At 69.2% G+C, this 56,884-nt stretch carries 52 protein-coding genes (2 of these 52 running past the window's edge); 32 read left to right on the top strand and 20 right to left on the bottom strand.

The window, feature by feature from the left end:
* A protein-coding gene (locus EV640_RS01505; protein ID WP_208292151.1) for a hypothetical protein crosses the window boundary here: on the top strand, nt 1–385 show its 3' portion. 1,115 nt of this gene lie to the left of the window's left edge; 385 of the gene's 1,500 nt are visible here — the last part of the coding sequence; its start codon lies off the left edge, out of view; the stop codon is at nt 383–385.
* Between the two features lie 19 nt (nt 386–404).
* On the opposite strand, the gene EV640_RS01500 is transcribed toward EV640_RS01505, so the two are convergent.
* Both EV640_RS01500 and EV640_RS01495 read right to left on the bottom strand, forming a co-directional pair.
* Complete coding sequence (locus tag EV640_RS01500; RefSeq protein WP_133725575.1) at nt 405–1,367, bottom strand: DMT family transporter; 963 nt, start codon at nt 1,365–1,367, stop codon at nt 405–407.
* Between the two features lie 8 nt (nt 1,368–1,375).
* A complete protein-coding gene (locus EV640_RS01495) occupies nt 1,376–1,645 on the bottom strand; it encodes a metal-sensitive transcriptional regulator (RefSeq protein WP_200869298.1) in 270 nt (89 codons plus the stop codon).
* 204 nt (nt 1,646–1,849) lie between these two features.
* Between EV640_RS01495 and EV640_RS01490 the strand changes: the two genes are divergently transcribed.
* From EV640_RS01490 to EV640_RS01460, 7 genes are all read left to right on the top strand, one after another.
* Nucleotides 1,850–2,071, top strand: a complete 222-nt coding sequence (locus tag EV640_RS01490; RefSeq protein ID WP_036474512.1) for a heavy-metal-associated domain-containing protein — start codon at nt 1,850–1,852, stop codon at nt 2,069–2,071.
* Entirely contained in the window at nt 2,068–4,461 is a 2,394-nt protein-coding gene (locus EV640_RS01485) for a heavy metal translocating P-type ATPase (protein ID WP_341802699.1), read from the top strand. Before EV640_RS01490 ends, EV640_RS01485 begins: the two co-directional genes overlap by 4 nt.
* A 79-nt stretch (nt 4,462–4,540) precedes the next feature.
* On the top strand, nt 4,541–5,410 hold the full coding sequence (locus EV640_RS01480; RefSeq protein WP_133725574.1) for a PhzF family phenazine biosynthesis protein: 870 nt from the start codon (nt 4,541–4,543) through the stop codon (nt 5,408–5,410).
* Entirely contained in the window at nt 5,407–5,994 is a 588-nt protein-coding gene (locus EV640_RS01475) for a GNAT family N-acetyltransferase (protein ID WP_243832184.1), read from the top strand. The genes EV640_RS01480 and EV640_RS01475 overlap by 4 nt, the downstream gene beginning before the upstream one ends.
* A gap of 98 nt (nt 5,995–6,092) precedes the next feature.
* Nucleotides 6,093–7,649 carry an HNH endonuclease signature motif containing protein gene (locus EV640_RS01470; protein WP_133725573.1) on the top strand — a complete coding sequence of 519 codons (1,557 nt, stop codon included), beginning with the start codon at nt 6,093–6,095 and terminating at the stop codon, nt 7,647–7,649.
* Nucleotides 7,650–7,755: 106 nt separating this feature from the next.
* Nucleotides 7,756–8,547 (top strand): ABC transporter ATP-binding protein, encoded by a 792-nt coding sequence (locus EV640_RS01465; RefSeq protein ID WP_133725572.1) that lies wholly within the window; start codon nt 7,756–7,758, stop codon nt 8,545–8,547.
* A 108-nt stretch (nt 8,548–8,655) separates the two neighbouring features.
* Entirely contained in the window at nt 8,656–9,213 is a 558-nt protein-coding gene (locus EV640_RS01460; RefSeq protein WP_036474507.1) for a dihydrofolate reductase family protein, read from the top strand.
* 13 nt (nt 9,214–9,226) lie between these two features.
* Here EV640_RS01460 and EV640_RS01455 read toward each other — a convergent pair whose 3' ends face one another.
* Entirely contained in the window at nt 9,227–10,699 is a 1,473-nt protein-coding gene (locus EV640_RS01455) for a GntR family transcriptional regulator (RefSeq protein ID WP_166645835.1), read from the bottom strand.
* Nucleotides 10,700–10,857: 158 nt separating this feature from the next.
* Between EV640_RS01455 and EV640_RS01450 the strand changes: the two genes are divergently transcribed.
* Complete coding sequence (locus tag EV640_RS01450; protein WP_133725570.1) at nt 10,858–14,505, top strand: bifunctional proline dehydrogenase/L-glutamate gamma-semialdehyde dehydrogenase; 3,648 nt, start codon at nt 10,858–10,860, stop codon at nt 14,503–14,505.
* On the opposite strand, the gene EV640_RS01445 is transcribed toward EV640_RS01450, so the two are convergent.
* Nucleotides 14,486–15,937, bottom strand: coding sequence for a M14 family zinc carboxypeptidase (locus EV640_RS01445; RefSeq protein WP_133725569.1), 1,452 nt, complete (start codon nt 15,935–15,937; stop codon nt 14,486–14,488). The two genes, EV640_RS01450 and EV640_RS01445, sit on opposite strands and share 20 nt — an antisense overlap.
* 49 nt (nt 15,938–15,986) lie before the next feature.
* Between EV640_RS01445 and EV640_RS01440 the strand changes: the two genes are divergently transcribed.
* Together EV640_RS01440 and EV640_RS01435 are read left to right on the top strand one after the other, a co-directional pair.
* Nucleotides 15,987–16,685, top strand: coding sequence for an FMN-binding negative transcriptional regulator (locus EV640_RS01440; RefSeq protein ID WP_133725568.1), 699 nt, complete (start codon nt 15,987–15,989; stop codon nt 16,683–16,685).
* A gap of 11 nt (nt 16,686–16,696) precedes the next feature.
* Nucleotides 16,697–18,370, top strand: a complete 1,674-nt coding sequence (locus EV640_RS01435) for an amidohydrolase (protein WP_133725567.1) — start codon at nt 16,697–16,699, stop codon at nt 18,368–18,370.
* Between the two features lie 8 nt (nt 18,371–18,378).
* Here EV640_RS01435 and EV640_RS01430 read toward each other — a convergent pair whose 3' ends face one another.
* On the bottom strand, nt 18,379–19,350 hold the full coding sequence (locus EV640_RS01430) for a FecCD family ABC transporter permease (RefSeq protein ID WP_243832182.1): 972 nt from the start codon (nt 19,348–19,350) through the stop codon (nt 18,379–18,381).
* A gap of 89 nt (nt 19,351–19,439) precedes the next feature.
* Nucleotides 19,440–20,465, bottom strand: coding sequence for a FecCD family ABC transporter permease (locus EV640_RS01425; protein WP_036474504.1), 1,026 nt, complete (start codon nt 20,463–20,465; stop codon nt 19,440–19,442).
* A 153-nt stretch (nt 20,466–20,618) separates the two neighbouring features.
* On the opposite strand from EV640_RS01425, the gene EV640_RS01420 reads away from it, so the two are divergent.
* From EV640_RS01420 to EV640_RS01405, 4 genes are all read left to right on the top strand, one after another.
* Nucleotides 20,619–21,677 (top strand): iron-siderophore ABC transporter substrate-binding protein, encoded by a 1,059-nt coding sequence (locus EV640_RS01420; RefSeq protein ID WP_243832181.1) that lies wholly within the window; start codon nt 20,619–20,621, stop codon nt 21,675–21,677.
* Nucleotides 21,674–22,675, top strand: a complete 1,002-nt coding sequence (locus tag EV640_RS01415) for a siderophore-interacting protein (protein ID WP_084479428.1) — start codon at nt 21,674–21,676, stop codon at nt 22,673–22,675. Before EV640_RS01420 ends, EV640_RS01415 begins: the two co-directional genes overlap by 4 nt.
* A gap of 71 nt (nt 22,676–22,746) precedes the next feature.
* A complete protein-coding gene (rlmN, locus tag EV640_RS01410) occupies nt 22,747–24,147 on the top strand; it encodes a 23S rRNA (adenine(2503)-C(2))-methyltransferase RlmN (protein ID WP_166645834.1) in 1,401 nt (466 codons plus the stop codon).
* Between the two features lie 71 nt (nt 24,148–24,218).
* Entirely contained in the window at nt 24,219–26,624 is a 2,406-nt protein-coding gene (locus EV640_RS01405; protein WP_133725565.1) for an ATP-binding cassette domain-containing protein, read from the top strand.
* Here the strand turns inward: EV640_RS01405 and EV640_RS01400 are convergent.
* Both EV640_RS01400 and modA read right to left on the bottom strand, forming a co-directional pair.
* Nucleotides 26,587–27,390 (bottom strand): ABC transporter permease, encoded by an 804-nt coding sequence (locus EV640_RS01400; protein WP_036474501.1) that lies wholly within the window; start codon nt 27,388–27,390, stop codon nt 26,587–26,589. The two genes, EV640_RS01405 and EV640_RS01400, sit on opposite strands and share 38 nt — an antisense overlap.
* Nucleotides 27,387–28,208 carry a molybdate ABC transporter substrate-binding protein gene (modA, locus tag EV640_RS01395; RefSeq protein WP_133725564.1) on the bottom strand — a complete coding sequence of 274 codons (822 nt, stop codon included), beginning with the start codon at nt 28,206–28,208 and terminating at the stop codon, nt 27,387–27,389. Before modA ends, EV640_RS01400 begins: the two co-directional genes overlap by 4 nt.
* A gap of 26 nt (nt 28,209–28,234) precedes the next feature.
* Between modA and EV640_RS01390 the strand changes: the two genes are divergently transcribed.
* Entirely contained in the window at nt 28,235–29,443 is a 1,209-nt protein-coding gene (locus EV640_RS01390; protein ID WP_036474499.1) for a pyridoxal phosphate-dependent aminotransferase, read from the top strand.
* On the opposite strand, the gene EV640_RS01385 is transcribed toward EV640_RS01390, so the two are convergent.
* From EV640_RS01385 to EV640_RS01365, 5 genes are all read right to left on the bottom strand, one after another.
* Nucleotides 29,430–31,115 carry a molybdopterin-dependent oxidoreductase gene (locus tag EV640_RS01385; RefSeq protein ID WP_133725563.1) on the bottom strand — a complete coding sequence of 562 codons (1,686 nt, stop codon included), beginning with the start codon at nt 31,113–31,115 and terminating at the stop codon, nt 29,430–29,432. The two genes, EV640_RS01390 and EV640_RS01385, sit on opposite strands and share 14 nt — an antisense overlap.
* A gap of 48 nt (nt 31,116–31,163) precedes the next feature.
* A complete protein-coding gene (locus tag EV640_RS01380; protein WP_133725562.1) occupies nt 31,164–32,015 on the bottom strand; it encodes an anti-sigma factor in 852 nt (283 codons plus the stop codon).
* Entirely contained in the window at nt 32,012–32,620 is a 609-nt protein-coding gene (locus EV640_RS01375) for a sigma-70 family RNA polymerase sigma factor (RefSeq protein ID WP_036474496.1), read from the bottom strand. The genes EV640_RS01380 and EV640_RS01375 overlap by 4 nt, the downstream gene beginning before the upstream one ends.
* A 177-nt stretch (nt 32,621–32,797) precedes the next feature.
* Nucleotides 32,798–33,517 carry a fasciclin domain-containing protein gene (locus EV640_RS01370; RefSeq protein WP_133725561.1) on the bottom strand — a complete coding sequence of 240 codons (720 nt, stop codon included), beginning with the start codon at nt 33,515–33,517 and terminating at the stop codon, nt 32,798–32,800.
* Nucleotides 33,518–33,667: 150 nt separating this feature from the next.
* A complete protein-coding gene (locus tag EV640_RS01365) occupies nt 33,668–35,137 on the bottom strand; it encodes an SDR family oxidoreductase (protein ID WP_133725560.1) in 1,470 nt (489 codons plus the stop codon).
* Between the two features lie 207 nt (nt 35,138–35,344).
* On the opposite strand from EV640_RS01365, the gene idi reads away from it, so the two are divergent.
* The 6 genes from idi to EV640_RS01335 are packed head-to-tail and all read left to right on the top strand — an operon-like array spanning nt 35,345 to nt 40,003.
* The gene (gene idi / locus EV640_RS01360) at nt 35,345–35,917 is read left to right on the top strand and encodes an isopentenyl-diphosphate Delta-isomerase (protein WP_133725559.1); all 573 of its coding nucleotides are present in this window, start codon (nt 35,345–35,347) and stop codon (nt 35,915–35,917) included.
* Entirely contained in the window at nt 35,914–36,789 is an 876-nt protein-coding gene (locus tag EV640_RS01355) for a phytoene/squalene synthase family protein (protein WP_133725558.1), read from the top strand. The genes idi and EV640_RS01355 overlap by 4 nt, the downstream gene beginning before the upstream one ends.
* A complete protein-coding gene (gene crtI, locus EV640_RS01350) occupies nt 36,789–38,438 on the top strand; it encodes a phytoene desaturase family protein (RefSeq protein ID WP_036474489.1) in 1,650 nt (549 codons plus the stop codon). The genes EV640_RS01355 and crtI overlap by 1 nt, the downstream gene beginning before the upstream one ends.
* A 6-nt stretch (nt 38,439–38,444) precedes the next feature.
* Nucleotides 38,445–38,801 (top strand): lycopene cyclase domain-containing protein, encoded by a 357-nt coding sequence (locus EV640_RS01345; protein WP_133725557.1) that lies wholly within the window; start codon nt 38,445–38,447, stop codon nt 38,799–38,801.
* A complete protein-coding gene (locus EV640_RS01340; RefSeq protein ID WP_133725556.1) occupies nt 38,802–39,140 on the top strand; it encodes a lycopene cyclase domain-containing protein in 339 nt (112 codons plus the stop codon).
* Complete coding sequence (locus EV640_RS01335; protein ID WP_133725555.1) at nt 39,137–40,003, top strand: prenyltransferase; 867 nt, start codon at nt 39,137–39,139, stop codon at nt 40,001–40,003. Before EV640_RS01340 ends, EV640_RS01335 begins: the two co-directional genes overlap by 4 nt.
* Before the next feature lie 65 nt (nt 40,004–40,068).
* On the opposite strand, the gene EV640_RS01330 is transcribed toward EV640_RS01335, so the two are convergent.
* The 3 genes from EV640_RS01330 to purB form a co-directional block, all read right to left on the bottom strand.
* Complete coding sequence (locus EV640_RS01330) at nt 40,069–40,479, bottom strand: VOC family protein (RefSeq protein WP_036474483.1); 411 nt, start codon at nt 40,477–40,479, stop codon at nt 40,069–40,071.
* 121 nt (nt 40,480–40,600) lie between these two features.
* Nucleotides 40,601–41,233: a sugar O-acetyltransferase gene (locus tag EV640_RS01325; protein WP_133725554.1), complete on the bottom strand. Its 633-nt coding sequence runs from the start codon at nt 41,231–41,233 to the stop codon at nt 40,601–40,603.
* Between the two features lie 7 nt (nt 41,234–41,240).
* Entirely contained in the window at nt 41,241–42,686 is a 1,446-nt protein-coding gene (gene purB, locus EV640_RS01320; RefSeq protein WP_133725553.1) for an adenylosuccinate lyase, read from the bottom strand.
* Nucleotides 42,687–42,880: 194 nt separating this feature from the next.
* On the opposite strand from purB, the gene EV640_RS01315 reads away from it, so the two are divergent.
* Together EV640_RS01315 and EV640_RS01310 are read left to right on the top strand one after the other, a co-directional pair.
* A complete protein-coding gene (locus EV640_RS01315) occupies nt 42,881–43,411 on the top strand; it encodes a hypothetical protein (RefSeq protein WP_036474482.1) in 531 nt (176 codons plus the stop codon).
* Between the two features lie 6 nt (nt 43,412–43,417).
* The gene (locus EV640_RS01310; RefSeq protein ID WP_133725552.1) at nt 43,418–44,923 is read left to right on the top strand and encodes an alpha/beta hydrolase family protein; all 1,506 of its coding nucleotides are present in this window, start codon (nt 43,418–43,420) and stop codon (nt 44,921–44,923) included.
* On the opposite strand, the gene EV640_RS01305 is transcribed toward EV640_RS01310, so the two are convergent.
* Nucleotides 44,879–45,268: a phage holin family protein gene (locus EV640_RS01305; protein WP_036474479.1), complete on the bottom strand. Its 390-nt coding sequence runs from the start codon at nt 45,266–45,268 to the stop codon at nt 44,879–44,881. The genes EV640_RS01310 and EV640_RS01305 overlap by 45 nt on opposite strands.
* 1 nt (nt 45,269) lies before the next feature.
* On the opposite strand from EV640_RS01305, the gene hisC reads away from it, so the two are divergent.
* From hisC to EV640_RS01285, 4 genes are all read left to right on the top strand, one after another.
* The gene (gene hisC, locus EV640_RS01300) at nt 45,270–46,376 is read left to right on the top strand and encodes a histidinol-phosphate transaminase (protein WP_133725551.1); all 1,107 of its coding nucleotides are present in this window, start codon (nt 45,270–45,272) and stop codon (nt 46,374–46,376) included.
* Nucleotides 46,377–46,453: 77 nt separating this feature from the next.
* Entirely contained in the window at nt 46,454–47,590 is a 1,137-nt protein-coding gene (locus EV640_RS01295; protein WP_243832180.1) for a thiamine pyrophosphate-dependent dehydrogenase E1 component subunit alpha, read from the top strand.
* Nucleotides 47,587–48,582, top strand: a complete 996-nt coding sequence (locus EV640_RS01290; RefSeq protein WP_133725550.1) for an alpha-ketoacid dehydrogenase subunit beta — start codon at nt 47,587–47,589, stop codon at nt 48,580–48,582. The genes EV640_RS01295 and EV640_RS01290 overlap by 4 nt, the downstream gene beginning before the upstream one ends.
* A gap of 2 nt (nt 48,583–48,584) precedes the next feature.
* Nucleotides 48,585–50,090, top strand: coding sequence for a dihydrolipoamide acetyltransferase family protein (locus EV640_RS01285; protein ID WP_133725549.1), 1,506 nt, complete (start codon nt 48,585–48,587; stop codon nt 50,088–50,090).
* Here the strand turns inward: EV640_RS01285 and EV640_RS01280 are convergent.
* Nucleotides 50,087–50,797 (bottom strand): GerMN domain-containing protein, encoded by a 711-nt coding sequence (locus EV640_RS01280; protein WP_051500967.1) that lies wholly within the window; start codon nt 50,795–50,797, stop codon nt 50,087–50,089. The genes EV640_RS01285 and EV640_RS01280 overlap by 4 nt on opposite strands.
* 487 nt (nt 50,798–51,284) lie before the next feature.
* On the opposite strand from EV640_RS01280, the gene EV640_RS01275 reads away from it, so the two are divergent.
* Nucleotides 51,285–52,130: an HpcH/HpaI aldolase/citrate lyase family protein gene (locus EV640_RS01275; protein WP_133725548.1), complete on the top strand. Its 846-nt coding sequence runs from the start codon at nt 51,285–51,287 to the stop codon at nt 52,128–52,130.
* A gap of 90 nt (nt 52,131–52,220) precedes the next feature.
* Nucleotides 52,221–53,336, top strand: coding sequence for an enoyl-CoA hydratase/isomerase family protein (locus tag EV640_RS01270; protein WP_133725547.1), 1,116 nt, complete (start codon nt 52,221–52,223; stop codon nt 53,334–53,336).
* Between the two features lie 31 nt (nt 53,337–53,367).
* Here the strand turns inward: EV640_RS01270 and ald are convergent, their stop codons facing one another.
* Entirely contained in the window at nt 53,368–54,480 is a 1,113-nt protein-coding gene (gene ald / locus EV640_RS01265) for an alanine dehydrogenase (RefSeq protein WP_133725546.1), read from the bottom strand.
* A 245-nt stretch (nt 54,481–54,725) separates the two neighbouring features.
* Here ald and EV640_RS01260 point away from each other — a divergent pair, with 245 nt between their 5' ends.
* Nucleotides 54,726–55,535, top strand: coding sequence for a winged helix-turn-helix transcriptional regulator (locus tag EV640_RS01260; RefSeq protein WP_051500966.1), 810 nt, complete (start codon nt 54,726–54,728; stop codon nt 55,533–55,535).
* A gap of 55 nt (nt 55,536–55,590) precedes the next feature.
* A complete protein-coding gene (locus EV640_RS01255; protein ID WP_036474470.1) occupies nt 55,591–56,175 on the top strand; it encodes an acyl-CoA thioesterase in 585 nt (194 codons plus the stop codon).
* Between the two features lie 9 nt (nt 56,176–56,184).
* Here EV640_RS01255 and EV640_RS13645 read toward each other — a convergent pair whose 3' ends face one another.
* Nucleotides 56,185–56,884 carry the 3' portion of a hypothetical protein gene (locus EV640_RS13645; protein ID WP_208292150.1) on the bottom strand. Its footprint extends 512 nt past the window's final position, so the window shows 700 of its 1,212 coding nt (coding positions 513–1,212); the start codon falls outside the window, past its right edge; the stop codon is at nt 56,185–56,187.

Below are 56,884 nucleotides of genomic sequence, written 5' to 3'. Positions count from 1 at the left end.
GACCGGCGAGCACACCGATCATCTGGAGATCATGGAGGAGTGGACCGAGCCCGAGGAGTGGCAGGAGCCGCGCCCGGCGATCCGCGTGGTGGACGACATCGCCTACATCACCGAGCCCGATGCGCAGACCCTGCACATGGTGGATCTCGGCTCGATGGAGATCATCAACTCAGCCGAGCTGGACTTCACTCCGAATGAGATCGCCGCTGTGGACGGCCGCACGGCCGAGGGCGCGGCGGAGCACGAGGGTGACCACGCCGAGGAGGGTCATGACGACGAGGATCACGACCGCGCTGAGGGCGACGAGGATCACGCCGCAGCCGACGATGATCACGACCGCGCCGAGGCCGACGATGATCACGACCATGAGGATCACGACCACTGATCCGATGAGGGTGGGTGGCTCAGCGCCGCGAACTCGTCCTGTTCCTCTCGGATGAGCCGGCTGGAAGGGTCGGAGGCACCGCGCCTCCGGCCCTTCTGCGTGCCGCCGCGGCGCTCCACCAGGCTCCGCCGATGATCATCGCGCAGCCCACCAGCTGCCAGGCGCTGGGGATGTCGGCGAAGAGCACCGCCGCCAGCGCCACCGCGAAGACTGCCGAGAGCAGCATCAGTGTGCTGGAGGCGGTCTCGGAGATCGCGGTCATGGCGACGTTGAAGCACAGGTAGGTGAGCACCTGCCCGACGAAGGCCAGCGCGAGCATCGGCCCCCAGCCTTCCAGGCCCTGGGGCACCTCGAGCCGGCCCAGTCCGGCGGCGGTCAGCGCGGTGGTGACTCCGGCCGAGAGGCAGACCAGGCTGAGGATCGTGAACGGCGCGGACCTGTGGCGCCGCGGCTCCTTCGGCGCGGTGCGTCGGATGATCGCCAGGTAGAGCGCATATCCGGTGCCCGCCGCGAGTCCTGCCAGCACCCCCGCGAGCTGGACGTTCCCCAGGTCCAGCGCCCCGGCGGTCAGCGCCACCCCGGCGAGCATCAGCGGGATGATCAGCGCCAACTGGCGCATCGGCCGCACGCCCTCCATTGCCCAGGCGATGAGCGGCAGGATCACGACCTGCACATTGATCAGCACGGTCGCGATGCCCGGCCCGATCATATTGATCGAGGTGTTGTAGAAGCTGTAGTCCACGCCCAGGGCCACACCGGCGATCAGCGCACCGATCATCGTGCCCCGTGAGAGGTTCGCCCTGCCCCTCCGACGCAGCAGCTCCCAGGCCGCCAGCGGCAGCAGCATGGGCACCGCGAGCAGGCAGCGCCAGGCCGCGACGCTGAGCGGTTCGCCGTCGATGGCTGAGATCATCGCCGCCGAGGCGGCCATGGCCAGGGTGCCGAGAACCATCAGGGCGACGCCGCGCGCGGGTGTCATCATAGGGCGGGTCAGGATTTCACGAGGCGACGGATGGCGGCGGTGGCCTCCTGCAGCTTCTCCTCGGCCTGATCCCCTCCTGCGGCGACGGCGTCAGCCACGCAGTGCCGCAGATGGTCCTCCAGCAGGGCCATCGCCACGTTCTCCAGCGCCGCCGTGGTGGCGCTGATCTGAGTCAGGATGTCGATGCAGTAGGCATCCTCCTCCACCATCCGGTGGATCCCGCGACTCTGCCCCTCGATCCGACGCAGCCGCCCGAGGTAGCGGTCCTTCTGCGTCATATACCCGTGATGGTGCTCCTGGGCGGGGGTCTCGGTCGAGGCGTCGCCTGAGGTGTCTGCAGGGTTCTCGAGCGCTGAGCTGTCCATGGATCCTCCTCCGGTGGCCAAGGTCACCACTATATGAGCTATGTTCCTCAAATATACCCTTAGGGGGTATATTTGAGAGTATTCCTGCACCGCCGATCAATCCCTCGAGGAGCCATCATGACCCAGACCCGCCGATACAGCGTGGAGGGAATGTCCTGCGGCCACTGTGAGAGCGCGGTGCGAGCCGAGGTCGAGCTGCTCCCCGGCGTCTCCGGGCTGGAGGTCAGCGCGGAGACCGGGTTGCTGGACCTCACCCTCGCCGAGGGGGCCGGGCTCACCGACGAGGCGGTGCTCGCCGCCGTGGACGAGGCCGGCTACGACGCCGCGCGCCAGTCGTGAGCTCAGCCGACACCGAGCGCATCGAGCTCGAGATCGGTGGAATGACCTGCGCGGCCTGCGCCCAGCGCGTGGAACGCAGGCTCAACAAGCTCGAGGGCGTCACGGCCACCGTCAACTACGCCACCGAGAAGGCGGCGGTCCAGGTCGGTGTCGCTTCCGAGCGCGGCGTCTCTGGTCGTGAGGCCGCCGTCGCGGAGCTGATCAGTACGGTGGAGAAGACCGGATACAGCGCCCAGGAGCCCGTGCCGCTCACCGAGGAGGGCTCCGCCGCGAGCCCTGCGGCGAGGGACCTGGTCGGGCTGCGCCGTCGTCTGCTGATCTCCAGCGGGCTCACCGTGCCCGTGGTGCTGCTGGCCATGGTCCCGGCGCTGCAGTTCCCCTGGTGGAACTGGGTCTCGCTCGCACTGACCCTGCCCGTGGTGCTCTGGGCCGGCTGGCCCTTCCACCGTGCCGCGGCGCTGAATGCCCGCGCCGGCACCGCCACCATGGACACGCTCATCTCACTCGGCACGCTCGCGGCGCTGCTCTGGTCGCTCTATGCCATGCTCTTCGGTGCCGCCGGAGACCCGCAGCTGCGCCACGAGTTCGTGTTCTTCGCCGAGCCCGTCTGGGCCTCCGACGCCGCCCACGCCATGGGTGCCGCCAGCATCTACTTCGAGGTGGCTGCTGCGGTGACGGTGTTCCTGCTGCTGGGCAGGTACTTCGAGAAGCGCTCCAAGTCCCAGGCCGGCCAGGCGCTGCGCTCGCTGCTGAACCTGGGTGCCAAGGAGGTCACGGTGCTGCGCGACGGCGACGAGGTGCTCGTACCGGTGCGCGAGCTCTCGGTGGGAGACGAGTTCATCGTGCGCCCAGGGGAGAAGATCGCCGCAGACGGCACCGTGCTCACCGGCGCATCCGCCGTGGACATGTCGATGCTCACCGGAGAATCGGTGCCGGTGGAGGTCGCCCAGGGCGACAGCGTCACCGGGGCCACGATGAACTCCTCCGGACGGCTGGTGGTCCGCGCCTCGCGGGTCGGATCCGACACCCAGCTGGCCCAGATGGCCCGCCTGGTGGAGGAGGCGCAGTCGGGCAAGGCCCAGGTCCAGCGGTTGGCCGATCGGATCTCCGGGATCTTCGTGCCCATCGTGCTGGGCATCGCGCTGCTCACGCTGCTGCTCTGGCTGGCCTTCGGGCCCTCGGCCGAGTCGGCCTTCACCGCCGCCGTGGCCGTGCTGATCATCGCCTGCCCCTGCGCGCTTGGACTGGCCACCCCCACGGCATTGCTGGTCGGCACCGGCCGCGGCGCGCAGCTGGGGATCCTGATCCGAGGCCCCGAGGTGCTCGAGGCCTCGCGCGGCATTGACACTGTGGTGTTGGACAAGACCGGCACGGTGACCACCGGGGCGATGAAGCTGGCGGCGATGCATTCCGCGCGAGCCTGGGCGGCGTCGGTCTCATCCGAGCGTGACCGCGCGGACGGCGGGCGCGACGGTGGCGGTCACGCCGGGCGCGACGGTGACGGTGACGCCGGGCGCGACGACGACGCCGAGCTGCTCCGCCTCGCCGGAGCGCTTGAATCAGCCTCTGAGCACCCGATCGCGCGCGCCGTGACCAACGCCGCGCGCGAGACGCTGGGGTCGACCTCTGGGAAGCTGCCCGCGGCGAGTGACTTCACGAACCATCAGGGCTACGGCGTCTCCGGGACGGTCTCGGAGCGCCTCGTGATGGTGGGCCGCCGTGAGCTGCTGCGCCAGCACGGAATCGAGCTCCCCGCCGAGGTGGCCGGTCTGCTGGCCCAGGCCGAGTCGCAGGGATCCACCCCGGTGCTGGTCGCGGTGGACGGCAGCTTCGCCGGGGTGCTGATCGTCTCGGATGCGGTCAAGGACACCTCCGCCGAGGCCGTGGCCCGCTTCACCGCCATGGGGCTCTCCGTCGTGCTGCTGACCGGGGACAACGCCGGGGCTGCGCATCGTGTGGCCGCCGAGGTGGGCATCGAAGAGGTTATCGCCGAGGCGCTCCCGCAGGACAAGGTAGAGGCGATCCTCCGGCTCCAGGAGCAGGGCCGAACCGTGGCCATGGTCGGAGACGGCGTCAACGACGCCGCCGCGCTGGCCCAGGCTGACCTGGGCATCGCCATGGGCACGGGCACCGATGTGGCGATCAACGCCGCAGGGATCACAGTCATGCGTGGAGACCTGCGCTCGGTCGCAGACGCCCTGGCGCTCTCGCGCCGGACGCTGCGCGTGATCCGGTCCAACCTGTTCTGGGCCTTCGGCTACAACGTCGCCGCCATTCCACTGGCCGCACTGGGCCTGCTTAACCCGATGCTCGCCGGCGCCGCGATGGTCTTCTCCTCGCTCTCGGTGGTGGGCAACAGCCTGCGGCTGCGCGGATTCAAGGGCGTATAGGCCGACGCTTGGCGGGGTGCATGCGAGGTGCGCGCGGGGTGCATGCGGGGCGCCGCCGAAGTCTGTCTAAGATGAGCCCATGTTGAAGCCATTTCGCCAGGTCGACGTCTTCGGTGACGGACCATTCATGGGCAACCCTGTCGCAGTGATCGCCGAGGCCGAGGGCCTCACCGACGAGCAGATGCGCACCATCTCACGCTGGACCAATCTCTCCGAGTGCACCTTCCTGCTGCCTGCGACCACCGCCGAGGCGGATTATCGGGTGCGGATCTTCGCGCTGGACAAGGAGCTGCCCTTCGCCGGGCACCCCACCCTCGGCTCCGCCCGCGCCTGGCTGGACCTCGGTCACGAGCCTCGATCCGCCGGCGTCGTCGTCCAGGAATGCGGTGTGGGGCTGGTCCCGGTGCAGATCGGAGACCAGACGCTGTCCTTCGGTGCCCCGGGTCTGGTCCGATCGGGGCCGGTCCCGAAGGCCGCCCGCCAGATGCTCACCGAGGCTCTAGGACTCACTGCGGATCAGGTGCTGGACGCGGCCTGGGTGGACAACGGCCCCGGGTGGGTCGCGCTGCTGCTCGAGAGCGCGGAGACCGTGCTGGGTGTCACCCCGGATCTGTCCATGATCACCGATCCGGAGTACCGACACTTCGGCGTGGTGGCGCTGCAGCCTCAGGGTGCGGACACCGCGCTCGAGCTGCGTGCCTTCTTCTCGGATGACACCGGGGCGCTGCGCGAGGATCCGGTCACCGGAAGCCTGAATGCCTCGGTGGCCCAGTGGCTGGAGTACTCGGGAAAGATGACCCCGCCCTACGTGGCTAGTCAGGGCACCGTGCTGCAGCGCCGCGGCCGGATCCACGTCGAGGGTGACGGTGAGTCGCTGTGGGTCGGCGGCCGGGCCGAGGTCACGGTGAGCGGAACCATCGAGGTGGGGGAGCCGACGGTGCAGCGGTGAGCGGACCGGAGGCACCGGGCAGTGCGGCGCCGGGGCCCTCGCACGTGGTGATCCGACGGGCGTGCCCCGAGGATGCGGATCGCATCGCAGCGGTCCACGTGGCCACCTGGAAGGAGACCTACCTCGACCTGCTCCCCGAGGGGTTCTTCACCGAGGGGCATTCTCGCCAGCGCCGCGAGATGTGGGCGCAGATCCTTGGTGAGTCGCGGAACGAGTGGAACATCCGGTTGGCAGAGTCCGACGGCGAGATCATCGGCTTCGCGATGGCGGGGCCGGCCCAGGAGCAGGCGCAGTCCGCTGCGTCTCCTGCTCGCTCCCTCTATATGGTCTACGTCCTCCGCAGGCACCACGGCACCGGGGCGGGTCAGACGCTGCTGGACGCGACGCTCGGGACGGGGTCTGGGTCGGATTCGGAACTGGGGCCCGGGTCGGATTCGGTGACCGAGCCCGTCGATCTTTGGGTGGCCAAGCAGAATCCGCGGGCCATCGCCTTCTATCTCCGCAATGGGTTCCGCTTCGACGGGGCCGAGAAGCGGGATCCTGGCGCTCCGGCCATCACAGATGCTCGGATGGTACGGCCTTGAAACTGGCCTCATACAGCCTCTGGACTCCGGTCAAATAGAACCAAATTGGCATGAACTGAACTATTGAGTCTCACCGCATTAGAAGATATATTCGAATCATGCAGGTCGCACTCACTGATCCGAATGCAGAGCCGCTCCGGGAATCCCAGCGGCTGCTGAATCGAGTTCAGGCCGAGCAGCTGCGGCTGCTCGTGGGCTACGTCGAGTCCTTCCTGCGTGACCTCGAGGTGACCGAGCCCGAGCTCATGCGCAGCGCTCGCGGTCGAGCTACCGCCGAATCGGCGGCCATCATGAACGCGGCCGAGGCCCTGGGGGTCAGCGAGGGGCAGGTGTACACCCAGCACCGGCAGGGGTGCTTCGCTCGGCAGCATCTGCCGCGAGTGTGGGGCGCGGTTCGCGCGGGTGATGTGCCCGTCCGTTCCCTGGTCCGGGTGATCTCGGCCGCTGAGCGTCTCGTCTCCCCGGTGCACCGCGAGCGGCTCGACGTCCAGGCCGCCGCCTATGCCGTCGCGCATCGCCCCGCACGGCTGACCGCCTGGTTGAACCGCTTCGTGGCCCGCACGGAGCCTGACCAGCACGTCCACCGCTGTCACCGCAGCCACGCCGAGCGCCGGGTCTGGCTGGAGCACCTGGAGGATGGAGTCAGCATCCTCCACGCGATGCTCCCCACACTCACCGCCGAGGCCATCAAGAACCGGTTGGTGGAGGTGGCCCGCAGCCCGACACGCGATGTCCCCTATGATCCGTGCGTCGAGAAGCCAGTTCCGGCTGAGCCTGCGGCACTCCGCGCAGAGGTCCACCCAGGCGGATTCGACTGGCTCGGGCTCCCGAGTGAGGGGCCCGATGATGGCTCTGATGCGGGGTGGGAGGCTCCTCAGCTGGTATCCGCCGATGGCCTCGAGAAGGTCGCCGCGGCAGCGACGGCCGAACCCGCTGCGCCGTTGAGCCGCGAGGCGGGGGATCCCCGAACCCAGGCCCAGCGAGAGGCCGATCTCCTCTCGAGCTGGCTGCTCAACGGAGGGACCGATTCCGGCACCGCGATCAACGCCCACGTCGGAATCCTGATCGAGCCCGAGACCCTTCTGATGGACTCGGCTCGCATCACCGACGCCACCGACGCCACCGAGGGTGCGGGTCGGCCCGCGTTGAGCCGCAATCGACGGCACGCCTATCCAGCGGCGATGATTCGGCGGATCATCCTCAGCCCGGAACACCAGATCACCTGGACCCCGGTGCCGCGATCGACCTCGCTACCAGCTTCACCTCCGACCTCGCTGCCAGCTTCACCTCCGGGCGCGATGCCAGCCACTCCGCCGGGAGTGCCGCGCACCCGAGTCAAGCCTTCCGGTCCACCGGACCCACCCGGCGTCGCGCCGGATCCGCTCCTCCGCGCACTCGAGCCCCTGGTGCGGGTCTACGAGAGCCGATTTGTACCCCAGCTGCTGCGTCGGGCCATTGAGTTCCGCGATGGCACCTGCCAGGCACCGGGGTGCATGGTCGCAGCGGAGCACTGCGACATCGATCATCAGATCCCCTGGCCGCAGGGGGAAACCACGGCGTCCAACCTGTGGGCGCTGTGTCGGAAGCATCATCGGCTCAAGACCGCTGGATTCCTCGACCTCCCCGCTGATCGGCCACCCTCGGCGAGCCCGTAGGCTGGCCCTGACACGAGCGCCTCGGGGCGCATCATCAGGTGATGGCTCCTGCTCCACGGCCCAGCCCGATGCCCCGGCGCGGGACCCCGCCGCCACGAAGGACCCGATGACCGACGAATACCGGCTTTCCGCCTCCAGCCTGACCTCCGGGTACGAGGAGCGTCATGTGCTCGAAGACCTGACCATCACGATCCCGGATGGATCGTTCACCGTCATCATGGGCCCCAATGCCTGCGGGAAGTCCACGCTGCTGCGAAGCCTCGCCCGGTTGATCAAGCCCACCGGGGGACAGGTGCTGCTCGACGGCGAATCCATCTTCAACATGCCCACCAAGGAGCTGGCGCGCACCGTGGGCCTGCTTCCGCAGTCCGCGATCGCGCCGGACGGCATCACGGTGTTCGACCTGGTCTCCCGTGGACGGCATCCGCATCAACACATGTTCAAGCGCTGGGGCCACGAGGATGAGACGGCCGTGCGCTCCGCGCTGGAGAACACTGGAATGACCCAGCTGGCCAGTCGCGAAGTAGACGCCCTGTCCGGAGGTCAGCGCCAGCGCGCCTGGATCGCGATGGCGCTCGCTCAGGAGACCCCGCTGCTGCTGCTCGACGAGCCGACCACCTATCTCGACATCGCTCACCAGATCGAGATCCTCGAGCTCTGCTCCAGGTTGCAGCGCGAGGGCCGCACCATGGTGGCGGTGCTCCACGACATCAACCAGGTGCTGCGCTACGCCTCGCACATCGTCGCCATGAAGGACGGTCGCATCGCCGCCGAAGGCACCGCGGAGCAGGTCGGCACCGAAGAGACGATCCGCGGCGTCTTCGGCGTGGAATCCCGCGTCATCGAAGACCCGGAGACAGGCAAGCCGCTGATGATCCCCAGGGCGCCGGTGCTCTGAGCCGGCGCCCGGCACTTGAGCCTCTCGATGAGGTCGTGGAGCATTCCGCGCTGCGCCGGGAGCGTGTGAAACTGTTGCGCAGCGGCAGCGGACACTGGGGAGGTCGCAGTGGGGAAACTCATCTACTTCATGCTCGTTTCAGCCGATGGCTACGTCGCCGATGAGGACGGCGACTTCCAGTGGGGTGAGCCCGACGAGGAAGTCATGCGGGCCATCAATGACCAGACCCGGGGGATCGGCACCTACCTCTACGGACGAAAGATCTATGAGCTGATGAGCGTCTGGGAGACGGATCCAGCGCTGGCCGAAGGTTCTCCGCAGGCGGCTGAGTTCGCCAAGATCTGGACCGCCGCCGAGAAGATCGTCTATTCAACGACGCTCACCGAGGTCACCACCAGGCGCACCAGGATCGAGCGCGACTTTGATCCAGCAGAGGTCCAGCGGATCAAGGAGGCCAGCGCCGAGGATCTCACGATCGAGGGTCCCACCCTCGCCGCCCACGCGCTGCGCCATGGTCTTGTCGACGAAGTCCACCTGCTGATCTGCCCCATGGTGCTCGGCGGGGGTCTTCGCATGCTGCCGAAGATGAGGATGGCGCTCACCCTGCGCGGTGAGCGCCGGTTCGGCAACGGTATGGTGCAGCTCAGCTATGCCGTGACGCGCTGAACGCCAGGCGCTCCTAGCGGCTCAGCCGCGCCCACAGCTCCGCGTCGAAGGACTCCGGAGCCAGCGCCGACATATGTCGAACAGCGTTGTCCAGCTTCGCCCGCCAGGCGCGCACCGCGGCCTCGGCGTCTCCGGCCAGCACTGCGCTCAGGATGCGCCGATCATCACTGACGATGCGCTCCACCGCAGGGCTGTAGTCCAGGCGCAGCACGGCGATGAACATCCGCACCCGCAGGGTCAGTGCGTGGAACCCGCGTGCCGACTGGCTCAGCCCGGAGGCCTCCGCCAGCTCCTGCTGGAACTGCAGATCTGTCAGGCCGACGTCGGATCGGGTGCCCTGGGTCGCCGCAGCCTCCACCGCCCCCAGCGCCAGTCTGACCGGCAGCATTCGATGCCGGGGCTGCATGGCGCAGGCCCTGAGCAGCACCATCCCGAGGTGCAGCCGCGCGGCGTAGAGGTCGACCACGTCTGCCCCCGTCACCGCGGGAACCCGGAAGCCACCCTGGTGGAAGTCCAGCAGCCCGTCATCGACCAGGCGGCTCATCGCCGAGCGCACGGCGCTGCGGCTGAGTCTGAGACGCTCTCCGAGCACGTCGGGGGAAAGTCTGTCGCCCGCGCGGAAGCCCGAATTCGTGATCTCGCGGCGCAGCGCGATGGCGATCTGTTCGGTCACCGAGAGCTCTACCTGGGAGAACCAGCGATTCCGCGGTGATCGCTCCAGCTCGGCGGACAGCGCGGTGTCATCTGGTCCCAAGCCCATATCTGAGTCAAAAGTGGATCTCTTTTTCGAAGCTTCGCGTCGCCAGTCCGTGCCGTGGAGTCCTCGTCCGGCACGTCGGGCCAGGAGGTCCAGCAGATCCCCGGGGACGGCGTCGGTGGTGGGGGCGCAGCGCGTGAGCAGAGAGGCCGTGCGGTCCATGAATCGCTCCCAGTCCGGGTCGTGGGCGTCCCAACAGGCGCTCAGTGGGTCTGAGCCCTGAAGCGGTGCCACCCCGGAGCTGACCGCGCCGGCCTCCCTGACCCGCCAGTGCGCCGCCTCAGAGGCATGCAGCGCCGCCATCAGGGCCGTGGCCCGACGTTCCGCAATGGTCCGCTGCGCGAGACCGGTGACCGGTCGAGCGGCGAAGCGCACCACGATCTGTGGAAATCTGACCTGCACCTCCGCCACGACCAGCTCGCGCGCCCTGATCCCTCGAGCCTCGAGACCCCCAGCCTGATCGACAGGATCGACAGGATCGACAGGATCGACCGGATCGACCGGATCGACCGGATGGCTCGAATCGGCGACCTCTGTGGCCGCTCTGCGGATCCTTCGGCAGCCGCGGCTGACCAGGGTCTGACTCAGCCCGGTGAGCTCAGCGATGCGCCGGGTCGAGAAGTCCGGCGTGCTGACCCTGGCCCCGGCGGTGGCGAGGACGCTGGCCACGATGTCATCAGCCGTGTCCTGGATCCGCGGACGGCCGCGACCGGTGGTCTGCATGATCATCAGTATGACCTATTTCTGACTCAAGCTGTAACGGATCGGTGCGCCATATCGTGGCTTCCGCGTGTGTGTCGGCACACACTGGAAGACAGCAGGCCGAGCACTCCAAGAGCTGAACCCGCATCCCTGCGTGAAATATCCCTGCGTGAAATGAGGCCCCGATGTCCCCTGTGAACACCGCCGAGCTCACCGATCTCTCCGAGGCTGCGGTCGCCAAGGTCACCCGCTGGCTGCAGCGCGGCCCCGCGGGAGCGGCAACGGGAACAGGGGGCGAGAAGCCGGGCAGGCGGAGCCGGCCCAGCAAGAATCATGCCGCCGCGGACAAGTCAGCGCAGCGCCTCTCCGCAGTGCTCTCGCACCCCAACGGGTTGGACTTCACCGTGGGATTCGTCGACCGGGTCATCCGCACCGAAGACACCAAGGCCGCCGCCTCGGCGCTCTCCGAGCTGGGCGGACTCGCCCCGGACACGCTCTCCGCCCTGGACCGGGCGCAGATCCTCGCCGGCAGCGCGCTGGCCAAGACGCTGCCCGACGTCGTCGTGCCTGCGGCACGGGCGCGGATGCGCGCCATGGTCGGACATATGGTCGTGGATGCCCGGGACAAGCCGTTCGGCAAGGCCGTGGCATCGATCAAGCAGGACGGGCACCGGCTGAACATCAACCTCCTCGGCGAGGCGGTGCTGGGCGAGGCCGAGGCTGACAAGCACCTGCAGGACACCGTGGATCTGCTGCGCCGCGATGACGTCGACTATGTCTCGATCAAGGTCTCCTCCATCGCCTCGCAGATCTCCATGTGGGGATTCGATGCGACCGTGGACTACGTGGTCGACCGGCTGATCCCGATGTACCAGGAGGCGGCGAAGGCGCCCGCCGGATCGAAGTTCATCAACCTGGACATGGAGGAGTACCGCGACCTCAACCTGACCATCGCGGTCTTCAAGAACCTGCTCTCCCGCCCCGAGCTGAAGCACTATGAGGGCGGCATCGTGCTGCAGGCCTACCTCCCGGACGCGCTCGGCGCGACCCAGGAGCTCGCTGAGTTCGCCAACGCCCGCGTCGCGGCCGGCGGAGCCGGGATCAAGATCCGGCTGGTCAAGGGTGCGAACCTGGCTGTGGAGAAGGTCCACGGCGAGATCGCCGGCTGGCCTCAGGTCACCTGTGAGTCCAAGGAGGCCACTGACGCGAACTACAAGCTGGTGCTGCACTGGCTGCTCACCGAAGAGAACATGGCCGGGGTGCGGATCGGCGTGGCCGGGCATAACCTGTTCGACATCGCCTTCGCCCACCTGCTCGGAGCCCAGCGCGGGGTCACCGGGCAGATGGAATTCGAGATGCTCCAGGGCATGGCCACGGAACAGGCGGAAGCGGTGAGCGCCGATGTCGGCCAGCTGCTGCTCTACGTGCCGGCCGTGCGCCCGGCCGAGTTCGATGTGGCCATCTCCTACCTGGTCCGGCGGCTCGAGGAGAACGCTGCCAGCGAGAACTTCATGTCCGGCATCTTCGATCTGTCCGTGGACGAATCCGGCCGCAGCAGCGAGGTCTTCGACCGCGAGGCCCAGCGCTTCCGCGGCTCGCTCGCGCTGCTGGAGGAGATCCTGACCAAGCACGGCCACACCGCGCCCAGCCCGCAGCACACCCAGGACCGGGGTGCCGAAGCGCAGCCGGGCGCCGAAGCGCAGCAGCGCGCCGAAGCGCTCAAGAACGACGACGCCGCCCTCCCGCCCTTCGCCAACGAGCCCGATACCGATCCCGCGCTGCCGGCGAACCAGCGGTGGGCCGCCGAAGCGATCGATCGCGCCTCCGAGCCGGGCTGGATCGAGGCCCAGTCGCTGCCGGAGAAGATCAGCGGGGACCGGATCGACGAGCTGGTCGTGCAGGCCCGCGCGGCCGCCGAGCCGTGGGCGGCCCGCCCCGCCGTCGAACGCGCTCGGATCCTCTACCGGGCGGCCGATATCCTCGCCGCGCGCCGCGGCCATCTGGTCTCCATCGCCGCCGCCGAGGTGGGCAAGTCCGTGGCGCAGACGGATCCGGAGATCTCCGAGGCGATCGACTTCGCCCGCTACTACGCGCACAGCGCGCTTGAGATCGAGCAGGTCGAACATGCCCGCTTCCTCCCGGACCGCCTGGTGCTGATCACCCCGCCGTGGAACTTCCCGCTCGCCATCCCGGCCGGCGGCACCTTTGCCGCGCTCGCCGCAGGTGCCGCGGTGATCCACAAGCCCTCGAACCACACCCCGCACTGTTCCATGGCGATCCTGGACGCACTCTGGGACGCCGGCGTGCCCCGGGAAGTGCTGCATGGGGTCTATCCCTTCGAAGGTGCGGACGGCAAGCGGCTGGTCTCCCACGACGGCATCGACCGGGTGATCCTCACCGGGGCCTCCGAGACGGCGGCGATGTTCCGCTCCTGGAAGCCGGCGCTGGCGATCAACGCGGAGACCTCCGGGAAGAACGCCCTGGTCATCACACCCTCGGCGGATCGCGACCTCGCGGTGGCGGACCTGGTCAACTCGGCCTTCGGCCATGCCGGGCAGAAATGTTCCGCCGCCTCGCTGGGGATCCTGGTGGGCAGCGTCTATGACTCCGAGCGGTTCCGTCGTCAGCTGGTCGATGCCGCCTCCTCGATGATCGTGGAATGGCCGAGCAGCCTCGCCGCCACGGTGGGCCCGCTGACCGAGGAGCCCAGCGAGAAGCTGCGCCGCGCACTCACCACCCTGGAGCCCGGTGAGTCCTGGCTGTTGGAGCCCAAGCAGCTCGACGACACCGGTCTGCTCTGGTCCCCGGGGATCAAAGACGGCGTGAAGCCGGGATCCTTCTTCCACCTCACCGAGGTCTTCGGCCCGGTGCTGGGTCTGATGAAGGCCTCGGATCTCGAGGAGGCGATCGGCCTGCAGAACCAGGTCGACTTCGGCCTCACCGGGGGCATCCATTCGCTGGAGCCTGGCGAGGTGGCCACCTGGCTCGACAGGGTTCAAGTCGGAAATGCCTATGTCAATCGAGGTATCACCGGAGCTATCGTCCAGCGTCAGTCCTTCGGTGGCTGGAAGCAGTCCTCGGTGGGCCTGGGCTCCAAGGCCGGTGGCCCCAACTACGTCATGCTCTTCGGTCGTTGGGAAGATGACACCGTGGGGGCCGAGCTGCCAGCGGCAGGTCCAGCCGGAGCGGCGCTGGAGCAGACTGTGGCCAAATTGATCGAGTCAGCGGTCAGCTCCGGGATCGTCTCCGGAGCGGATCGGGCCTGGCTCGCCGCGGCCGCCGCCGATGACCAGCGCTGGTGGGAGACCGAGTTCGGCAGGCCCACCGACCGCACCGGCCTGGGCGGCGAGGCCAACATCTTCCGCTACCTCGGCGAGGACGTGCTGCTGCGTGTGGGCGTCGACGCCACAGCGGTCCAGGTGCTGCGCGCGCTGATCGCCGCACGGCGTGCCGGGGCTCAGGTGCGCGTCTCCATCTGCCCCAAGCTGCCGAACGCGACCGCGAAGGCCGTGGAACTGGGGAGCAGGACGCTGCAGCTCACCCTCACCGAGGAGACCACGGGTCAGTTCGCCGAGGCCCTGGCCGCCGGGGACCATGATCGCGGAGTGGGAGTGCGGGTGCGCATGCTGGGTGCCGTGGACTCCGCGCTGCGCACGAAGCTGGCGGACCGTCCGGAGGTGGCGCTGCTCGCCGACGAGGTCACCGCTTCCGGCCGGGTGGAGCTGCGCTACTGGCTCAAGGAGCAGGCCGTCTCAATGACCCTGCACCGCTTCGGGAACCCGGCGCGGGACTTCCTCCGGCTGGCCGAAGAGCTCAAGCGAGCGGTGGACTGAGCCGGCTCCGCAGCGTGTGCGCCGCCAGGGCCAGGACGGCGCCGTACTGCAGCCCGGCGGCGTCCTTGATCGGGATGGGCTCGAGATCCTGCTCCTGCTCGGCAGCCTCGGAGGTCCAGTCCGCGTAGACCGGGGAGAGCTCCTCGGCCAGGCTGGCCGCCCCCGGCGATCCTGCAATGCCCAGTTCGCGCAGTGCGCGCAGGAACATGCCGCCGAAGCGCAGCCTCAGCATATGCAGGACGCCCTGCAGGCCGTGGAGCTCGGCCACCGTCGCCTCGCGCTGACAGGCCGGATCCTCGGCTCGGGCGCGCTGGGACTGCGCGGCCTGGCCCAGCAGTGGAAGGAAGGCTCGGCTGGCGCGCAGCAGCGGAGGCTCGGACTCCGCCGCGAGTCGGTCCAGGAGTTCCAGAAGCAGCTCACCCGAGGCGCTCAGCGCTGCGGCCTGATCCCGCAGGGCAGACGCGTAGGACGCTCCGCCGGGGCTGATGTCATCGGCGAGCAGATGCTTCCACTGCGGCATCTCGGCCACCATCGAGAGCGTGCCGTGGCGGCTCGCATAGCCGGTGGAGGACTCCCCGGTGGAGCCTTCCGGGAAGGGGTCCAGCCCCAGCGCCTCCACCCAGTCATAGGCCTCCTCGAGACTGCCCATGGCGAAGATCCCGGGGGAGAGGACCTCGAAGTGCGCTGCCTCCGGTTCGCCGCGGTGCAGCGGGACTCCCATGGCCGTGGGGAGCTCGCTGAGCAGCGCATGCAGCGGCTCGACATGGGCGCCTGGGGCGGCACAGAGGGTGTCGGAGAGGTAGTAGTAGGCCCCGCCGGACTCGGCGTTGTGCAGCGGCAGGTAGAAGTCGGGCCGGGTCAGATCGATGGCGCGCTGCAGCGCGTGGGTCTCGGGCAGCATCGCGTCGAAGTGCGCCGCCTTGTACCGGAACGGGAAGGTCCACTCCACCTGTTCCGGGCCCGCCGGGCGGTAGAAGTTCTGGAAATACAGCTCGCGGTCCTCAGGGGCGTGGAACCAGCCCTCGTTGAGGCGCATCGAATCCGGATCCGCGCAGGGCAGAAAGTGCCAGCGGCTGGCCAGGCGGCGCCGCAGCCGCACGTCGGTGAGCAGCTGCGTGGCCAGGTGCAGCATGGTCCAGGAGCCGATCGGCTCGTTCGGGTGCACGCCGCCGGCGAGCAGCCCGGAGAGGGCCTCCGCACCGTCACCACCCTCGTCGGCGATCGAGTAGAGCAGGATCGGCTCCCCGGCGCGGGAATGCCCCAGCCGCGTCACGCTCATCTGTTCGGGATGCTGCGCGGCCAGCGCGGCGAAGGCCTCATGCAGCTCATCCACGCTGGGGTAGTGCTGCACCGCGGGCAGGCCTGCCGCCCGTTCCAGGATCTCCGCGCCGGTCAGCGGCTCCAGCGCGGTGAGTCCGCTGGTGTGGCTCACGGCGGTCCTTCCACTTGGTGCGGCCAGGGCAGCTCCCTATCCTAGTGGGATGCGGCATAACCCGGACTACGCCCTCGAGGATCTCGAGGCCCTCAAGGACCTGATCAGGCAGCACCCCTGGTGCACCTTCGTGGCGCACACCCCGGCAGGGCTCGTCGCCTCGCACTATCCGGTGCTGCTGCAAGAGGAGGCTGAGGGTCAGGCCGAGGGCGACGGCGCGCTGGTGCTGCTCAGCCACGTCGGTCGGCCCGATGAGGCCAAGCTCGGGCTGGGCGGCGGGAGCGCACCAGATGCCGGGGCGACCGAGTCGAGCGAGCTGCTTGCGATCATCCAGGGGCCGCACGGCTACATCTCCCCGAGCTGGTACGGCTACCGCCCCAACGTGCCGACCTGGAACTTCGCCGTGGCACACCTCTACGGGGTGCCCGAGGTGCTCTCGGACGCCGAGAACCTGGACGTGCTGCACCGGCTGGTGGAACACTTCGAGAGCCCGCTGCCGGACCCGCACCTGCTCGACGCCACGGAAGAGAACAGTGAATACGCCCAGCGGATCCTGCGCGGCACCCTCGGCTTCCGACTGCGCGTCACCCGGATCGAGGCCAAGGAGAAGATGAGTCAGGACAAGCCGATGGAATCAGTGCGCAGCATCATCGATGAGCTCCGCGGCACCGGCCCCTACGCCGATCCGGCACTGGCGGATCGGATGGCCCGGGTGAATCGTGCGGCACTGGGTGGAGGCGCCCGATGAATCCTGGATCGATGACGCCCGAATCTCGGCATCCCGCCCCGCTGATCCTGCGCAATGTGCGGCTTCCCGGCGCTGGGAGCAGCGGTTTGCGCGACGTGCACCTGGTGGAGGGACGCGTGGCCGCCATCGCTGCCGCCGGCCAGGACCCTCGGTCCGGCCCCGGCCCCGGCGCCGCGCTGTCCGGTGCGGCATTGTCCGGTGCGGCACTGTCCGGCAGGGGAGCCGACTCCCTGGACGCCGAGGGCCGCTTCCTGATCCCTGGGCTGTGGGATCACCATGTCCACTTCACCCAGTGGGTGATCGCGCGACGGCGGCTCGACCTCGCCGCGACCACCAGCGCCGCCGAGGTGCTGCAGCTGGTGCGCGGTGCGCTGAGCTCCGATCCGGAGCTCGCGGCGGCAGGTTCGAACTCGGCGGGCTCCGGCGTCGTGGGCTATGGGTTCCGCGACGGGCTCTGGCCCGACCTGCCCTCGCTGAGCAGTCTGGATGAGGCGACCGGGGCGGTGCCGGTGGGGTTGATCAGCGGGGATCTGCACTGCATGTGGCTCAATACCGCGCTGCAGTCCCGACTCGGGGTCTCCACCGACGCCAGCGGGCTGCTGCGCGAGGCCGACTCCTTCGCAGTGATGGACCAGCTCCAGGACCCAGCCGCGCTGACCCCGGAGATCTACCGCCAGACCGCGCAGGCGGCGGCGCAGCGCGGAGTGGTGGGGATCGTGGAGTTCGAGAACGCGGACAACATCTCGGCCTGGCCGCTGCGCACCGCGGCGGGGGTGGACTCGCTGCGCGTGGAGGTCTCGGTCTGGCCCGACCGGCTGCAGTCCGCGCTGCTGGCCGGGATCGCCACCGGGGATGTGCTCGACGAGCGCGGCCTGGTGACCATGGGGCCGCTGAAGGTGATCTCCGACGGGTCGCTGAACACCCGCACCGCCTGGTGCTGGGACCCCTACCCCGAGTTGGACCTGGGGCATCCGCACAGCTGCGGGATGCAGACCGTGCCGATGGATGAGCTCCAGGACGTGATGCGCCAGGCCCGCGATGGCGGGATCGCCGCGGCGATCCATGCGATCGGGGACCGGGCCAACAGTGCGGTGCTCGATGCCTTCGAGGCGCTGGCGATGCCAGGCGTGATCGAGCATGCCCAGCTGCTGCGCTGGGAGGACATCCCTCGCTTCGCCCGACTCGGGCTCACCGCCAGCGTGCAGCCCGAACATGCCATGGATGACCGCGATGTGGCCGACGCCTACTGGGCCGGGCGCACCGATCGGGCCTTCCCGCTGGACGCGCTCACCCGCGCCGGGGTGCCGCTGCGACTGGGCTCCGATGCGCCGGTCGCCGCGCTGGATCCCTGGGTGGCCATCGCCGCGGCGGTCAGCCGCAGTCGCGACGGCCGGGACCCCTGGCATCCCGAGCAGCGCCTGGACCGGGCCACCGCGCTCGCCGCCGCCACCCGCGGCGGCACCGCGCGGGGAGGCCACCAGGTCAGTGCGGGGGATGCGGCGGATCTGGTGCTGCTGGAGACCGATCCGCTCGCCGGCAGCGGCGCCGCCGGCAGTGACCACGGCGGCGGTGACCATGCCGGCAGCGACCATACCGGCAGTGACTTCTCCGGCTCCGGGCTGCGCGAGATGGGGGTCTCCGCGACGCTGCTCGGTGGCCGGCTGACCCACGACGGGATCAGCTGATCAGCTGATCAGCTCTTTCGGGCCTGATAGGCCAGCAGCGCCGCCAGGTAGCCGCCGCCGAGCACCACGGTGACCATCCCGACCGGGATCGGCTGGGCCAGCGCCTGTTGCGCGATGATGTCGGATCCGAGCAGCACCAGCGCGCCCATCAGCGCGGAATGCACCAGCGGGATCCCCGGTGAGCGGGCCAGCAGCCGGGCGATCTGGGGGGCGGCCAGTGCGACGAAGGCGATCGGCCCGGTGGCGGCGGTGACCAGTGCCGTGAGCAGCACCCCGATCCCGAGGATCGCGAGTCGGGTCGGCTCCACGCGGACCCCGTGGGAGGCCGCCACGTCGTCGCCGAGCTCCAGCTGGCGCAGCGGCCGGACGGAGATCAGCAGCAGCGGCAGCGCCGCGAGCACGATCGCGACCGCCGGGAGCACGGCGGACCAGCTGGTCAGGCCCAGCGAACCGGCACCCCAGATCGCCGCGCCCATGGCGGTCTCGGTCTGCGCGCGCAGCAGGATCCAGGAGTTCACCGCATGCAGCGCCGCGGTCACCCCGATGCCCACCACGATCAGCCGGAACCCCTGCATGCCATCGCGGTAGGCCAGGAAATACACCAGCAGCGCGGTGCCCAGACCGCCGATCAGCGCGCCCAGCGAGGTGCCGATCAGCCCGTCGGCCACGGTGAACCCGCCGATCCCCACCGTGGCGAGCAGCACCCCGGTGTAGGCGCCGGTGGAGAAGCCGATGATGTCCGGGGAGCCCAGCGGGTTGCGGGTCAGCGTCTGGAACAGCGCGCCCGAGAGCGCCAGTGCGGTCCCGAAGATCAGCGCGGCGGTGATCCGTGGCAGCCGCCACTGCAGCACCACGGTGGCGTCGAAGCCGCCGCCTCCGGTGAGTGCGGTGAGCACCTCGACCGGGTTCAACGGGTAGTCGCCCATTCCGAGCGCGGTGACGCTCAGGACCAGGATGCCCAGACACAGTCCGAGGCCCACGAGCCAGGATCGAAGGGCGCGAGGGGGGCGGCGATGGGGGCGGCGGGGGCGGCGAAGGGCGCGACGGGTGAGGGGTTCACGCGTCGCGGTCACAGCTTCAGCGCCTTCCGCCGGCGGATCAGCAGCACCAGCACTGGGGCGCCGATCAGCGCGCTGACCAGCCCGACCGGCATCTCCCCTGGCCAGACGATCAGCCGGGCCGCGATGTCCGCGGTGAGCATCAGGATCGGGCCGAAGATCATCGAGAGCAGCAGCACCCAGCGCTGGTCCGCCCCGGCGAAGAAGCGCGCCGCATGCGGGACCATCAACCCGATGAACGCGATCGGTCCGGCGATCGCCGCGGCACCCCCGGCGAGCACCGTGATCGCCAGGATGCTCAGCACCCGGGTCTTCCACAGCGAGACGCCGAGGGCCGCCGCCAGCTCGTCACCGAGCGCCAGCGTGTTCAGCCCCTTGCCCAGCGGCAGCGCCACGATCAGCGCGAGCAGCACCAGCGGGGCCACGGTCAGCGTGACGTCGAGGCCACGCCCGGCGAGGATCCCGGCCTCCCAGACCTGCAGTGCGCCGAAGGTGCGCGGGTCCGCGACGCGCAGCGCCCCGATGATCCCGGAGAGCACCGCGGACAGCGCCACCCCGGCCAGCACCATCCGCATCGGATCTACCTTGCCGGAGGACATGCCGCCGATCAACGCCACCGCGACCGTGGCGAAGAAGGCTCCGGCCAGGGCGAACCAGATGTACCCCAACGGAGAGGTGATTCCGAAGCCCACGATGGCGATCGCCACGGCGAAGGCCGAGCCGGCGGAGACTCCGAGCAGGCCCGGTTCGGCCAGCGGGTTCCGGGTCAGCGACTGCATCAGCGCTCCCGCCACCGCCAGAGCGGTCCCGACGACGACGGCGGCCAGAGTGCGCGGCAGGCGCAGTCCCAGCACCGCGTGCTGATCGTTGGCGCTGACCTCCCCGCCGCTCAGCGCCGAGAAGACCGTGTCCAGCCCGATGCCGCGGCTGCCGATGCTGATGCTCGCCGCGCACAGCAGCGCCAGGATGACCAGGCCCAGAACCAGGGCGAGAGTGGTGCGCGGAGCGGCGACGCGACCTGGGGCATGCGAGTGCATCCCAGGGCGTCTGAGCGTGCCTGAATCTACGGTCATACCGGGATGAGTCTCGCCTTAGTCGGAAATGGGTACTATCTTGTGTTCTAATTTGATCTATTCTTGATGGGTGGCCACAGGCCACCCTCACATCCTTTCATCACTAGGAGCATCCTCTTGAACGGATCTCGCCAGCTGGCTGGTTCTCACGCGCGGCGCTCAGCCTCGGCCGGCATCGCCCTGGCAGCGACCGCCGCACTGCTTCTCTCCGGCTGTGCGGACTCCTCCGAGCAGGAGGGCGGCACCGAGGAGGGCGGCACCGAGGAGGGCGGCGGCGAGGCGGCCCAGGGGGCGGCCGGGGCCTACCCCGCGAGCATCGAGACCGAGTTCGGCGAGGTCACCATTGAGCAGGCGCCGGAGCGAGTCGTCGCCCTGGGCTGGGGTGACGCTGAAGTGGCGCTGGATCTCGGCGTCGAACCGGTGGGCGCCTCGGACTGGCTCGGCTTCGAAGACCCGGACGGCATCGGCCCCTGGGTGCAGAACCCCTATACGGAATCCCCGGAGATGCTCGGCACGCTGGAGCTCTCCTATGAAGCGGTGGCCGCGCTGGAACCGGACCTGATCCTGGACGTGCGCAGCTCGGGCGACCAGGAGCGCTATGACCGGCTGAGCTCGATCGCGCCGACGGTGGGAGTGGCCCCCGAGGGCGCGAACTACCTGACCGAGCCCGAGGAGCAGGTGCGCATGATCGCCGCCGCCCTGGGGCAGCCAGAGACCGGCGAGGAGATGCTCACCGAGCAGGAGGATGCCTTCGCGGCTGCCGCGCAGGAGAATCCAGAGTGGGAGAGCCAGTCCGTGACGGTGGCCACCCGGACGGCTGAGGGCTGGGGCGCCTATACCGAGGCCGACGGCCGGGTCGGTTTCCTGGAGGATCTCGGCTTTGAGCAGAACCCCGAGATCGCCGAGCTCGGCGGTGAGGGCGAGTTCAGCGTGAACATCTCTGACGAGCAGCTAGAGCTGCTCGACGCCGACCTGCTCCTCGGGTTCCCGATCTTCATCGAGGAGACCGAGATCACCGAGGACGCCGGCTGGCTGAGCATCCCCGCGGTGCAGGACGGCCGAGACCTGGTGATCACCGGCGACCTGGCCAACGCCTTCTCGCTGGGCACCCCGGAGGCGCAGATCTACGCGCTGGAGGAGCTCGCCCCGGAGATCGAGGGGACTGTGGGGCCATGAGTCTGCGCTCAAGCCGCGCCGCACTGGTGGAGCCCGCAGCCGGGGCCGCCACGCTGAATCCGCAGCGCGCGTATTCCACGGTCGTCGCGGACCTCCAGCGGCTGAGCCCGAACTACCTGCGCTTCACCTTGGAGGCCGAGGAGCTGCGGCACTTCCACACCGGTGGGCTGGACCAGCGGATCAAGCTGCTGCTGCCTCGCGCCGACGGGACGCTGCCCGAGCTGGGGCTCTTCCAGGAGCCGCAGCCGGAGATGATGGCCTGGTACAACACCTGGCGTCAGCTTCCCGAGGCGCAGCGCAATCCGATCAGGACCTACACCGTGCGCAATATCCGCCCCCGGGAGCACCAGATCGACGTGGACTTCGTGGTCCACGGCACCGAGGGCCCGGCCTCCGCCTGGGCGATGCGCGCCGAGATCGGCGATGAGCTGGTCATCATCGGCCCCGACGGTCGCTCCGCCCGAGCCGGCGGCGGCATCGAGTTCAACCCGCACACCGCCCGGGACGTCCTGCTGGCCGGGGACGAGACCGCGGTGCCCGCGATCTGCGCGATCCTGGAGACGCTGCCCGAACGGATCCATGGCGAGGCCTACCTGGAGATACCCACCCGGGCGGATGCCCTTGATGTGGTCAACCGCTCCGGCGTGGAGATCTACTGGTTGCCCCGAGAGGGCGCCCCGCGCGGTGAGCCGCTGACCAGCGCGGTGCAGAACTGGGGCCGGCGTCGCGCCGAGATCTTCGCCCAGCGCCGCTCCTCCTGGCAGCCGACCCGCGGTGAACCGGTGGGTGCGCCCTCCGGCGCAGAGGATCTCGCTGAGCTCGCCGAGGGAGACCTGCTCTGGGAGGTCGGCGACGCCGACGGCTTCCGCGAGTACGCCTGGCTGGCCGGGGAGGCCGGGGTGATCACCGGTCTGCGCCGACATCTGGTCAAGGACATCGGGCTCAGCCGCAAGCAGGTCTCCTTCATGGGCTACTGGAAACAGGGCCGCGCCAGCTGAGCGCACCGGCTGCCAGGTGGACTGCGGAGCGGGCATACCGGAACACCCGCGCCCGTGGGACAATCAATGCGATGTCACCTTCGAAGAACCCACGCCCCGAACCGTCCAGCTCCGCGCCCAAGCAGGGCTCGGCCCGCTCCGGCGCCGGGGCGCCCAGAACAGCGGCCGCCGGGGCGCCCGTCGACTCGGCCCGGCCGCAGATCCGGCCCAAGGCCGAGGGCTGGCAGCAGCCCATGGACGCCGAGGGCCGGCCGAAGCTGCAGTTCGCCCAGCCCAAGGTCAAGCAGCCGCCTAAGCACCTGGCGGACATGACCCTGGATGAGCGCACCGCGCGCGCCAAGGAGCTGGGCATCTCCGGCTTCCGCGCCAAGCAGCTCTCGGTGCACTACTTCCGGCACTACACCTCAGACCCGGAGAAGATGACCGATCTGCCCGCGGAGACCCGGGAGCAGCTGGTCGAGGAGTTTCTGCCGCCGCTGCTCACCGAGGTCCGCCGGCTCAAGACCGACGACGGCGCCACGATCAAGTTCCTCTGGCGGCTCTTCGACGGCGCCATGGTCGAGTCGGTGCTGATGCGCTATCGCAGCCGGATCACGCTGTGCATCTCCTCGCAGTGTGGCTGCGGGATGAACTGCCCCTTCTGCGCCACCGGGCAGAACGGGCTGACCCGAAACATGTCCAGCGCCGAGATCGTGGATCAGATCGTCCAGGCCAACCGGGCGATCGCCGCCGGGGAGCTCGACGCCCCCAACGCTGCGGAGATCGCTGATGAGGCGGACCACGCAGCCCTGGGCGAGGAGACCGACTTCGCCGAGTCCGAGGAGTCGGCAGCCGCAGGCAAGGGCGCGTCGTCGTCCTCGGGTGTGGGCCCACAGCGGGTCTCCAACATCGTGTTCATGGGGATGGGCGAGCCGCTGGCGAACTATAAGCGCGTGATGAACGCGGTGCGCCGCATGGTGGACCCCGCCCCGGAGGGCCTCGGGATGAGCGCCCGCGGGATCACCATCTCCACCGTGGGGCTGGTCCCGGCGATCCGGAAGCTCGCCGAGGAGAACCTGCCGATCACCTTCGCGCTGAGCCTGCACGCCCCCGACGATGAGCTGCGCGACGAGCTGATCCCGGTGAACTCGCGCTGGAAGGCCGATGAAGCCATCGACGCCGCGTACTACTACTACAAGACCACCGGTCGGCGGGTCTCCATCGAGTACGCGCTGATCAAGGACATGAACGATCACCAGTGGCGCGCCGAGCTGCTGGCCGAGAAGCTCAACGCCCGGGGCCGCGGCTGGGTGCACGTGAACCCGATCCCGCTGAACCCCACGCCGGGCTCGATCTGGACCTCCTCGGAGCCCGAGGTGATGCGCGCCTTCGTGAACCGGCTCGAGTCCCTCGGGGTGCCGACCACGCTGCGCGACACCCGGGGCAAGGAGATCGACGGCGCCTGCGGCCAGCTCGCCGCCGCGGAAGAGTAGCGGCGGAAGAACGGCGACGGAAGAACAGCCAGAGAAGTCTGAGATCAAGGGACTGAGATCGAGGGACTGAGATGAACGACCCCGCTCGCCACCACGACGTCATCGAGGTCATCGGCGCGCGGGAGAACAACCTCAAGGGCTTCAGCCTGCAGATCCCGAAGCGGGCGCTGACCGTGTTCACCGGGGTCTCCGGCTCGGGGAAGTCCTCGCTGGTCTTCGGGACCATCGCCGCGGAGTCCCAGCGGATGATCAACGAGACCTACAGCGCGTTCCTGCAGGGATTCATGCCGAGCCTGAGTCGGCCTGAGGTCGAGGACCTGCAGGGCCTGACCGCCGCGATCGTGGTGAACCAGGAGCGCCTCGGCGCGAACATCCGCTCCACCGTGGGCACCGTGACCGATGTCTACACGCTGCTGCGGATCCTGTTCAGCCGGATCGGGGAGCCGAAGATCGGATCCCCGCAGGCCTTCTCCTTCAACGTGGCCAGCATCAGCGGAGCCGGCGCGGTGACCTTTGAACGCGGCGGTGAGACCACCAAGGAGCGCCGCGAGTTCAGCATCACCGGCGGCATGTGCCCGCGCTGCGAGGGTCGCGGGCAGATCAACGACATCGACATCGCCCAGCTGATCGACGAGTCGCTCTCGCTGAATGCGGGCGCCATCACCGTGCCCGGGTACAAGGCCGGCGGCTGGTCGGTGAAGTTCTATGCCGAATCCGGATTCTTCGATCCGGACAAGCCGGTGCGCGACTACTCCGAGCAGGAGCGCCACGACCTGCTGCACCGGGAGCCGGAGAAGGTCAAGATGAGCGGGATCAACATGACCTACCAGGGCCTGGTTCCGCAGCTGCGCAAGTCCATGCTCGCCAAGGACCGCGACGCGATGCAGCCGCATATCCGGGCCTTCGTGGACCGCGCGGTCACCTTCGTGAGCTGCCCCGCCTGCGAGGGCACCCGGCTGAGCGAGCTGGCCCGATCGGTGCGCGTAGCGGGCCGCAGCATCGCCGAGGTCTGCGCGATGCAGCTCAGCGACCTTGCCGAATGGCTGCGTGAGCTCCACGTACCAGCGGTCGCTCCGCTGCGCGCCTCGCTGCTGGAGACCGTGGAGCACTTCATCGACATCGGACTGGGCTACCTGAGCCTGGACCGGCCTGCCGGCACGCTCTCCGGCGGCGAGGCGCAGCGGGTGAAGATGATCCGGCACCTGGGTTCGGCGCTGACCGACATCACCTATGTCTTCGACGAGCCGACCATCGGGCTGCACCCGCATGACATCGACCGGATGAACACGATGCTGCTGCGACTGCGCGATAAGGGCAACACCGTGCTGGTGGTCGAGCACAAGCCCGAGACCATCGAGATCGCCGACCATGTGGTGGACCTGGGCCCCCGAGCCGGGGAGGCCGGCGGCGAGCTCTGCTTCGAGGGCACCGTGGCGGGCCTGCGCGGCAGCGACACGCTCACCGGCCGGCACCTGGACTACCGGGCGCAGGTCAAGGACGGGGTCCGCTCGGCCTCCGGGGCGATGGAGATCCGCGGGGCCCGGCGCAACAACCTGCGTGAGGTCGACGTGGACATCCCCACCGGGGTGCTCACCGTGATCACCGGAGTGGCCGGATCGGGCAAGTCCACGCTGATCGAGGGCAGCCTCGCCGGCCGCGAGGGCGTGACCTTCATCGACCAGAGCGGGATCAAGGGCTCCTCCCGCTCGAATCCCGCGACCTACACCGGCCTGCTGGAGCCGATCCGCAAGGCCTTCGCCAAGGCCAACGGGGTCAAGCCGGCGCTGTTCAGCGCGAACTCCGAGGGTGCCTGCCCCACCTGCGGCGGCGCCGGGGTCATCTACACCGAGCTGGGTGTGATGGAGACCGTGGCCAGCCCGTGTGAGGACTGCGAGGGGCGCCGCTTCCGCCGCGAGGTGCTCGAGTACACGCTGGGTGACGGAGCCGGTGACGGAGACGGTGACGGAGCCGGAGCCGGGGGACGCGCGGCGCTGAACATCAGCCAGGTGCTCAACCTCTCGGTGGACCAGGCGGTCGAGTTCTTCTCCGCCGGGGCCGCCCGGCTGCCCGCCGCCACCAAGATCCTCACCCGACTCGCCGACGTCGGACTCGGCTACCTGCGGCTGGGACAGCCGTTGAACACCCTCTCCGGAGGTGAGCGGCAACGGATCAAGCTGGCCACCAAGATGGCCGACCCGGGTGGGGTCTACGTGCTGGACGAGCCCACCACCGGGCTGCACCTGGCCGACGTGGAGAACCTGCTGGGACTGCTCGACCGGCTGGTGGACTCGGGGACCTCGGTGGTGGTGATCGAGCATCACCAGGCGGTGATGGCCCACGCCGACTGGATCATCGACCTGGGCCCGGGCGCGGGCACCGAGGGCGGCCGGGTGGTCTTCACCGGCACCCCGGCGCAGCTGATCGCCCAGGGCCAGACGCTCACCGCAGAGCATCTGGGGCGGTACGTGGCCGGGTGAGACCGATCACGACCACCGCCACCAGGATCAGCAGCACCGAGAGCGCCACGGCCGCATCCGGATCGGTCTCACGCTGCAGGTAGATTTCCAGCGGAAGCGTGCGGGTGACTCCCTGCAGGCTTCCTGCGAAGGCGATCGTCGCGCCGAACTCGCCGAGGGAACGGGCGAAGGCCAGCACCACCCCGGAGGCCAGCCCAGGGAGGATCAGCGGCAGCACGATGCTGCGCAGCAGCTGGGTGGGCCCGGCCCCGTCGACGACGGCGGCCTCCATCACCTCCTTCTGCACCCCGCGCAGCGCCGACTCCACGGCGATCACCATGAACGGCAGCGACACGAAGGTCTGTGCCAGCACCACCGCAGCGGTGGAGAATGCGATCTGCACGCCGAGCAGCTCGAGACTCTCACCGAGCAGTCCCTGCCGGCCGAAGGTGTTCAGCAGCGCGATGCCCCCGATCACCGGGGGCAGCACCAGTGGCAGCAGGATCAGGGTGCGCAGGATCCCGCTGCCGCGGAAGGTGGCGTGGCTGAGCACCAGGGCGAGCGGCACGCCGAGTACGGTGCACAGCAGCGTGGCCGCCACTGCGGTGCGCAGACTCAGCCACAGCGCGGACAGCGCCGCCTCCGAGCTGAGCAGGCTGGGAAGCTCGGCGAGCTCGATCCGGGTCAGCAGAGCGAGGATGGGCAGCAGGATGAACACCGCGGCCGCGGCGGCGGGGATCAGGACCCAGCGCGGCAAGGCTGCCCCGCCGGCCGGTCGCCGGCTCATCCGGAGGCCTCGGGTGCCGGGCTGAACCCGGCCTGCTCCAGCTCCGACTGGCCGGACTCGCTGAGCAGCAGCTCGATGAACTCCCCGGCGAGCTCCGGCTGCTCGGCTTCGGCCAGCACGGCCGCCGGATACCGGTTCGGGAACTCGGCGGCCTCCTCGATGAGGATGGTCTCGACCTCCGCACCGGCGCGCAGCGCATCGGTGGAGTAGACCAGGCCGGCGTCGGCCTCGGCGCTGCGGACCTTGCCCAGCACATCGGTGACCGCCAGCTCCTCGCTGTCCGGAGCCAGGGCCACCCCAGCAGCCTGTGCCACCTGCTGCGCCACCGTGCCGCACGGGACCTGGGGGGCGCAGAGGACCAGCGCGTGTTCCGGGTCGGCGAGATCCGCCAAGGTTCCGATCCGACCGGGATTGCCCGAAGGCACCGCGATGACCAGGGTGTTCGAGGCGATGACCGAGGCGGTCGGCTGGATCAGGGAGGCGTCCTGGGCACGCTCCATGGTCGGCTCGTCAGCCGGGATGAAGACGTCTGCCTCAGCGCCCTGTTCCAGCTGCGAGAGCAGGTCGGCGGAGCCCGCGGAGCTGAGCTGGACCTGGGCGCCGGTCCTCTCGGTGAACTCCTGGACCAGGGGGTCCAGCACCTGCTGGAGCGAGGCGGCCGCGAAGACCCGCAGCGGCTGCCCGGTCTCGGCGTCGGGAGTGTCTGAATCGGAGGCCCTTGAATCCGGGGCGCTTGAATCCGGGGAATTCGCGCAGCCGGAGAGCAGCACCAGCAGCAGCGCGCCGGGGAGCAGTCGGGTCCTGGCTGAGCGGCGCATAGGCAGTGAGTCTATAGGCTGGAGCGATGATGCCCTCGCAGAGATCACAGGTGCCCGGATTCGAGGTGATGAGCATCCTGGCCCGGATCGATGTGATGCGCGCCGCCGGAAAGGATGTCGTCTCGCTGACCGCGGGGGAGCCCGGCTCCGGGGCCCCAGTGGGGGTGAACCAGGCCGCCGCGGCGATCCATGCGGAGAACACGGTGCTCAACTACACCGCTGCGATGGGGATCGCCCCGCTGCGGGAGGCGATCGCCCAGCACTACGCAGACTGGTACGGGGTGACCGTGCCGCCCTCGCGGATCGCGATCACCACCGGGTCCTCCGGAGCCTTCATGCTCAGCTTCCTGGCGGCCTTCGATCCGGGGGACCGGGTCGCGCTGGCCCGTCCCGGCTACCCCGCCTACCGCAACATCCTCACCGCGCTCGGCATCGAGGTGGTGGACCTCGACTGCGGCCCGCATGAGCGCTTCCAGCCGACGATCGCCCAGCTGCAGGCACAGCTCGACGCCGGCGACAGCCTGGCGGGGCTGATCCTGGCCTCCCCGGCGAATCCCACCGGCACCATGGTCGGACGCGGACAGCTGGCTGAACTCACCGCCTGGTGCGCCGATCACGGGGTCCAGCTGATCAGCGATGAGATCTACCACGGGATCAGCTATGGGGCGGAGAACGTGAGCGCCGCCGAGATGGGCCAGGAGGCCGTGGTGATCTCGTCCTTCTCCAAGTACTGGGGGATGCCCGGTTGGAGACTGGGCTGGATGGTGCTCCCCGATCATCTGGTGGATCCGGTCTCCAGACTCGCCGGCAATGTGGCCCTGTGTCCGCCGCACGCCACCCAGCTAGCGGCCGTGCAGGCCTTCACGCCGGCCTCGCTCGACTTCGCCGCGTCCCAGGTCAGCGGGTATGCCGCGGCACGGGAGCGGGTGCTGGGACTGATTCCACAACTGGGCTGGGGCGAGGTGGCCCCGGCCGATGGCGCCTTCTACGTATACGCCCACCTGGGCGAGCAGCTCCGGCGGTTCAAGGACTCCCCGAGCTACTGCGCGGCGCTGCTGGAGAGCGCCGGCGTCGCCGTCGTGCCGGGCACCGACTTCGATCCTGTGGCGGGACACCACTGGGTCCGGCTCAGCCTGGCCCCGGGGGAGGCGGTGGTCGCGGAGGGGCTGCGCCGGATTCTTGCCTTCCAGGCGGAGCAGGTCGAGCCTGCTGCGCAGCCGATCACTCCACGCTGAACTCGATCCGGTGCTGACCCGTGGCGGCGTTCGGGATCGGGTCCCGGCGTTCATCGGTCTGGGTCTCCCCGGCGGCGTTGATCGCGCGGACCGACACCGAGTGCCGTCCGGATTCGACGTCGGCGAAGGTGTGGCGCCACTGCCGCCAGGTGTCGATGTTGACCTCGTCGGCCAGCTCGACGGACTCCCACTCGCCGTCGTCCAGGCGCAGCTCCACGGCTTCGATGCCCTCGTGCTGGGCCCAGGCGCTGCCGGCGACGACGAGCTCCTCGCCGCTGGAGACCCGGGCCAGCGGGCGGGGCACATCGATGCGGGAGGCGACCAGGATCGGTCCCTCGGCGTCCCAGCCGCGGTCGGTCCAGTAGGCGGTCTCCGCGTCGAAGCGAGTGACCTCCAGCTCGGTGACCCATTTGGTGGCCGAGACGTAGCCGTAGAGGCCTGGGACCACCAGCCGGGCCGGGTAGCCGTGCTGGGCGGGCAGCGGCTCGCCGTTCATGCCCACCGCGAGCAGGCAGGCGCGGTCCTCGTCGGTGAGCACCTCCAGCGGGGTCGACGCCGTCCAGCCGTCGATCGACCGGGAGAGCACCATATCGGCCTCGCCCAGCGGACGAGCCCGGGCAAGCAGCTCGCGGATCGGGTAGCCCAGCCAGGTGGCGTTGCCGAGCAGGTCTCCGCCCACCGGGTTCGAGACGCAGGCCAAAGTGATGTGGTGCTCCTCGAGCGGCAGGTCGAGCAGCTCGGTCATGTCGATCGTGACCTCTTCCTCGACCAGGCCGTGGATCCGCAGCGTCCAGTCCTGAGGTGAGAGCTCCGGGACCACCAGCGCGGTGTCGATCCGGTAGAAGTCGCTGTTCGGGGTGATGAACGGAGGCATCCCGTCCACGCCGACGCTGGCGCCGGCCGGGATGGCGGGGGCGCGCACCGCGGGAGTGGGCAGCACCAGGCGTGCCGCCGCCTCTCCGGCGCCCACGCCGAAGGCATTGACCGAGCGTCCGAAGGTGATCGAGCCGGCGGCGACGGCGGTCCCCACGGCAGCCAGGCTCAGGAAGCGACGCCGGGAGTGGGCACGCTCGTCCTCGGTGCTGGGACGGCTCGTGCTGGCGCGCCGGGTCCGCGCCGGGCGGTCCCGGTCCACAGGGTCAGCTTGATCCACACGATCCGCCGCCACCGCCCGGGTGAGCCCGGTGGCGGCGCCGCTGAGCAGCAGCAGGCTCAGGAGGCCGAGCCCGGCGCCGATCAGCGTGGGCACCACGTCCAGCGGGGAGCTCTCGGGCCGCAGCAGCACCACGATCAGCAGGACCAGCGCGACGGCGGAGAACAGGATCGCGCCCAGGCGCAGGCTGCGTCGAGCCAGTGCCCCGATCGCGGCGGCCAGGATCATCCCGACCACGCCCATGCTGAGGTAGAGCACCAGCTTGTTGTTGCTGCCGAAGTAGGAGATCGCGAAGTCTTGCAGCCAGCTGGGGGAGAGCGTGATGATCGTGGAGCCCAGCGAGACCAGCGGTGAGGACGCCGGGCCGAAGAGCTGAGAGATCAGATCTGCCACACCGAGGAAGATCGCGGCGGCGAGGACCCCAGCGATCAGGTGCGGTATCACCTGCCGCCGGCGTGTGGGCGGTCGTGAGTGTCCGCGGCCGGTGGTTCCTGGGGTCTCGTGCACTGTCTCGGTCATGTCCTGAGTTCGGAGCGGAAGCGCCTTTGGATGGTCCTCGAGCCCAGGTTATAGATCCGCGAGCACCACTGGGTCGCTGGTCGGCTCCTCGGAGCCTCCCGCAGGCTCCACGGTGACCCCGAAGGTCATGTCCTGGGTCATCGGGAGGTCCGTCAGCAGCTCGGTGCTTGCACCGGTCATCAGGCCGGCGCTGCGCGGGCCCTCCTCATCGATCAGCCACAGCTGCATGGTCTGATCCTCGTCGAGCTCGGGCATATCGTGCGGGGTCAGGTGCAGCATCTGCTCGGAGACCGAGTAGGCCAGATTGAGCTGCCCGCCCACGGTCACCTCGGCTTCGATGAAGGCCAGATCCGAGGCGCTGAGCAGCCGCTCAGCACGTTCGCGCTCGGCCTCGGCCACGGTGAGCGAGTCCTCGATCTGGCTGGTGTCCTGCTGCTGGTTGATCAGCGCACCCGCAAGCACGGCGGAGATCAGCAGCAGCGTGGAGGCGGCCAGGGCGAAGAGCGCGGTGCTCGGACGCCGACGGCGAGCCGGGCTCGCGGTGTCATGGGCCGTGGAGCTGGGGCTCTTGGAGCTGGGGGTCGTGGCGTCAGGGGCCTTGGAATCAGGGGTCGAGGCGTGAGCGGTCTCAGCCTGGGCAGCGTCGGCGGTATGAGCCGCCCGCTCCGGAACGGCCTGCTGGTGCTGGCGCGGGATGTTCAGGATCGCCGCGGAGGTCTCGGCGCTGGGGGCGACGGCGTCGTCGGTCTCGGCGAGCAGTCCGAGCGTCTCATGGAAGGACGCGACAGCTTCGGCGAAATCGGGGTCGGCGGCTTCGAGGTCAAGGGCCTCGAGCATCTCGGCGTCTGCCAGCGTCCCGAGGGCAAGGCCGGCTGCCAGGTATTCGCGATCGGCGTTCATCCGGCACCTCCTAGCTGGGCCCTCAGTCTTCGCATGCCGTCTCGTATTCTAGATTTCACGGTTCCGAGTGGGACATCAAGTCGCTGCGCGATCTCGGAGTGTGAAAGCTCTTGGTAGTAGGCCATCGCGATGGCGGTGGCCTGCTCTTCGGGAAGGGTCTGCAGCGCGGTCTGCGCGCGGGCCGCCTCCACCTGAGTGAGGACTGTGTCCTGGACGTCGGGCTCCACCACGTGGGCCTCCTTCACCCCTTGGGTGAAGTCTCTGTTCTGCTGGGCCTGTACCGCTCGGACCCGGTCGATCGCTCGGCGCCGACACATGGTGGTCAACCATGCGCGTCCGGTGCCGACCTGCGCGCGGTAGCTGTGACAGTTGACCCAGACCTCGGTGAAGATCTCTTGGAGAACCTCCTCCGCGAGCGATCTGTTCCGCAGCACTCGCAGCGCGGTGGCCAACAGGATCGAACCCTGCTCCCGGTAGAGCTGCTCGAAGGCGAGCTCATCACCCTGCTGAATCTTCAGCAGCAGAGCACCGCAGGGATCCGCGGAGGCATCCACCGGAGCATGCACGCCCTCGGCGGCAGACCCCAGATTTCCTGTCTCATGCATCCCCACAGGATGCCACACCCCGGAGGGTGATCTCTGCATCCAACGGTTCCGGCCGCTGTGTGACCGCAACCGAGGACGGCGGCGTCCGCACCCCAACAGATGGGTGGGTGCCGAGCGCCGCCGTCTTCGATTCAGGCCTGGTCAGGAACGGTCTTCAACGACCGCTCCCAGCGAGGATCACTCCTCGGCAGCTGCCGGCATCAGGACAGCGTCGACCATGTAGACGGTGGCGTTGGCGGTCATCACGCCGCCGCAGACGAGGCCGGCGTCGTCGAAGGTGAGGTCATCGCCCTCGCCCTCGACGGTCACGGTCGCGCCGTTGACGGTCTCGTGCTCACCGGCGATCTCATCGGGGGACAGCTGGCCGGGGATGACGTGGTAGGTCAGCACCTCGGTGAGCATGTCGGCATCCTCGACCACTGCGTTGAGGTCTTCCTCAGGGATCTCGCCGAAGGCGTCATCGGTGGGAGCGATCACGGTGAACTCGTCACCGTTGAGCGTGTCCACCAGGTCGACATCGGGGTTCAGCTCACCGGAGACTGCCGCGGTCAGCGTGGTCAGCATCGGGTTGTTCGAGGCTGCGGTGGCCACTGGATCCTGGGCCATGCCGCCCACGGAGCCCTCACCCTCGGGGACTTCCTCGGCGTATGCCTCACAGGAGGCGCCGACCAGGTTCGCCGCTGGGTCAGATTCGTCCATGGACTCCTCTTCCTCCATCGACTCCTCGTCCATGGGCTCTTCCTCAGTGGCCTCGGCGTCGGTGCCCTCGGTCTCTTCGGTCATCTCCTGGTCGGTCTCTTCTGCCGGCTCCGCGCTGTCGCCGCAGGCGCTGAGGCCGAGCAGGGCCACCATGCCGATGCCGAGCAGGGAAGAGGTTTTACGAATCTCGGTCTTCATGACTGAATCTCCTGTTGGTCGCACGTTGGTCTGGTTCACAGCCACTGATCGTGGTGTCGACCAGGCCATGTACGCAGAGTTCGGAGCGAGATCAGGATCGGATGGTGGAATTGCGAAAAATCTTCTGGACCCCACCGATCCGGTTCGGTCTCAGACGCTCGCCTGCTCGGCCTCGGCGAGGATCCGAGCCGCCATCTTCTTGAAGATGATGGCATGGAAGGGGGTCACGCCCAGCCAGTAGGCGCGACCGGCAAGGCCGCGGGGGAAGAAGATCGCGCGCTGCCGGTAGCGGGAACCGGTTCCCTCCGGCTCCACCATGAACTCCAGCCATGCCTGCCCCGGCACCTTCATCTCGGCGCGCAGGCGCAGCAGCCGGCCGCGTTCCAGATCCTCCACGCGCCACCAGTCCAGGGTGTCGCCCAGCGCGAGCTGACCCCGGCTGCGCCGGCCACGTCCCATGCCCACGCCGCCGACCAGCTTGTCGGCGAGGCCGCGCAGCGCCCAGGCGCGGGAGAGCGAGAAGTACCCGGTCTCCCCGCCGATGCCCTCGATGACCGCGAAGACCGCTTCGGGGGAGGCGGTGGAGATCCGCTCGCGCTCGTCGACCAGCACCGAGCGTCCGGTCCATTCCGGGTCCGAGGGCAGGGACTCCGAGGGCACGTCCAGCGGATGGGCCGCGGCCCAGGTGGTCTCCACCCGATCGGCGGAGATCTTGTCCAGGGCGAGCCGCACCGAGGTCTCGTAGTCGGTGAGTCCTCCCTCGGGTGGGGCGATGATCTCGTCGATGACCTGGTCCTTGACCACGCAGTCGTGCTGCAGCGACTCCACCAGTGGGATCGCCAGGGTGCGCGGGATCGGGGTGACCAGGTTGACCCACTGGGCGGCGAGCCAGGGAGTGAGCACCGGGAGCGCGATCACCCGGGGCTCGTTGAGCTCCGCGGTGCGGGCGTAGATCTTCATCAGCTGCGCGTAGCTGTGCACATCGGGTCCGCCGATGTCGGCCCGGACGCTGGAGCTCAGCTCGATGTCCATCGCGCGGGTCAGGTAGTGCAGCGCGTCGCGCACCGCGATGGGCTGGATCTGGTTGAGCACCCACTTTGGTGCCGGCATGACCGGGAGCACGTCGGTGAGGTGGCGGATCATCTCGAAGCTGGCGGAGCCGGAGCCGATCACCAGCCCGGCCTGCAGGGTCAGGGTCGGCACGCCGCTGGACTCCAGCACCTCGCCGACATGGACCCTGGAGCGCAGGTGGGCGCTGAGCTCACCTTCGGCGGTGTCCGGGTGCAGGCCGGCCAGGTAGACGATATGGTCGACGCCGGCGTTCTTGGCCGCGCTGCCCAGCACCTCGGCGCAGCGTTCGTCGAGCTCCTCGAAGCTGCGGTCCGAGGTCATCGAGTGGACCAGGTAATACGCGGTGTCGGCGCCCTCGCAGAGCTCCCGGGCCGCCTCGGGGTCGGTGAGATCACCTTCGACGACGGTGACCTCGTCTCGCCAGGGAACGTCGCGCAGCGCCTCGGCGCGCCGCGTGAGCACTCGGACCTCGTGTCCTGCGCGGAGCAGCTGGGGCACCAGCCGTCCTCCGATATATCCAGTTGCTCCGGTCACCGCTGCTGTTGCCATCTGGCCCACGTCCTCGCTCGAAGATCTGCGCGGCGTCATCGGCGTGCTGGCCGTGCCGCGGCACGTAGCGGTCAATCTAACATCGTCCTCTGCGCGGACTCTGTGTAAGTCCTCTGCGAGTCAGCTCCTCGTGGGGGTCACGTCTTATCCGCGCTGCGAGTGTGACGGGTCCCGCACACGAGGCGCTTGAGTAGATATGCTCGATCCATGACCTCAGGCTCGTCCTCGACGCAGGAACACGTAGTCCTTCTCTCGGAGGCCGGAGCGCCGGTGGGCTCCGCCCTCAAGGCCACGGTGCACACCTTCGACACCCCGCTGCATCTAGGGTTCTCCTGTTACCTCTTTGACACCTCGGGCCGGCTGCTGCTCACCCGCCGGGCCCTGTCGAAGACCACCTGGCCCGGTGTCTGGACCAACAGCTTCTGCGGACACCCCGGCCCGCAGGAGGAGCTCACCGAGGCGGTCCGCCGCAGGGCCCGCCAGGAGCTCGGCGCGGAGCTGACCGAGATCCGCGCGACGCTGCCGGAGTTCCGGTACCGCGCGGTGGATGCCAGCGGCGTCGTGGAGAACGAGATCTGCCCGGTCTTCACCGCGGTCCTGACCTCGGAGCTTGCCCCGGTGGAGGATGAGGTCAGCCAGTGGCAGTGGGCTGACCTGGACGCGGTCAAGCGCGCCGTGGCGGGTGCGCCCTTCGCGTTCAGCCCCTGGATGGTCGAGCAGCTCGAGGCCATGGCGGCGCTCGGCGGCTCGGAGCAGCGCGGCTGGAGCGCCCCCGCGTGAGCGCACCCACCGACCCGGCAGAGCACTTCACCTCCACCGCGCGCGCCGCGGCAGACCGGGTGATCTCCTCGTACTCCACCTCCTTCGGACTGGCCACCCGGCTGCTGGGCCCGCGCCACCGCAGCCATGTGCGCAGCATCTACGCCCTGGTCCGGGTCGCCGACGAGGTCGTCGACGGCGCCGCCAGCGCGGCCGGACTGGACCCGGCACAGAAGGCCGAGGCGCTCGAGCGCTACGCCGAGGAGACCCGACGCGCGCTGAGCCGTGGCTACAGCACCGACCTGGTGGTCCATGCCTTCGCGCGCACCGCCATCGAGTCCCAGATCGGGTTGGATCTGATCGACCCGTTCTTCGACTCGATGCGCGCCGATCTCGAGCCCGCCGCCTATGGCGCCGCCGAGCACGCGGACTACGTGTACGGCTCCGCCGAGGTGATCGGGCTGATGTGCCTGCAGGTGTTCCTGCGCGAGGAGCGGCGCAGCGCAGCCGAACGCGAGACCCTCATCAGCGGTGCACGCGCGCTGGGCGCGGCGTTCCAGAACATCAACTTCCTGCGCGACCTCGCCGAGGACACCGATGAGCTGGGCCGAGACTATCTGGGCGGCGGCGAGGGACTCACCGAGGAACAATGCCAAGCCTGGGTGGACACTGTGCGCATGCAGCTCGCCGAGGCCCGGGCCGCGATGCCGCTGCTCCCGCGCGACGCGCGCACCGCGGTGCGCAGCGCCTGTGCGCTCTTCGAGGCGCTCTTGGAGAAGATCGCCGCGACCCCGGTGCAGGAGCTCTACCACTCACGGGTCCGGGTCTCCAACGCCTGCAAAGCAGGCCTGGCCGCCCGGGCCGCCCTGACCACCCGACTGGAGACCCACTGATGCCACGCACCATAGTGATCGGCGCCGGAGTCGCCGGACTCGCCAGCGCCGCGCTGCTGGCCCGAGAGGGCCATGACGTCCTGGTCCTGGAGAAGGGACCCCGCACCGGCGGCCGCGCCGGGATGCTGGCCGAGGACGGATTCCAGTTCGACACCGGCCCGTCCTGGTACCTGATGCCTTCGGTGTTCGAGCACTTCTATCATCTGATGGGCACGACGGCGGCGGAGCAGCTCACCCTGGTGGACCTGGACCCCGCGTACAGGGTCTACTCCGAGCCTGAACCCGGCCAGGCGCCGCCGGCCCCGGTGGACCTGCCCAAGGGCGCGGACCGGGTGCGGGCGCTCTTCGAAGAGCTGGAGCCCGGCAGCGGTCCGGCCCTGGACAAATACATCGCCTCGGCCAAGCGCACCACCGAGATCGCCGAGCGACGCTTCCTCTACAACCCGTTCAAACGACTGAACAACCTGGCAGTGCCCGAGGTGCTCAAATCCGCTCCGGAGCTGGCCCAGCTGCTGCTGACCTCGCTGGAGCGCTTCGTGCAGCGCCGGTTCAAGCACCCGGTGCTGCGCCAGATCCTGGGCTACCCGGCGGTCTTCCTGGGCACTCGCCCGCAGGACGCGCCGGCGATGTACCACCTGATGAGCGCCCTGGACCTCGACGACGGCGTGCGCTACCCGATGGGTGGATTCTGGGAGGTCCTCGCGAGCTTCCGACGGCTGGCCGAAGGTGCCGGGGCGCAGATCACCACCGGGGCAGAGGTCACCGAGATCCTCACGGAAGCAGACCCTCGATCCGCATCCGGGTCCCGCCTCGGCTCCAGGTTCAAGACCGGCCGGCAGCGCGTGGCCACCGGCGTGCGCTGGCGCGACGCCGCGGGCCGGGTGCACACCGAGCACGCCGATCATGTGGTCTCCGCCGCGGATCTGCACCACACCGAGACCAGGCTGCTCTCCGAGGCGGACCGCAGCTACCCCGAGGGCTGGTGGGAGAAGGTCACTTCCGGTCCCGGCGCGGTCCTGGTGATGCTCGGCGTGCGTGGAGAGCTCCCGGAGCTCGCGCATCACTCGCTGTTCTTCACCCGGGACTGGACCGCGAACTTCGAGTCCATCTTCGGGGCGAACCCCTCCGTCCCGACCCCGGCCTCCTCCTACGTCTGTCGGGCCAGCGCGAGCGAGCCGGGCCTGGCGCCGGAGGGTCACGAGAACCTCTTCGTGCTGATCCCGGTCCCGGCGGATGTCTCCCTGGGAGCCGGTGGCCGCGACGGTGCCGGGGACCCGGCCGTCGAGGCCATCGCGCAGGCCGCCATCGCGCAGATCGGGGGCTGGGCCGGGATCGAGGACTTCGAAGACCGGATCGTGCTGCGCGAGACCATCGGGCCGGCCGACTTCGCGGCCGACTACAACTCCTGGCGGGGTTCGGTGCTCGGCCAGGCCCACACGTTGCGGCAGTCCGCGATGTTCCGCCCGCAGAACGTCTCGCCGAAGGTGCGCGGGCTCTACTACGCCGGGGGCACCGTGGCTCCCGGGATCGGTGTACCGATGTGTCTGATCAGCGCGGAGCTGGTGCTCAAGCACATGCGCCGGGACTACAGCGCCGGTCCGCTGAGCCCTGAGTCGATGGGTGCTGGCACGGTCAGGAAGGCGGGCTGAGCGAGCGTGTCTTTCCTGTATCTCGCCGGGCTGCTGCTGGCGGCCTGCTGCATGCTGCTCATCGATCGGCGCTTCCGGCTCTTCTTCTTCGCTGACCCGAGTGTGGCCGCGGCGGTGACCCTGCTCGGCGTCGTCTTCTTCCTGCTCTGGGACTTCGCCGGGATCGGGCTGGGGATCTTCCTGATGGGTGAGAGCCGCTACCTCACCGGCGTCGTGCTCGGGCCTGAGATGCCGCTGGAGGAACCGGTGTTCCTGGCGTTCTTGAGCCTGTGCACCATGATCCTCTACACCGGGGCCGCGAAGCTGCTGCGGCACAGGAGCCAGCGGGCCCGTTCGGGCGCACGTGCTGCAGGGGGTTCCTAGATGGCGTACCTCTGGCTGAGCCTGGCCTTCATGGTCCCCGCGGTGCTTTCCGCGGTGCTGCTGCGCGCAAGCATCCATTGGGGTGCGGTGGCGCTGAGCACCGTGGTGCTGCTGAGTCTCACCGCGGTCTTCGACAATGTGATCATCGGGCTGGACATCGTGCGCTACGGCCACGAGCACCTGATGGGCCTCTACCTGGGCCTCGCGCCGCTGGAGGACTTCAGCTATTCGCTGGCCGGGGTGCTGCTGCTGCCTGCCGCCTGGCACCTGCTGCGCCGGCGCCGGCCCACGGAGCCCGGCCGCGGTGCTGAGCCCGTCGCCGAGCGGGTGACTGATTGAGCCTTATCCGTCAGCTTCTGCTCTCCTCGCGTCCCTTCAGCTGGATCAACACCGCTTTTCCCTTCGCCGCCGCGTATCTCTTCGCCGTGCGGGAGATCGACTGGGTGCTCCTGCTCGGCGCGCTGTTCTTCCTGGTGCCCTACAACGTGGCGATGTACGGGATCAACGATGTCTTCGACTACGAATCCGACCTGCGTAATCCGCGTAAGGGCGGCATCGAGGGTGCGCTGCTGCATCCCTCGCTGCACGCGCCCGTGCTGTGGATCTCGGTGCTGAGCACGGTGCCGCCGGCGCTGCTGCTGATGCTCGGCGGCGGCCCCGCCACCTGGGTGGCGATGCTGGTGAGCCTGTTCGCAGTCGCCGCCTACTCGGTGAAGGGGCTGCGCTTCAAGGAACGCCCGTTCCTTGACTCGCTGACCTCCAGCACCCACTTCGTCAGCCCCGCCGTGGTCGGGTTCGCGCTGGCTCATGACCGGTTCGGCTTCACTCCCGGGCCCACGGTGATGATCATCCTGGGCGCCTTCTTCCTCTGGGGGATGGCCGCCCACGCCTTCGGCGCGGTCCAGGATGTGGTGCCGGACCGTGAGGCCGGGATCTCCTCGGTGGCCACCGCGATCGGGTCCCGCTCCACCGTGCGGATGGCGGTGCTGCTGTGGGCCGCAGCGGGGGCGCTGCTGCTCCTGGGTCACTGGCCCACCCCGCTGGCCGCGCTGCTGGTGATCCCCTACATCGCCATCTCGCTGCCCTGGTTCAAGGTGACCGACGAGACCTCCGCCGCGGTGAACTCCTCCTGGCGACGGTTCATCTGGCTGAACTACGGCTGCGGTCTCCTGGCCACCCTGATGCTGTTCTGGATCTGGTGAGGCTGCACGCGGGGTGCTGCGCGCGTTGATTCTGCACCCTGGGGAGCTGCGCGCCGTGACGCCGCTCAGTGCGACGCGTTGACCATCCAGGGGACCCCGAACTTGTCGGTGAGCATCCCGAAGCTGTCGCCCCAGGGTGACTTGGCCAGCGGCTCGGTGATCTGCGCGCCCTCGGAGAGCTTCTCCCACCACTGCACCAGGGTTCTATGCTCGGCGTCGTCGGCTCCGCTGTTGCTCAGCGACACCGTGCCCAGCACGCTGGACATGCCTGGAGGCGCGTCGGCCGCCATCATGTGGATGCCCCGATCGAGAAACAGCGACCCGTGCATGATCAGGTCCTTGGTCTCATCCTCGGCGCCCATGCCCTCGGCGTAGGTCATCATCCCGACCTCGCCGCCGAAGACCGTGTGGTAGTACTCCAGCGCTTGGCGGGCGGTTCCGGGAAACTGCAGGTAGGGGGTCAGGCCGATGGTCATGGTGAGCCTTCCGTGGTCGATCTCAGCGGGACCTCGCCATTCTGACCTGGGATCGAGCGCGGGGGAAGACCTGGGCGCCCGGCGACCGCAGCTTCGCGGCCAGACCGGCTTCCGCGGTGCTTCAGCTCTCGCACTGCCGGATGACCCGCGCGGGGTTGCCCACGGCCACGGAGTTCGCAGGAATATCGCGGGTCACCACGGCGCCTGCTCCGATCACGGCGTTGCGACCGATGGTGACTCCGGGGCAGACGATGACGCCGCCGCCGAGCCACACATTCTCCTCCAGGGTGATCGGCTCCGCTGACTCCCACTTCTGCTGTCGCGGGCCCGGCTCTACCGGGTGGATCGGGGTCAGCAGCTGCACATTGGGCCCCAGCAGGCAGTCGGCTCCGATCCGGATGGGGGCGACGTCAAGAGCCACCAGGCCGGTGTTGATGAAGACCCGGTCGCCGATGGAGATATGCGACCCGTAGTCCACCGAGAACGGGGCGCGGATCGCCACGTCGTCACCGAGCTCACCGATCAGCTGTGGCAGCAGCGCGGCGGCAGCGTCTTCCTCGCCCTGGGCCGCGGCCTGGTTGTAGCGGTGAGCCAGCCGATGAGCCGCCGAGGCCCGCTCGAGGATCTCCGCATCGGCCCGGTACCAGTGCCCGTCGCGCAGACGCTGATACTGGGTCCGGTGGTCATCGGCGAAGGCCCCGTGATCGAAGGCTTCCTGATCGAAGGCTCCGTGATCGAGGGATCCGTGGCCCATGGGGCGCCTAGCGGCCGAACTGCTCGGCCAGCGCGGCTGCCAGGCCGGTGTACCCGCCGGGGGTCAGCTGGGCCAGTCGGGCCTCGGCCTCCTTGCTCAGTCCGAGTCCGGTGACGAACTCCTTGAGCTTCTCCGCATCCACCCGGCGGCCGCGGGTCAGCTCCTTGAGCCGCTCGTACGGGTTCTCCATGGAGTCCACGCCGGCGATCGCCTCGGCGCGCATCACGGTCTGGATCGCCTCGCCGAGGACCTCCCAGTTCGCGTCGAGGTCCGCCGCGATGACCTCCGCGGCGACGTCGAGCTGGTTGAGCCCCTTGCTCATATTGCTCAGGGCCAGCACCGAGTGGCCCATCGCGGTGCCGATGTTGCGCTGGCCGGAGGAGTCGGTGAGATCGCGCTGCCAGCGGGACTCCACCAGCGTGGAGGCCAGCGCGTCGAGCAGCGCATTGGAGATCTCCAGGTTGGCCTCGGCGTTCTCGAAGCGGATCGGGTTGACCTTGTGCGGCATGGTGGAGGAGCCGGTGGCTCCGGCCACCGGGATCTGCCGGAAGAACCCGATGGAGATGTAGCTCCAGACGTCCACGCAGAGCCCGTGCAGAATCCGGTTGAACCGGGCCATGTCCGCGTAGAGCTCGGCCTGGTAGTCGTGGGACTCGATCTGGGTGGTCAGCGGGTTGAAGGTCAGGCCCAGCTTCTCCACGAAGCGCTGCGCCAGCCCGGGCCAGTCGGCCTCGGGGGCCGCGGCCAGGTGCGCGGCGTAGGTGCCGGTGGCGCCGTTGATCTTGCCCAGGAACTCCTGAGACTCGATCCGGCGCAGCTGGCGGCGCAGCCGATGCACGAAGACCGCGACCTCCTTGCCCAGCGTGGTCGGGGTGGCCGGCTGTCCGTGGGTGCGCGAGAGCATCGGCACCTCGGCGGCGTCCTGGGCCAGCGTCGCCAGCCCCTCCAGGGTGGTGCGAGCCGCGGGCAGCCAGACCTCGGCCACGGCGTCGCGGATCCCCAGCGCATAGGACAGGTTGTTGATGTCCTCACTGGTGCAGGCGAAGTGCACCAGTGGGGTGAGCTCGCTCAGCCCCAGCCCCTCGAGCCGGCGCGCGATGAAGTACTCCACCGCCTTCACATCATGGTGGGTCTGCGCCTCGATGGCGCCCAGCTCTTCGAGCTGCGCCGTGCCGAATTCGGTGACGATTCCGCGCAGCCCGCTGACCTGCTCCTCGGTGAGCGCGGGGAGCCCGGGAAGCACCTGCTCGGCGCAGAGGTGGATGAACCATTCGACCTCCACATGGATGCGATGCCGGTTCAGCGCCGCCTCGGAGAGGTGATCCACCAGCGGCGCCACCGCGCCGCGGTAGCGGCCGTCCAGGGCGCCCAGCGCGATCTGCGGCTGCGCGTCAGCGAGCCGGACCCGGGTCGGAGAGACGGTGGACGCAGCGGAATCAATGGAATGGGCCATGGCCTCGATTCTTTCATGAGTTTTCCCCAGCACCGGCGAGGACGACGCCGCCCGCCCGGGTACTCCACCCTCTGCGCGAACCGCCGGCGCACCCGGGTGCGGGTGCCTAGATTGATCATCGTCAGCTGGTTCCTGGCCGGTCCAGCACCGGATCACCGCGCAACCGGCCCTGGCAGAACAAGGAGTGAGCACCCATGGTCTTCTCCCGGGCCGCCGCGCAGTTCGATGAGGCCGCGCAGCACTATGAGCAGGCGGCGCTGCGGCTGGACGCCGTGGCGCAGCGGGCCGAGGAGTGTGTGCAGGCGGTCCTGACCGGAGGCGAGGAGGTCCAGTGGCATTCGCCCGCCGGCCAGGCCTTCATCGCCGTGACCTTCCACCACGTTGCGCAATGTCGCAGTCGGCAGTCGAGGATCTTCGAGATCTCGGCCAGCGCCAGGCTCATCGCGGCAGATCTGCGCCAGCAGGCAGATCAGGCGCGGGTGCTGGCGGCGGCGCTGGATACGACGGGGGTCGTGGCGGGGGTGGCTGCAGGGGCGGTGGCAGGGGTTGTTGTGGACGCCGCGGATGCCGCCCTCGCGGGGGTGCCGGCGGTCGGCGGTGAACGTGCAGCCCGGGCTCTGGTGCTCGGCGCGCGAGAGGCCTCGGAGAGCGCCGAGGGCTTTCTGCGGTTCGTGCAGTCCCACGGCGGGCTTCCGCTGGCCCGCCTGGCGGCGGCACAGGGGTGAGCGTTGATGTTCGTCATCACCGAGGATCACTACGGCGAGCCCGCCCCGCGCAGGTACACCGTGCAGGCCCACGGAGGTCCCACCGAGCTGAACCTGGTGCTCGAGAGCCTGCAGGTCGCGGCCGCGAGCCTGAGCCGCGCCGAGGCCCTCACGGAGGAGCAGGGCCGCGCGCTCAGCGGCATCACCGCCGAGCTGTTCGGCTCGGTCGCCGGGCTCGCGCTGCATTTCAGGATCCCGCTGCTGGGGGCGCAGCTCGGGATCAGCCTGGCCGAGACCTCGGTGGCGGCCTGGGCCATGGGAGAGACGGCGCGCGCCGTGCGCATCGCGCATGGGCGCTACCGGGAGACCGAGGCGCTGCTGAGACAATCGATGGGCGCCGCCAGACACCTGGGGCAGTATCCGCAGATCCAGCCACACCTGCTGGACCCCCAGGGGGACAAGGCACTCGCCGATGCCTGGGGCCGCACCGCTCTGGTGAACCTGGGTCAGGGGTTCGCGCTGCTGCTGAAGCTGCTCGCCAGGAAGCAGCCGGTGCTGCGGTCCTCCCAGGAGGCCTTGGGACTGGTGCATCAGTCGCTGCTGGAGAAGGCCCGCCGGATCTCGCGCGGGAGCAGGCAGCGGCTGAGCCGGGAGACTCGAGCCCTGGCGGCGACCGAGGTGGACACGCTCGGTGAGCACCTGCAGGCGCAGGCAGAGGTCGCAGAGCTGGGAGACTTCAGCATCTCCTCCCGACCCCAGCCCGGGGCGCCCGCCCGACACCTCATCCACCTCCCAGGCCTGGAGCTTCCCGAGGGTCTTCAGGACATCGACCGGGAAGATCTGGCACAGGGGGAGCTGGATCTGAGCGCGGGGCGCGGACTCAACAGCCTGCTGGACGCCGGAACCAATGGTTCGGCACACCTGCAGGAGGTGATCGATCAGGCGCTGCAGGACTCCGGGGCCCAGCCAGGGGACGAGCTGGTCATCACCGGGTACTCCCTGGGTGGGCTGCATGCGCGCAACATCGCCGCCGGCGGCAGGCTGGCCAGCAAATACCGGATCTCGCAGGTCGCCACCGTGGCGGCCCCGGCGCGAGAAGGCCCGACGCTGCCCGGGATCAGGACCACCAGCTTCCAGGACGCCAATGACCCGGTCCCGAAGCTGCTGGGCGCATCGAGCGAGCTCTCGGCGGATCGGGTCCAGATCACCTATGAGCATCAGGACCCGCAGGCCGAACCCCGGGGAGTCTTCGGCGCCAGCCACGACTACGCGCACAACATCGAGGCCATCCGGATCCTCGAGGCCCAGGAGTCACAACACCTGGATGCGGGTCAGCGCGTCCACCTCGCGGAGCTCAACGACTCGCTGCGTGGAGACCACGGGGCCACGGTCTATTCCACCGAATGGGACTCCAAGGGGGTGGACGAGCTCGAGGAGGTCATCGCGGAGCTGGCCGGAGGCCTGGATCAGCTCCCTGCGGGAGGCGGATCAGGTTTCGAGCGGGCGCAGGATGAAACGGTTGAGCAGCGCTGAGACCAGGGCCACCACGATCGACCCCAGCACTGCGCTCCAGAAGAAGTCCTCGACCACGAAGTGCACCGGGGTCCAGGAGGTCAGCCAGGCGGTGAGCACCAGCATGCCCGCATTGATGACCACGGCGAACAGGCCCAGGGTCAGGCAGGTGATCGGCAGTGAGAGCAGCGAGATGATCGGCTTGATGACTACATTGACCAGACCGAAGACGGCTCCCACGAAGAGGAAGGCGAGGATCGTCGCCCCGGTGCCCTGTTCGGCGCCATCCATGTAGATGCCGGGAACGAGAAAGGCCGCTGCGGCGAGGGCCAGGGCATTCAGAATAATTGCCAGTAGGATTCTCACGATGACTATGTTCTCACGCGCCGGGTCGATCACCCCACGGGAAAGCGTCAGCCTTCTGCCCGCCTATGCCGCAGGCAAGCCGCCGCAGGCGGCCGAAGGACTCACGCCGTATAAGCTCTCTTCCAACGAGAATCCCCTGGGGCCGGTCCCCGAGGTGGCTCGAGCGATGGCCGCAGTGGACACGCTGCACCGCTACCCCCACCCCAACGCCGAGAACCTGCGCGCCGGGCTCGCGAAGCTCCTGGACGTCCCGGTGGAAGACATCGTCGCCGGCACCGGCAGCCTCGGGGCGCTGACCCAGATCATCAACGCCTTCGCCGGATCCAACAGCGACGGCAGCCAGGACGAGGTCATCTACGCCTGGCGCTCCTTTGAGGCCTACCCGATCGTGGTGCGCACCGCCGGCGCGAAGGACGTCACGGTACCGGTGCTCGAAGACGGGCGACACGACCTTGAGGCGATGCTCGCAGCGATCACCGAGAAGACCAAGGTGCTGATGCTGTGCACCCCGAACAACCCCACCGGCCCGGCGCTGCGGCACCGCGAGGTCGAGGCGTTCCTGGCCAAGGTCCCCGGCGACGTCGTCGTGGTCATCGATGAGGCCTACCAGGAGTTCGTCCGCACCGAGGATCCGCTGGACGCGCTTGCGCTGTACCGGAAGCACCCCAATGTGGCGGTTCTGCGGACCTTCTCGAAGGCGCACGGCCTGGCTGCCCTGCGCGTCGGCTACTCGATCGCCGGCGCGGAGATCACCCGCCACCTGCGGGTGGTCGCGGCACCCTTCAGCGTGTCCACCGTGGCCGAAGTCGCGGCGCTGGCCTCGCTGGAACATCTCGATCAGGTCCTTGAGCGGGTGGACTCCCTGGTCGCCGAGCGCGAACGGGTCACTGCGGCGCTGACCGAGGCCGGCTGGACGATCCCCGAGGCCCAGGGCAACTTCGTCTGGCTTCCGCTGAAGGAGCAGACCGCCGCCTTCGCCGAGGCGGCCGGGCTCCAGGCGCTGGCGGTCCGTGGCTTCAACGGTGAGGGTGTGCGGGTCACGATCGGTGAGGTCGAGGCCAATGATCGGTTCATCGAGTTGTGCCGGACCTACAGATTCCCAGCCTGAGTCGAGCTGACACAATAAGCGATGGCCGTCCTGCTCGCAGGGCGTCGATCAGCGGTGCCGTCGGAGAGGATCACACTGTGGAGCCAGAAGAGGTGCAGCCCGTCCAGCTGCTCACCCCGGAGGGGAAGCTCGCCGAGAACGAGGTCTACAGCCCGTTCATCGCGGAGCTGAGCGCGGAGAAGCTGCGCGAGCTCTATCGCTATATGGCGATGGAGCGCAGGCTCGACGCCGAGGCCACCTCGCTGCAGCGCCAGGGGCAGCTTGCGCTCTGGGCGCCGGCGCTGGGCCAGGAGGCCGCCCAGGTGGGCACCATCGCGGCGATCAAGTCCTCCGACATGGTGTTCCCCACCTACCGCGAGCACGCCATGGCGCTCTACCGCGGAATCTCCCCCGAGGAGCTGCTGACCATGTTCCGGGCCACCCGGCACACCGGCTGGGACCCGCGCGAGCACAACTTCCACGTCTACACCCTGGTGCTGGCCGCGCAGACCCTGCACGCCGCCGGCTGGGCCATGGGCATCAACCAGGACCTGCGGACGGAGAGCGTGCCCCGGGACCGGGCCGAGGATGAGATCGTCGTGGCCTGCATCGGCGACGGTGCCACCAGCCAGGGCGACGCCCACGAATCCATGGTCTTCGCCGCCTCCTATGAGCTGCCGCTGCTCTACTTCATCCAGAACAACCACTGGGCGATCTCGGTGCCCACCCGCACTCAGTCCCGCGGGCCGCTGGTCAACCGCGCCAAGGGCTACGGGTTCGAAGGCGTGCGGGTCGACGGCAACGATGTGCTCGCCAGCTACGCCGTGGCGGCCAAGCTCTCCGGTGAGATCCGGGCCGGCAACGGGCCCAAGCTCATCGAGTCCGTCACCTACCGGATGGGCGCCCACACCACCGCCGATGACCCCACCAAGTACCGCAGCTCCGAGGAGGAGGAGCTCTGGAAGGGCCGCGACCCGATCCAGCGCTACCGCTCCTGGCTCAGCTCCGCAGGCCACGCTGATGAGGACTTCTTCGCCGAGGTCGACGCCGAGTACAAGGACCTCGCCGCGGACATGCGCAAGTCCGTGCTGGCCATGGAGCCGATCGACCTGGACCGGGTCTTTGACACCGTGTACTCGGAGCCGCACCGCCAGGTGGAGACCGAGAAGGCCTGGCTGAAGGACTACGAAGCAGGATTCGCGGAAGAGCAGACGGAGGCGGGCACCGCAGGATGAGCGCGATCAAAGAGATGGTCATGGCCAAGGCGATCACCGCGGCCCTGCGCGATGAGCTCGCCGCCGACCAGAAGACGCTGCTCATCGGCGAGGACATCGGCGCGCTCGGCGGAGTCTTCCGGGTCACCGAGGGGCTGCAGGCCGAGTTCGGCACCCACCGGGTGATCGACTCCCCGCTGGCGGAGTCCGGCATCGTCGGGACCAGCATCGGCATGGCGATGCGCGGCTACCGGCCGGTGGCCGAGATCCAGTTCGACGGCTTCGTCTTCCCGGCGTTCAACCAGATCACCACCCAGCTGGCCAAGATGCACAACCGCACCGACGGCCGGGTGAAGGTCCCGGTGACGATCCGACTGCCCTACGGCGGGCACATCGGGTCGATCGAGCACCATTCCGAATCCCCCGAGGCGCTCTTCGCGCACACCGCCGGACTGCGCATCCTGGCCCCTTCGAACCCGCAGGACGCCTACTGGATGACCCGCCAGGCGATCGTCAGCGATGACCCGGTGATCATCCTCGAGCCGAAGCGCCGCTACTGGCTCAAGGGGAAGGTCGACCTCCAGAACCCGGCGCCGGACGCGTTCCGCGCCCAGGTCCTCCGCGAGGGCACCGACGCCACCATCGCCACCTACGGCCCGCTGGTTCCGGTGGCGCTGGCCGCCGCCGAGGCCGCCCGTGCCGAGAGCCGCAGCATCGAAGTGGTGGACATTCGCTCGATCAGCCCGCTCGACGACGAGACCATCGCGCGCTCCGCGGCGAAGACCCAGCGGCTCATCGTCGCCCACGAGGCGCCGACCTTCGGCGGAATCGGCGGCGAGATCGCCGCACGGGTCGCCGAACGGGCGCACCACCGGCTGCTGGCCCCGGTGCTGCGCGTGGGCGGATTCCATATGCCGTATCCACCGTCAGCCCAAGAGCACCGGTACCTTCCGGACATCGATCGGATGCTCGAAGCCGTGGACCGCAGCTTCAGCTACCAGAGGAGTGCCTGAGCATGGCTGAGACCTTCAACCTTCCCGACGTCGGCGAGGGCCTGACCGAGGCCGAGGTCGTCACCTGGCGCACCACCGTGGGTGCGACCGTCGAGGTCAACGACATCGTGGTCGAGATCGAGACCGCCAAATCGCTGGTCGAGCTGCCGGTGCCCTTCGCCGGCGTGGTCACTGAGCTGCTTGCCGCAGAGGGCGAGACGCTCGAGGTGGGGGCGCCGCTGATCCGGATCGCCGCCGAGGGCGAAGCGACGCCAGACGCCGGTTCCGCCCCGGAGGCGACTTCCGAGCCCGTGACGCAGGAGCCCGCCGAGCCGCCCGTCGCCGAGGAGAAGCCGGGCCGCTCACGCTCGGGCCGGGCGAAGAAGTCCGCCGCCCAGAAGCGCGAGGGCGCCGATCGAGGCTCCGCCGCCCGGGAGGCCACGGAGAGCCCTGCGCAGAACGAGGCCCTGGTCGGCTCCGGCCCCAAGGCGGACTCCGCCGTGCGCCGCACACGCACCCGGTCCACCGCTCCTGACCTGGTGGACCTGGAGGGCCTCGATATCGCGGCCCCGGCACCCGCCGGCGGCGGCTACACCGACATCGCCGACATCGTCGCCAGGGCCAGCCCTCCGGTGCGGGCCCTGGCCAAGCGGCTCGGCGTCGCCGTCTGGGAGCTCGTCGGCTCCGGACGCAACGGGCAGATCACCCGGGACGACGTGGAGCGTCAGGCGAAGCAGAAGCTGGAACAGCGCGCCTCCGGCCAGGTCCCCGCCCCCGGGGCGCCTGCTCCAGCGCGGCGCAAGACCACCCCGGAGGAGGCGGGCCTGCTCTATGACGGGCCCCGCGAGGAGAACATCCAGGTCCGTGGCGTGCGCAAGGCCACTGCGCGCAACGTGACCGCCTCGGCGACCACCGTGCCGCATGTCTCGGTGTTCAAGGAGGTCGATGTCACCCGCACCATGGAGCTGCGCCAGGTGCTGAAGAACGACCCCTCCTACGCAGGGCTCAGCGTGTCCCCGATGCTCTTCGCGGCCAAGGCGATCATCTGGGCGGCGCGACGCAATCCGCAGGTCAACGCCACCTGGCATGACACGCACTACACCTTGCGGAACTACCTGAACCTCGGGGTCGCCGCCGCGACCCCGCGTGGGCTGGTGGTGCCGGTGATCCACGAGGCCCATGCCTTCAACACCCGCGGCCTGGCCGCGGCGCTGACCCAGCTGACCAGCGACGCCCGCGAAGGCCGGACCACTCCGGGGGAGATGCAGGGCGGCACCGTCTCGATCACCAACATCGGCAGCCTGGGGCTGGACAGCGGAACCCCGATCCTCCCCCCGGGCCAGGCCTCGATCGTGGCGCTCGGCGCGGTGCGGAAGAAGCCCTGGGTCGTGGAGGGACAGATCGTGCCGCGCGATGTCATGGTGATCGGCGGTTCCTTCGATCATCGGCTGATCGACGGCGATCTCGCCGGTCGGTTCATCTCTGACGTCGCCGCGGTCATGGAGCAGCCAGGCCTGCTGATCGACTAGCGGGTGATCTCCACGATCTCCAGGGGCTCCCGGTCCGCCGGAAGCCCGAACAGCTCGGCCAGCGGCTCCGCGTCCACGGTGACCTCGCTGGAGCTGGCCCCGGTCGCGACTCTGGCCGTGGTCTCGATCTGGGTCAGGATCTGCCAGGACTGACATTCCCCCTCGCTGACCGGCTCGCCGCTCAGGGCCACGCGCACCAGATCGCCTTCAACCTCCACCGAGTCCACGCTGAGATCCTCGGAGGCGGCGAGCGGGTTCAGGAACGCCGGTGAGCCGTGGGAGGAGAGCTGGTCATCGATCAGGAACTCCAGGGCCGCCGTCGCGGGGTCCTCGGTGACCATCGGCACGGATCGGACCACCGAGACGGTGTCGTCGCAGCCGAAGGGCGCGGTCCTGGCGATCTCGATCTCCTGCGCCACGGCGCCCTCGGAGGTCTCCTCCACCGGGCTGCCAGGGGCCTGTTCGTCCTCCAGGGTGCCATTCCCGCCCAGTGGAGCCGCCTGAGCCTGCCCGTCGGGGCTCACCATGGCCAGCGGAAGTCGCACCGAATCGTCCCCTTCAATCTCGGGCTGCGGGATCGCGTTGCTCGGCTCCTCCGGCTCCTCCGGACCCGGATCTGGAGAGCCGCAGCCGACGATCAGCATCGCGAGCCCGAGGCAGCCGGCGCTGAGCCGCGCATGTGCATGGCGCCGGGAGGTCAGGGTCATGGCACCAGAATAGGAGCTGCACCCGCGCAGACCGAATCCGCGGCCCTCTGAGGAGCGGCTCGGATGCCATGAACGGGCTGAGCGGCAGGCCTGGAGCGGCGGGTCCGGGGCGGCAGGCCCGGGGTCGCATACCCCGGGCCCCTGCGGGTGGAAGGCGCGGTGACGGGGGTCGCCTTCCACCCGCGGTGTGGTTTGAGGAAACCGGGTGCAGACAGGGGTGGCAGTCCTGCACCCAGCCAGCAGTTCCTCCCCACGGGGCGACGTCGGCCAGGTGATTCGGGGGAACCTGAAACCGCGTCCGGAATCGAAGTCCAAGTGATGTATTTCAAACTTGAAGTTCAACCGTCTCAAGTTTGGGGTCCGTTCACGCCGATGTCAACACCTCTGAACCCTGGGGTCCAGAGCTGCTCCCGGGCTGCCGGTGGCCCAGCGGTGACCCATGCCACCCGCCGCCAGTCGTCCCGGGCTTCTCCGGTAGGCTGGGGAAATGCCCATCCGGAACCGTCGCGCGGCCGCGCTGCCCGCCAAACTCTCCCGCTCGTGGCTGCTGATCAACGCCTCCAGGGAGCAGGACTTCGCTCCAGGGCTGGCCAGCGAGGCCGATTCGGTGATCTTCGATCTGGAGGCTTCGGTCCCCGATGATGGGAAGGTCGTGGCCCGCGAGGCGGTGCTGCGCGCGCTCAACGGCGGGATGACGGCCTGGGTGCGGGTCAGCCCCACCACCTCCGAGCACTGGGAGGCCGACCTGGCAGCCCTCTCGCGCGCCGAGGGGCTGCGCGGAGTGATGCTGGCCGAGACCGAGCACCCCGAGCAGGTGACCTACACCGCCATGCGCCTGCGTGCCGGCACCCCGGTGATCGCGCTCATCGAGTCCGCCCTCGGGGTGGAGAACGCCACGCAGATCGCCTCGGCCCCGGGCACCTTCCGGCTGGCCTTCGGCACCAATGACTTCCGCAAGGACGTCGGAGTCTCCGCCGATCCCATGGCGCTGGCCTATGCCCGGGCACGCCTGGTGATCGCCTCGCGCGTCGGCGGACTCCCCGGCGCCATCGACGGCCCGACGGCCGCAGATGCCGACCCGGAGCAGACGGGCGAAGCCTGCCAGGTCACCGCCAGCATGGGCATGACCGGCAAGCTCTCGCTCAACCGGGCCCAGGTCGAGCACATCAACACCGGACTGGCGCCGTCGGCGGATGAGCTGAACTGGGCCCGTGAGCTGATCGAGGCTCACGAGGCCGGCGGCTCCATCGGCGACGGCTCCTACCTCCCGCGCCTGGCACGCGCTCAGAAGATCGCCTCCCTGGCGGACTCCTACGGTCTCTGGAACGCCTGATCCTCCCTCTGCGGGTCTGACGCGTGCCGCGAGACTCTCTCTGAGAGCTCTGTTGGGCCAGATGCGCCCACCCCGTGTAACCTCGCTCACATGGGCAGGGAGACGTATACCGGCGATGTGGCCTTTGAGCTGCGCGGACACCTCGGCATCATCACGCTGAATCGCCCCCGGGCGGTCAATGCGCTGACCCAGCTGATGTGTGAGTCCATGCTCGTACAGCTTCAGGACTGGGCCGAGGATGATCGGGTGCTCCAGGTGCTCATCCGCGGCGCCGGAGATCGCGGGCTCTGCGCCGGCGGGGACGTCGCCAGCCTCTACCAGGAGATGGTCGCGCTGCAGAAGCAGGACGGCGGCGGGATCCTGCCGACAGGCGTTCCCGGATACGCCGCCGAATTCGCCAGCGAGACGTTCCTGGCCAACGAGTATGCGCTCAACCTCGCCATCGCCGAGTATCCCAAGCCCTATATCGCACTGATGGACGGCCTGGTGCTCGGCGGCGGCATCGGAGTCTCCGCCCACGGCTCGCATCGGATCGTCACCGAGCGCACCCGCGCCGGGATGCCCGAGACCACGATCGGATTCTGTCCGGACGTCGGAGGCACCTGGCTGCTCTCCCGGGCGCCGGGCCAGCTGGGGCTGCACGCAGGGCTCACCGGATCGCATCTGGACGCCGCCGACGCGATCGCGCTGGGCCTCGCCGACGTCGAGGTCTCGGGTGAGAGGCTGCCGGAGCTGACCCAGGCGCTGAGCGCCGAGCCGGTGGAGGCGGTGCTGCCCCGTTTCACCCGCAGCTCCGCAGCCTCGACGCTGGAGAGTTCGCGCGGCTGGATCGACCAGGCCTACGCCGAACCGAGCGTGGAGGGGGTGCTTCAGCGGCTGGGTGAGCTCGCTGTGAGCCAGGAGGCCGCGGCGGCCGCCGCGAAGTCGCTGCGAGAGAAGTCTCCGGTCTCGCTGAAGGTCGCGCATCGCGCCATCCGGGACGCCGAGGAGCTCACGCTGCCCGTCGCGCTCCAGGCCGAGTTCACCATCGCGGTGCACATGCTGCGCTCCTCGGACTTCCGCGAGGGCATCCGGGCGCAGATCATCGACAAGGACCGGGCTCCGCGCTGGAGCCCCGCCGAGATCCACGAGGTGGATGCCGAGCTCGTGGAGACCTACTTCACCGCGGTGCCGGGGCACCGGCTCGCCGACCGCCAGAGCCTCTGAGGCGCTTGAGCCGCTGGCGGTCGGGAGCCGGTCAGGCCAGCACGTCGGCCAGGGCGCGGTACCGCGCCCCCAGTGCCTCGGCCACCGGGGCGTTGGTGAGGTCCCCGGCGTGCACATTGAGGCCGTTGGCCAGGTGTGGGTCCTCGCGCAGCGCCTGCTTCCAGCCCTTGTCCGCCAGGGCGAAGATTAAGCGCAGCGTGGAGTTCGTCAGCGCAGCGGTGGAGGTGTGCGGCACCGCGCCGGGCATGTTCGCCACGCAGTAGTAGATCTGCTCGCCGATGGTGAAGGTCGGATCAGCGTGGGTGGTGGGACGCGACCCTTCGAAGCAGCCGCCCTGGTCGATGGCGATGTCCACCAGCACCGAGCCCGGACGCATGGCTGCGGCCATCTCACGGGTCACCAGCTTCGGTGCGGTCGCTCCGGGGACCAGCACCGAACCGATCACCAGGTCCGCGGCCGCGACCTCTTCGGTCAGGGTCAGGGTGTTCGAGGCCAGGGTGGTCAGCCCGCGCCCGGAGAGCGCGGAGAGCTCCCGGAGACGTTCGATGTTCAGGTCCAGCACGGTCACGTCGGCGCCCATGCCCAGCGCAGTCAGAGCCGCCTGCTCTCCGGCCTTGCCGCCGCCGATGACCACGACCTTCGCCGGACGCGCGCCGGGAACACCGCCGATCAGGATGCCGGGACCGCCCTGGGAGTGCATCAGGTGATAGGCGCCCACCTGGGGGGCCAGTCGTCCGGCGACCTCGCTCATCGGGGCCAGCAGCGGCAGGCCATGGGTGCCGGTGACGGTCTCGTAGGCGATCGCGGTGACGCCGCGTTCCTGCAGCGCGCGGGCGCAGGCGGGCTCTGCCGCGAGGTGCAGGTAGGTGAAGAGAATCTGTCCCTCGCGCATCCGCGGGAACTCCTCGGCCTGCGGCTCCTTGACCTTGAGGACCATCTCCGCCTGCTCCCAGACCTCATCGGCGCCGCCGATGATCTCGGCGCCAGCGGCGCGGAAGTCATGATCGGTGAAGCCGGAGCCGGTGCCGGCTCCGCTCTCGATCAGCACCCGGTGTCCACGGGCGGTGAGGTCCACCGTGCCGGCCGGGGTCAGGGCCACGCGGAACTCGTTGTTCTTCACTTCGGCGGGGACTCCGATGATCATCTGTTCTCCTCGATAAGTGCCGGATGGGGCGGGTGCGCTGCGGTGAACCGGTGACAGATCAGGGGTGATGTCAGTCACCGAGTCCAGTCTTTCATGAAACCCGCGCCGGCTCTGGAGGCCTCAGGGGTCAAGCTGTTGTTGAGTCTGGGGCTTCACCCTAGGCTCAGAGCTTGGCAGTCTGTAGAGTTCCTGGACATCTGCCACGTCCTGAGGAGGCAGTTTGGTTCAGCGATGCGGGAGGTGCGATGGCGGGTGAGTCCAGTTCCGGGCCGCTGCACGGGCTCCCGACGGCGTCGCCGCCCCCAGCGCCGGCCGCGCTGTTGATCTCCTCGCCGGTGCTCATCCTCGGCGGGCCATCCCCGGCGGCCTCAGAGCTGTGTCAGCGGCTGCGTGGGATCGACGTGAAGGTGCTGCTCGCGTCGAGCGCGGAGACTGCCCGGCAGGCGCTGCAGGTCGATGCCCCGGAGCTCTTCGTGATGGACGCGCGCTCCAGCAGGCGGGTCAGCGATGGCGAGAAGGTCCTGGAGGATCTGCGCGCGGGCACCGACCCCTCTGCGGTGCTGCACTGGTTCGACGCCGACGTCGATCTGCAGAGACTGCTCGAGACCGTGCGCCCGCGGGACGACCACATGGCGGGACCCATCTCGGTCGACGAGGCGCTGCGTCGGCTTCACTTCATCACGGCACGGCTCCCGGAACGCGCCGAGGGGGAGCGCCTGCTGGTCGGGGATCTCGAGCTGGACACTGCCGCGCGCACCGTGCGCCGCGGCGGCCGAGACATCGACCTCTCAGACACCGAGTTTCGTCTGCTTCGGCTGCTGATGCGTCATGCCAGGACGGTGCTCCCCAAGGCCGAGATCCTGCAGCAGGTCTGGGAGTACGAATTCGCCGGACAGGCCAACATCGTGGAGCTCTACATCTCCTATGTGCGCAAGAAGATCGAGGCCGACATGCCCCGGATGATCCACACGGTTCGAGGCGCCGGCTACGTGCTGCGCCCCGCCGAGCACGGGCCCTCCGGCCTGACCTCGGCGTCCTCCGCCGGCTCGCCCTGAAGGGCGGGCGGCGGCCGACTTATTACCAGTCGGTAGCTTATGGCAGACTGCTCCTATGCATGTGATCTTCCGCACCCTCCTGGTGCTGCTCCGCGCCCGCCGTCGCCCCTCTATGACTCCCTGGGAATCCTCGGTGCTCACGCTGCGCGCGTTGCCCACCGACGTCGACATCGCGCTGCACATCAACAACGGCCAGTACTTCTCGCTCTTTGACCTGGGTCGATTTGATCTGATGGCTCGCTGCGGACTCTGGGCGCAGATGCGCAGCCGCGGATGGTCCCCGGTGGTCCAGTCCGAACAGATCACCTTCCGACGCTCGGTCACGTTCATGAAGCGGTTCGAGATCCACACCCGGATGATCGGCTTCGACGAGAAGTGCTTCTACTTCGAGCAGCGAGCAGTGGTCGACGGTGAGATCTACGTGCGGGCCCATGTTGCGGGTCGACTGCTCTCCAGTGCCGGGCCGGTGTCCAATGCCGATATCCTCGGGGCCATCCGGGAACTCGGTCATGAGGTGCCCGAGGATCTCACGGTGAGCGATGAGCTTCATTCCTGGCGGCGCGATGCGGCACTTCCAGCCGCCCGGAAGCCTGCTCCCAACACCTGGGAGCAGAGTTCCCGCGCCGCGGGGCAGTCCTGAAGCAGCGGCTCAGCGGGGCGAGTGTGACCGGCGAGCGGCCAGGATCACCGCGGCGGCACCAGCAAGGATGGCGAAGAGTGCCAGAACGACGGCGGTGAACGCGTGCAGAGTGCTCAGTCCGGTCACGGCCAGCTCGGAGTCATCCTCCTGCCCGGAGTTCGCTTCCTGCCCTGAGTCACCGGCCGTCTCGGGGTCTGGGGTCGGCTGCGAGTCCGACGCCGAGGGGGCGGCGCTGGGCAGTCCAGGCTGGGGCAGCGAGTAGTCGGGCATTCCTGGGATCGGGGGGCCGCTGAAGGTCTCCTCGGACTCCGCGGGTGTGCTCGCGGTGCCCGGGGTCTCGGTGGACTCCGGTGCCGCTGAGGTCTCGGGTGTGCCCGGCGCCTCGATGTCCTCAGCTGTGGAGGGCTCTTCAGGCGCGCTCGGCTGGGGCGGGGTCGACTGTGGCAGGCCCTCAGCGCCTTCAGCGCTGGACTGCAGTCCGATGTTGCATCGGTCGGAGACCCGTTCCCCGCTCGGGGTGAGCCCCCGGATCGAGAAGTCATCCTGCGAAGCGCCCGGCGGCAGCGGTGACGGCGCTTGGTAATAGACCACTCCGTCCTCGACCCAGATGGTTGCACCGGTCAGGCTCGTGCCGACCGTGAGGTCGGTCAGCCCGCTGCTCATCTGCAGGCGCAGGGTCTCGGTCTGCCCCGGAGCCGCAAAGGCGGAG

Source organism: Nesterenkonia aurantiaca, from assembly GCF_004364585.1.
GTDB classification, from domain to species: domain Bacteria; phylum Actinomycetota; class Actinomycetes; order Actinomycetales; family Micrococcaceae; genus Nesterenkonia; species Nesterenkonia aurantiaca.
This window is presented reverse-complemented; position numbering and strand designations above follow the sequence as displayed.

Excerpts from the sequence above, each read along its gene's own strand:
- EV640_RS01500 (WP_133725575.1), bottom strand. The coding sequence starts at position 1,367 with ATGATGACACCCGCGCGCGGCGTCGCCCTGATGGTTCTCGGCACCCTG.
- EV640_RS01495 (WP_200869298.1), bottom strand. The coding sequence starts at position 1,645 with ATGACGCAGAAGGACCGCTACCTCGGGCGGCTGCGTCGGATCGAGGGG.
- EV640_RS01490 (WP_036474512.1), top strand. The coding sequence starts at position 1,850 with ATGACCCAGACCCGCCGATACAGCGTGGAGGGAATGTCCTGCGGCCAC.
- EV640_RS01480 (WP_133725574.1), top strand. The coding sequence starts at position 4,541 with ATGTTGAAGCCATTTCGCCAGGTCGACGTCTTCGGTGACGGACCATTC.
- EV640_RS01470 (WP_133725573.1), top strand. The coding sequence starts at position 6,093 with ATGCAGGTCGCACTCACTGATCCGAATGCAGAGCCGCTCCGGGAATCC.
- EV640_RS01465 (WP_133725572.1), top strand. The coding sequence starts at position 7,756 with ATGACCGACGAATACCGGCTTTCCGCCTCCAGCCTGACCTCCGGGTAC.
- EV640_RS01455 (WP_166645835.1), bottom strand. The coding sequence starts at position 10,699 with ATGATCATGCAGACCACCGGTCGCGGCCGTCCGCGGATCCAGGACACG.
- EV640_RS01450 (WP_133725570.1), top strand. The coding sequence starts at position 10,858 with ATGTCCCCTGTGAACACCGCCGAGCTCACCGATCTCTCCGAGGCTGCG.
- EV640_RS01440 (WP_133725568.1), top strand. The coding sequence starts at position 15,987 with ATGCGGCATAACCCGGACTACGCCCTCGAGGATCTCGAGGCCCTCAAG.
- EV640_RS01435 (WP_133725567.1), top strand. The coding sequence starts at position 16,697 with ATGACGCCCGAATCTCGGCATCCCGCCCCGCTGATCCTGCGCAATGTG.
- EV640_RS01425 (WP_036474504.1), bottom strand. The coding sequence starts at position 20,465 with ATGCACTCGCATGCCCCAGGTCGCGTCGCCGCTCCGCGCACCACTCTC.
- EV640_RS01415 (WP_084479428.1), top strand. The coding sequence starts at position 21,674 with ATGAGTCTGCGCTCAAGCCGCGCCGCACTGGTGGAGCCCGCAGCCGGG.
- rlmN (WP_166645834.1), top strand. The coding sequence starts at position 22,747 with ATGTCACCTTCGAAGAACCCACGCCCCGAACCGTCCAGCTCCGCGCCC.
- EV640_RS01405 (WP_133725565.1), top strand. The coding sequence starts at position 24,219 with ATGAACGACCCCGCTCGCCACCACGACGTCATCGAGGTCATCGGCGCG.
- EV640_RS01400 (WP_036474501.1), bottom strand. The coding sequence starts at position 27,390 with ATGAGCCGGCGACCGGCCGGCGGGGCAGCCTTGCCGCGCTGGGTCCTG.
- modA (WP_133725564.1), bottom strand. The coding sequence starts at position 28,208 with ATGCGCCGCTCAGCCAGGACCCGACTGCTCCCCGGCGCGCTGCTGCTG.
- EV640_RS01390 (WP_036474499.1), top strand. The coding sequence starts at position 28,235 with ATGATGCCCTCGCAGAGATCACAGGTGCCCGGATTCGAGGTGATGAGC.
- EV640_RS01385 (WP_133725563.1), bottom strand. The coding sequence starts at position 31,115 with ATGACCGAGACAGTGCACGAGACCCCAGGAACCACCGGCCGCGGACAC.
- EV640_RS01380 (WP_133725562.1), bottom strand. The coding sequence starts at position 32,015 with ATGAACGCCGATCGCGAATACCTGGCAGCCGGCCTTGCCCTCGGGACG.
- EV640_RS01375 (WP_036474496.1), bottom strand. The coding sequence starts at position 32,620 with ATGCATGAGACAGGAAATCTGGGGTCTGCCGCCGAGGGCGTGCATGCT.
- EV640_RS01370 (WP_133725561.1), bottom strand. The coding sequence starts at position 33,517 with ATGAAGACCGAGATTCGTAAAACCTCTTCCCTGCTCGGCATCGGCATG.
- EV640_RS01365 (WP_133725560.1), bottom strand. The coding sequence starts at position 35,137 with ATGGCAACAGCAGCGGTGACCGGAGCAACTGGATATATCGGAGGACGG.
- idi (WP_133725559.1), top strand. The coding sequence starts at position 35,345 with ATGACCTCAGGCTCGTCCTCGACGCAGGAACACGTAGTCCTTCTCTCG.
- crtI (WP_036474489.1), top strand. The coding sequence starts at position 36,789 with ATGCCACGCACCATAGTGATCGGCGCCGGAGTCGCCGGACTCGCCAGC.
- EV640_RS01340 (WP_133725556.1), top strand. The coding sequence starts at position 38,802 with ATGGCGTACCTCTGGCTGAGCCTGGCCTTCATGGTCCCCGCGGTGCTT.
- EV640_RS01330 (WP_036474483.1), bottom strand. The coding sequence starts at position 40,479 with ATGACCATCGGCCTGACCCCCTACCTGCAGTTTCCCGGAACCGCCCGC.
- EV640_RS01325 (WP_133725554.1), bottom strand. The coding sequence starts at position 41,233 with ATGGGCCACGGATCCCTCGATCACGGAGCCTTCGATCAGGAAGCCTTC.
- purB (WP_133725553.1), bottom strand. The coding sequence starts at position 42,686 with ATGGCCCATTCCATTGATTCCGCTGCGTCCACCGTCTCTCCGACCCGG.
- EV640_RS01315 (WP_036474482.1), top strand. The coding sequence starts at position 42,881 with ATGGTCTTCTCCCGGGCCGCCGCGCAGTTCGATGAGGCCGCGCAGCAC.
- EV640_RS01310 (WP_133725552.1), top strand. The coding sequence starts at position 43,418 with ATGTTCGTCATCACCGAGGATCACTACGGCGAGCCCGCCCCGCGCAGG.
- hisC (WP_133725551.1), top strand. The coding sequence starts at position 45,270 with ATGACTATGTTCTCACGCGCCGGGTCGATCACCCCACGGGAAAGCGTC.
- EV640_RS01290 (WP_133725550.1), top strand. The coding sequence starts at position 47,587 with ATGAGCGCGATCAAAGAGATGGTCATGGCCAAGGCGATCACCGCGGCC.
- EV640_RS01285 (WP_133725549.1), top strand. The coding sequence starts at position 48,585 with ATGGCTGAGACCTTCAACCTTCCCGACGTCGGCGAGGGCCTGACCGAG.
- EV640_RS01280 (WP_051500967.1), bottom strand. The coding sequence starts at position 50,797 with ATGACCCTGACCTCCCGGCGCCATGCACATGCGCGGCTCAGCGCCGGC.
- EV640_RS01275 (WP_133725548.1), top strand. The coding sequence starts at position 51,285 with ATGCCCATCCGGAACCGTCGCGCGGCCGCGCTGCCCGCCAAACTCTCC.
- EV640_RS01270 (WP_133725547.1), top strand. The coding sequence starts at position 52,221 with ATGGGCAGGGAGACGTATACCGGCGATGTGGCCTTTGAGCTGCGCGGA.
- ald (WP_133725546.1), bottom strand. The coding sequence starts at position 54,480 with ATGATCATCGGAGTCCCCGCCGAAGTGAAGAACAACGAGTTCCGCGTG.
- EV640_RS01260 (WP_051500966.1), top strand. The coding sequence starts at position 54,726 with ATGGCGGGTGAGTCCAGTTCCGGGCCGCTGCACGGGCTCCCGACGGCG.
- EV640_RS01255 (WP_036474470.1), top strand. The coding sequence starts at position 55,591 with ATGCATGTGATCTTCCGCACCCTCCTGGTGCTGCTCCGCGCCCGCCGT.